Source organism: Collinsella sp. AF02-46-1 (genome assembly GCF_003465825.1).
GTDB lineage: Bacteria > Actinomycetota > Coriobacteriia > Coriobacteriales > Coriobacteriaceae > Collinsella.
Genome location: NZ_QSBV01000015.1, coordinates 1 through 57,671, shown reverse-complemented (window position 1 = coordinate 57,671; position 57,671 = coordinate 1). Strand labels below are relative to the sequence as shown.

50 protein-coding genes and 3 tRNA genes (1 of these 53 running past the window's edge) are annotated in these 57,671 nt (G+C 61.6%); 47 read left to right on the top strand and 6 right to left on the bottom strand.

Annotation, left to right across the window (positions count from 1 at the left end):
* A protein-coding gene (locus DWV20_RS07425; RefSeq protein ID WP_118256704.1) for an insulinase family protein crosses the window boundary here: on the bottom strand, positions 1-831 show its start. The gene continues 2,217 nt to the left of window position 1, outside the view; 831 of the gene's 3,048 nt are visible here — the first part of the coding sequence; its start codon is at positions 829-831; the stop codon falls past the left edge of the window.
* Between the two features lie 244 nt (positions 832-1,075).
* Between DWV20_RS07425 and DWV20_RS07420 the strand changes: the two genes are divergently transcribed.
* Both DWV20_RS07420 and DWV20_RS07415 read left to right on the top strand, forming a co-directional pair.
* On the top strand, positions 1,076-1,741 hold the full coding sequence (locus DWV20_RS07420) for a PilZ domain-containing protein (protein ID WP_158566350.1): 666 nt from the start codon (positions 1,076-1,078) through the stop codon (positions 1,739-1,741).
* Between the two features lie 5 nt (positions 1,742-1,746).
* Positions 1,747-2,904 carry a hypothetical protein gene (locus DWV20_RS07415; RefSeq protein ID WP_118256702.1) on the top strand — a complete coding sequence of 386 codons (1,158 nt, stop codon included), beginning with the start codon at positions 1,747-1,749 and terminating at the stop codon, positions 2,902-2,904.
* A 48-nt stretch (positions 2,905-2,952) separates the two neighbouring features.
* Here DWV20_RS07415 and DWV20_RS07410 read toward each other — a convergent pair whose 3' ends face one another.
* Positions 2,953-3,462 (bottom strand): hypothetical protein, encoded by a 510-nt coding sequence (locus DWV20_RS07410; RefSeq protein ID WP_118256701.1) that lies wholly within the window; start codon positions 3,460-3,462, stop codon positions 2,953-2,955.
* Between the two features lie 399 nt (positions 3,463-3,861).
* On the opposite strand from DWV20_RS07410, the gene DWV20_RS07405 reads away from it, so the two are divergent.
* The 4 genes from DWV20_RS07405 to DWV20_RS07390 all read left to right on the top strand — a co-directional run bounded on the left by DWV20_RS07405 (position 3,862) and on the right by DWV20_RS07390 (position 7,280).
* Positions 3,862-4,638, top strand: coding sequence for a hypothetical protein (locus DWV20_RS07405; protein WP_118256700.1), 777 nt, complete (start codon positions 3,862-3,864; stop codon positions 4,636-4,638).
* A gap of 70 nt (positions 4,639-4,708) precedes the next feature.
* Complete coding sequence (locus tag DWV20_RS07400) at positions 4,709-5,653, top strand: hypothetical protein (protein ID WP_117634349.1); 945 nt, start codon at positions 4,709-4,711, stop codon at positions 5,651-5,653.
* A 144-nt stretch (positions 5,654-5,797) separates the two neighbouring features.
* Complete coding sequence (locus tag DWV20_RS07395; RefSeq protein ID WP_118256699.1) at positions 5,798-6,880, top strand: HNH endonuclease; 1,083 nt, start codon at positions 5,798-5,800, stop codon at positions 6,878-6,880.
* Positions 6,881-6,998: 118 nt separating this feature from the next.
* Positions 6,999-7,280, top strand: a complete 282-nt coding sequence (locus tag DWV20_RS07390) for a hypothetical protein (protein ID WP_118256698.1) — start codon at positions 6,999-7,001, stop codon at positions 7,278-7,280.
* Positions 7,281-7,410: 130 nt separating this feature from the next.
* On the opposite strand, the gene DWV20_RS07385 is transcribed toward DWV20_RS07390, so the two are convergent.
* Positions 7,411-8,109 carry a DUF5710 domain-containing protein gene (locus DWV20_RS07385; RefSeq protein ID WP_118256697.1) on the bottom strand — a complete coding sequence of 233 codons (699 nt, stop codon included), beginning with the start codon at positions 8,107-8,109 and terminating at the stop codon, positions 7,411-7,413.
* A gap of 319 nt (positions 8,110-8,428) precedes the next feature.
* On the opposite strand from DWV20_RS07385, the gene DWV20_RS07380 reads away from it, so the two are divergent.
* Positions 8,429-9,532, top strand: coding sequence for a hypothetical protein (locus tag DWV20_RS07380; RefSeq protein ID WP_147346314.1), 1,104 nt, complete (start codon positions 8,429-8,431; stop codon positions 9,530-9,532).
* Between the two features lie 381 nt (positions 9,533-9,913).
* Here DWV20_RS07380 and DWV20_RS07375 read toward each other — a convergent pair.
* Positions 9,914-9,988, bottom strand: a tRNA-Val gene (locus DWV20_RS07375).
* Positions 9,989-10,218: 230 nt separating this feature from the next.
* On the opposite strand from DWV20_RS07375, the gene DWV20_RS07370 reads away from it, so the two are divergent.
* From DWV20_RS07370 to glmM, 11 genes are all read left to right on the top strand, one after another.
* A complete protein-coding gene (locus DWV20_RS07370) occupies positions 10,219-11,103 on the top strand; it encodes a hypothetical protein (protein WP_118256695.1) in 885 nt (294 codons plus the stop codon).
* Between the two features lie 11 nt (positions 11,104-11,114).
* A complete protein-coding gene (locus DWV20_RS07365) occupies positions 11,115-11,951 on the top strand; it encodes a hypothetical protein (RefSeq protein WP_117765502.1) in 837 nt (278 codons plus the stop codon).
* A gap of 13 nt (positions 11,952-11,964) precedes the next feature.
* The gene (locus tag DWV20_RS07360) at positions 11,965-12,951 is read left to right on the top strand and encodes a hypothetical protein (RefSeq protein WP_118256694.1); all 987 of its coding nucleotides are present in this window, start codon (positions 11,965-11,967) and stop codon (positions 12,949-12,951) included.
* Positions 12,951-13,784: a hypothetical protein gene (locus DWV20_RS07355; RefSeq protein ID WP_118256693.1), complete on the top strand. Its 834-nt coding sequence runs from the start codon at positions 12,951-12,953 to the stop codon at positions 13,782-13,784. The genes DWV20_RS07360 and DWV20_RS07355 overlap by 1 nt, the downstream gene beginning before the upstream one ends.
* Positions 13,785-13,844: 60 nt before the next feature.
* Complete coding sequence (locus tag DWV20_RS07350; RefSeq protein ID WP_118256692.1) at positions 13,845-14,591, top strand: signal peptidase I; 747 nt, start codon at positions 13,845-13,847, stop codon at positions 14,589-14,591.
* Positions 14,584-16,284, top strand: a complete 1,701-nt coding sequence (locus tag DWV20_RS07345) for a hypothetical protein (protein ID WP_118256691.1) — start codon at positions 14,584-14,586, stop codon at positions 16,282-16,284. Before DWV20_RS07350 ends, DWV20_RS07345 begins: the two co-directional genes overlap by 8 nt.
* A 69-nt stretch (positions 16,285-16,353) precedes the next feature.
* A complete protein-coding gene (locus DWV20_RS07340; RefSeq protein ID WP_118256690.1) occupies positions 16,354-18,600 on the top strand; it encodes a DUF2357 domain-containing protein in 2,247 nt (748 codons plus the stop codon).
* Positions 18,600-19,310 carry a signal peptidase I gene (locus DWV20_RS07335; RefSeq protein WP_117776663.1) on the top strand — a complete coding sequence of 237 codons (711 nt, stop codon included), beginning with the start codon at positions 18,600-18,602 and terminating at the stop codon, positions 19,308-19,310. The genes DWV20_RS07340 and DWV20_RS07335 overlap by 1 nt, the downstream gene beginning before the upstream one ends.
* Positions 19,311-19,435: 125 nt before the next feature.
* Positions 19,436-20,458 carry a DMT family transporter gene (locus DWV20_RS07330; RefSeq protein WP_199576951.1) on the top strand — a complete coding sequence of 341 codons (1,023 nt, stop codon included), beginning with the start codon at positions 19,436-19,438 and terminating at the stop codon, positions 20,456-20,458.
* A gap of 143 nt (positions 20,459-20,601) precedes the next feature.
* On the top strand, positions 20,602-22,914 hold the full coding sequence (locus DWV20_RS07325; RefSeq protein WP_118256688.1) for a DUF4012 domain-containing protein: 2,313 nt from the start codon (positions 20,602-20,604) through the stop codon (positions 22,912-22,914).
* Positions 22,915-22,997: 83 nt separating this feature from the next.
* Positions 22,998-24,329 carry a phosphoglucosamine mutase gene (glmM, locus tag DWV20_RS07320; RefSeq protein ID WP_117736243.1) on the top strand — a complete coding sequence of 444 codons (1,332 nt, stop codon included), beginning with the start codon at positions 22,998-23,000 and terminating at the stop codon, positions 24,327-24,329.
* A gap of 205 nt (positions 24,330-24,534) precedes the next feature.
* Here glmM and DWV20_RS07315 read toward each other — a convergent pair whose 3' ends face one another.
* Complete coding sequence (locus tag DWV20_RS07315; RefSeq protein ID WP_117736242.1) at positions 24,535-26,109, bottom strand: carboxypeptidase M32; 1,575 nt, start codon at positions 26,107-26,109, stop codon at positions 24,535-24,537.
* Between the two features lie 504 nt (positions 26,110-26,613).
* Between DWV20_RS07315 and pheS the strand changes: the two genes are divergently transcribed.
* The 6 genes from pheS (at position 26,614) to DWV20_RS07285 (ending at position 34,195) form a co-directional block, all read left to right on the top strand.
* Positions 26,614-27,690 carry a phenylalanine--tRNA ligase subunit alpha gene (gene pheS / locus DWV20_RS07310; RefSeq protein ID WP_117773241.1) on the top strand — a complete coding sequence of 359 codons (1,077 nt, stop codon included), beginning with the start codon at positions 26,614-26,616 and terminating at the stop codon, positions 27,688-27,690.
* 161 nt (positions 27,691-27,851) lie between these two features.
* Positions 27,852-30,305 (top strand): phenylalanine--tRNA ligase subunit beta, encoded by a 2,454-nt coding sequence (gene pheT, locus DWV20_RS07305; protein WP_117876668.1) that lies wholly within the window; start codon positions 27,852-27,854, stop codon positions 30,303-30,305.
* Positions 30,306-30,554: 249 nt separating this feature from the next.
* Positions 30,555-31,637: a cobalt transporter CbiM gene (gene cbiM / locus DWV20_RS07300; protein ID WP_117876670.1), complete on the top strand. Its 1,083-nt coding sequence runs from the start codon at positions 30,555-30,557 to the stop codon at positions 31,635-31,637.
* A complete protein-coding gene (locus tag DWV20_RS07295) occupies positions 31,615-32,451 on the top strand; it encodes an energy-coupling factor transporter transmembrane component T (protein WP_117876770.1) in 837 nt (278 codons plus the stop codon). The genes cbiM and DWV20_RS07295 overlap by 23 nt, the downstream gene beginning before the upstream one ends.
* Before the next feature lie 44 nt (positions 32,452-32,495).
* Positions 32,496-33,266, top strand: coding sequence for an energy-coupling factor ABC transporter ATP-binding protein (locus DWV20_RS07290; RefSeq protein ID WP_233539796.1), 771 nt, complete (start codon positions 32,496-32,498; stop codon positions 33,264-33,266).
* An 80-nt stretch (positions 33,267-33,346) separates the two neighbouring features.
* Entirely contained in the window at positions 33,347-34,195 is an 849-nt protein-coding gene (locus DWV20_RS07285) for a hypothetical protein (RefSeq protein WP_117876674.1), read from the top strand.
* Between the two features lie 201 nt (positions 34,196-34,396).
* On the opposite strand, the gene pyk is transcribed toward DWV20_RS07285, so the two are convergent.
* Complete coding sequence (gene pyk, locus DWV20_RS07280) at positions 34,397-35,857, bottom strand: pyruvate kinase (protein ID WP_117634311.1); 1,461 nt, start codon at positions 35,855-35,857, stop codon at positions 34,397-34,399.
* Between the two features lie 442 nt (positions 35,858-36,299).
* On the opposite strand from pyk, the gene DWV20_RS07275 reads away from it, so the two are divergent.
* From DWV20_RS07275 to DWV20_RS07170, 23 genes are all read left to right on the top strand, one after another.
* A complete protein-coding gene (locus DWV20_RS07275; RefSeq protein WP_117876676.1) occupies positions 36,300-38,981 on the top strand; it encodes a cation-translocating P-type ATPase in 2,682 nt (893 codons plus the stop codon).
* Positions 38,982-39,450: 469 nt separating this feature from the next.
* Entirely contained in the window at positions 39,451-40,404 is a 954-nt protein-coding gene (gene rsgA / locus DWV20_RS07270; RefSeq protein WP_199581802.1) for a ribosome small subunit-dependent GTPase A, read from the top strand.
* A 252-nt stretch (positions 40,405-40,656) separates the two neighbouring features.
* Positions 40,657-41,316 (top strand): Flp pilus assembly protein CpaB, encoded by a 660-nt coding sequence (gene cpaB / locus DWV20_RS07265; RefSeq protein WP_233503148.1) that lies wholly within the window; start codon positions 40,657-40,659, stop codon positions 41,314-41,316.
* Positions 41,316-42,965 carry a P-loop NTPase gene (locus DWV20_RS07260; protein ID WP_117876680.1) on the top strand — a complete coding sequence of 550 codons (1,650 nt, stop codon included), beginning with the start codon at positions 41,316-41,318 and terminating at the stop codon, positions 42,963-42,965. Before cpaB ends, DWV20_RS07260 begins: the two co-directional genes overlap by 1 nt.
* Entirely contained in the window at positions 42,962-44,290 is a 1,329-nt protein-coding gene (locus DWV20_RS07255; RefSeq protein ID WP_006235095.1) for a CpaF family protein, read from the top strand. The genes DWV20_RS07260 and DWV20_RS07255 overlap by 4 nt, the downstream gene beginning before the upstream one ends.
* Positions 44,263-45,189, top strand: coding sequence for a type II secretion system F family protein (locus DWV20_RS07250; RefSeq protein WP_117776651.1), 927 nt, complete (start codon positions 44,263-44,265; stop codon positions 45,187-45,189). The genes DWV20_RS07255 and DWV20_RS07250 overlap by 28 nt, the downstream gene beginning before the upstream one ends.
* Entirely contained in the window at positions 45,186-45,827 is a 642-nt protein-coding gene (locus DWV20_RS07245) for a type II secretion system F family protein (protein WP_117759583.1), read from the top strand. The genes DWV20_RS07250 and DWV20_RS07245 overlap by 4 nt, the downstream gene beginning before the upstream one ends.
* 10 nt (positions 45,828-45,837) lie before the next feature.
* A complete protein-coding gene (locus tag DWV20_RS07240; RefSeq protein WP_117583818.1) occupies positions 45,838-46,071 on the top strand; it encodes a hypothetical protein in 234 nt (77 codons plus the stop codon).
* Complete coding sequence (locus DWV20_RS07235; protein WP_147336391.1) at positions 46,035-46,598, top strand: hypothetical protein; 564 nt, start codon at positions 46,035-46,037, stop codon at positions 46,596-46,598. Before DWV20_RS07240 ends, DWV20_RS07235 begins: the two co-directional genes overlap by 37 nt.
* Position 46,599: 1 nt before the next feature.
* The gene (locus tag DWV20_RS09900) at positions 46,600-46,818 is read left to right on the top strand and encodes a hypothetical protein (RefSeq protein WP_158566348.1); all 219 of its coding nucleotides are present in this window, start codon (positions 46,600-46,602) and stop codon (positions 46,816-46,818) included.
* Positions 46,793-47,290: a TadE/TadG family type IV pilus assembly protein gene (locus DWV20_RS07230; protein WP_233505636.1), complete on the top strand. Its 498-nt coding sequence runs from the start codon at positions 46,793-46,795 to the stop codon at positions 47,288-47,290. Before DWV20_RS09900 ends, DWV20_RS07230 begins: the two co-directional genes overlap by 26 nt.
* A gap of 64 nt (positions 47,291-47,354) precedes the next feature.
* Entirely contained in the window at positions 47,355-49,415 is a 2,061-nt protein-coding gene (locus DWV20_RS07225) for a hypothetical protein (RefSeq protein ID WP_118256687.1), read from the top strand.
* The gene (locus DWV20_RS07220; protein WP_117759589.1) at positions 49,415-49,891 is read left to right on the top strand and encodes a TadE/TadG family type IV pilus assembly protein; all 477 of its coding nucleotides are present in this window, start codon (positions 49,415-49,417) and stop codon (positions 49,889-49,891) included. The genes DWV20_RS07225 and DWV20_RS07220 overlap by 1 nt, the downstream gene beginning before the upstream one ends.
* Positions 49,888-50,247: a DUF192 domain-containing protein gene (locus DWV20_RS07215; protein ID WP_233539795.1), complete on the top strand. Its 360-nt coding sequence runs from the start codon at positions 49,888-49,890 to the stop codon at positions 50,245-50,247. Before DWV20_RS07220 ends, DWV20_RS07215 begins: the two co-directional genes overlap by 4 nt.
* Before the next feature lie 58 nt (positions 50,248-50,305).
* Positions 50,306-50,572: a hypothetical protein gene (locus tag DWV20_RS07210; RefSeq protein ID WP_117736226.1), complete on the top strand. Its 267-nt coding sequence runs from the start codon at positions 50,306-50,308 to the stop codon at positions 50,570-50,572.
* Positions 50,572-50,856, top strand: a complete 285-nt coding sequence (locus DWV20_RS07205) for a ribbon-helix-helix domain-containing protein (protein WP_035137167.1) — start codon at positions 50,572-50,574, stop codon at positions 50,854-50,856. Before DWV20_RS07210 ends, DWV20_RS07205 begins: the two co-directional genes overlap by 1 nt.
* Positions 50,857-50,979: 123 nt before the next feature.
* Positions 50,980-51,052: transfer RNA gene (locus DWV20_RS07200), tRNA-Phe, on the top strand.
* Between the two features lie 482 nt (positions 51,053-51,534).
* A complete protein-coding gene (locus tag DWV20_RS07195) occupies positions 51,535-52,596 on the top strand; it encodes a glycoside hydrolase family 5 protein (protein WP_118256686.1) in 1,062 nt (353 codons plus the stop codon).
* Between the two features lie 6 nt (positions 52,597-52,602).
* Positions 52,603-53,481, top strand: a complete 879-nt coding sequence (gene rsmI, locus DWV20_RS07190; RefSeq protein ID WP_118256685.1) for a 16S rRNA (cytidine(1402)-2'-O)-methyltransferase — start codon at positions 52,603-52,605, stop codon at positions 53,479-53,481.
* Positions 53,482-53,550: 69 nt separating this feature from the next.
* The gene (metG, locus tag DWV20_RS07185; protein WP_118256684.1) at positions 53,551-55,152 is read left to right on the top strand and encodes a methionine--tRNA ligase; all 1,602 of its coding nucleotides are present in this window, start codon (positions 53,551-53,553) and stop codon (positions 55,150-55,152) included.
* 107 nt (positions 55,153-55,259) lie between these two features.
* Complete coding sequence (gene rsmA, locus DWV20_RS07180) at positions 55,260-56,120, top strand: 16S rRNA (adenine(1518)-N(6)/adenine(1519)-N(6))-dimethyltransferase RsmA (protein WP_118256683.1); 861 nt, start codon at positions 55,260-55,262, stop codon at positions 56,118-56,120.
* On the top strand, positions 56,110-57,027 hold the full coding sequence (locus DWV20_RS07175) for a TatD family hydrolase (protein WP_118256682.1): 918 nt from the start codon (positions 56,110-56,112) through the stop codon (positions 57,025-57,027). The genes rsmA and DWV20_RS07175 overlap by 11 nt, the downstream gene beginning before the upstream one ends.
* 43 nt (positions 57,028-57,070) lie before the next feature.
* Positions 57,071-57,157, top strand: a tRNA-Leu gene (locus DWV20_RS07170).
* The last annotated feature ends 514 nt before the right edge of the window (positions 57,158-57,671 follow it).

The following is a 57,671-nucleotide window of genomic DNA, read 5'->3' as shown; positions in this document are numbered from 1 at the left end:
CTGCGACAGATAGCGCTCGTCCAAAAAGGCAAGGGCGCGGTCCACATCTAGGTCGCCGTAGAGCGTTATATAAGAGTTGGAAGGATTGTAGTGGCGCGCGTGCGTGTCCAAGAACTGCTCGTAGGTGAGCGCGGGAATCGCGCGCGGGTCACCGCCGCTCTCGTGCGCATAGGCGGTGTCGGGATAGAGCGCGGCGTTGACGGCGTCGTCCAGCACGCTCATGGGGTCGGACAGCGCGCCCTTCATCTCGTTGAACACCACGCCGTTATAGTGCAGCGTGCCCTCGCGCAGGCTCGCGGAGCTGTCGCCGCCCTCGCCCTCGACGCCCTCCGGCAGGTCCAGCTCGTAGTGCCAGCCCTCCTGCTCAAAAATGGTGGGCTTGGTATAGATGGCCGGGTTGAACACCGCGTCCAGGTACACGTCCATCAGGTTGTACAGGTCCTGCTCGTTGGTGGTGGCAACGGGGTAGATGGTCTTGTCGGGGTAGGTCATGGCGTTGAGGAACGTCTGCATGGAGCTCTTGATCAGATCGACAAACGGCTCCTTGACGGGGAACTTGGCCGATCCGCACAGCACCGAGTGCTCAAGAATATGGAACACGCCGGTGGAATCGGCCGGCGGCGTCTTAAAGCCAATGGCAAAGGCCTTGTTTTCGTCGTCGCACGCTAGGTGCAGCAGGCGAGCGCCCGAGGCGGTGTGGCGCAGCACGTAAGCGTCTGCGTCGAGCTCGGGCACGGTCTCGCGGCGTTCGACGGTAAAGCCGTGGCAGGTGGTTCCGGGCACCAGCAGCGCGGCGGCAGCGGCGCGCGGGTCGGTTGAGGTAGTGGACATATGCAGTCTCCTTTGACGCCCCAACGGGGGCGAATCGAGTCGAATCCTCGAGAGTATACCCATATGGGGCCGCGGCTCTGCGGCGAACTGGAGACGATGCCGGCGGATTGGGCATAGGCCCCACGTGTCCCGCATCCCGCCATTTCACGCACCGCACATCGAAACCTGCGGCAAAGCAGTTACAATAGCCCAATGTGCATCGCGCACGACGATGATATCGGCGCCCGCGACTGGGGGAGAATACATGGCAGAGCAACAGATAACGCCGGGGACCAAGCTTCAGGTGGCATTCGACGTGCCCATGGGCCAAAAAACCGACTTCAACATGCTCGCCACGTACAAAGGGGACCTGGACGAGGCGTACTTTCTTATGAGCGCGCCCATGCTCGCCGGCAAACCGCTGCTCATGGACGAAAACCAAAAGCTGCTGCTGCAATACAAAGTGGGCGAGGAAACGTTCGTGCTCGCCGGCTACCCCGAGTCGGTCGAGAAAAAGGGCATCCGCACCTACTGGAAAATGCGTAAAGTCGCCGAGCAGCGCACCTTTGTCAAGCGCCGCGACGAGCGTTTTAAGGTCGCCATGCGCCTGACCTACCAGCGCGACAACGCGCCGACCACCGAGCCCGAGGACGCCATGACCATCGACGTCTCGGCCGGCGGCCTGGCCGTCTACCTCAACGATTATCCCGACGTGGGCGAGGCCCTGTCCGTGCAAATGCCCACGATTCGCCTGCAGGGCGAGCGCCACGAGCTGCCCGAGCAGCTGGGCATCGTGTGCTGGGTGCGCCGCGCGCCCAAGGGCAGCCTGTACCGCAACGTCTGCGGCCTGCAGTTCCGCTACGCCGACGACATGGAGCGCGAGCTCGTCAAAGAATACGTCGGCTACATTCGCACCAAATATAAGATCTGATCGCCATGGCTCTGTTCAAGCGTAACAACAACAAAGATCAAGCTGCCGAGGATTTGGCCGAGGATTTGGCGCAGGACCAGGCCGAGGACACGTCGGCAGACGCACCCGGCGCCAATGCCGAGGACGCGCCCGGCGAGGACTCCGCGCCCGACCAGCCCCCCGCCTCCCGCAAGCGCTTCGGCAAGCCCAAGCCCAAACGCAAGCCCAAACCCAAGCGCGACCTGCGCGGCGTGGTACGCATCGAGGAGCTGGAGCAGGCCCTGGCCGACCAGGACCTCGACGACATCGACCCCAACGCGGTCGTGTCCATGTACATGCCCAAGCGCCGCATGGAGCGCATCGGCACGGCGCTGCTGCGCATGGACAAGCTGCAAAAGGCCCTCGTGGTGCTGGCGCTTGCCTTTGGCGTGTTGTTTGCCCTGTCGTTTATGCAGGAAAACATGGGCAACTTCACCATCAACCTCAACCGCCTGGAGCTGTTCCGCCGCGGCGTGGCCATTGCCGACAACGGCGACTTTAACAACGCCACCGCGCGTCTGGCGGCCGACGCCGTGGACAACGGCACCAATATCGCTGCCGACGACCTGCCCGACAACCTGGACAACATCGACGGCAGCCACAACGGCAAAAACTACGTGGCGTACACCTTCTATATCCGCAACGCCGGCAAGACCGATCTGGGCTACAGCGCCAAACTCAAGGTGGTCAGCGCCAGCAAGGGCGTGGAGAAGGCGGCGCGCGTGCGGGTGTATCGCAACGGCGAGCCCACCACCTACGCGGCTGCCGGGGCCGATGGCGGCCCCGAGCCCAACACCGAGCCGTTTGAGTCCAAAGACGTGGTGACCACCATTAGCCACGCAAACTTCCGCGTGGGCGACGTGGACAAGTACACCGTGGTCATTTGGCTGGACGGCGACGACCCGGAGTGCGTGGACAAGATCATCGGCGGCGCGGTGGAGTTCGGTCTCGATTTTGATTCGTCCGAGACCGACGACTCGAGCCTGTTCATTAAGTTCGTGCAGGATATTGCCGACACCCTGACCGGCAACGACCCCATTAGCGCGAGCGGCAACGAGGCGCCCGATTACTACAAGGAACACAACGTGACCTGGAGTAACCGCCGCAACCAAAAGAACTCGCCCGTGAAAGATGGCGACAAGTAGAACGAACAAGCGCCGGGCCGGGATCGATTTCCCGGCCCGGCGCTTTTGCTATGCGCAAGTGTTGTCTTTGGAGGCGGTGACGCCGCGAGCGGCATCCAGCAAGAACAGCCGCAGCGCGAGCTTGATCGCGTGGCCCGGTTTGACCTGCGCCGCGTCTCCCATGCGTTCGCCCAGGTCGCTGCAATAGGCGTAAACGTCGCGGATGAGGTCCGCGCCCGAGAGGGTGAACATGTAGCCCGTGTCCGAAAGCGCGTTGGGCGCTGCGGGCAGCCCTGCGGCCGCGCAAAAGCTCGCAAGGTCGGGGCTCATGACGGCCTCGTAGTCAATCGCGTGTCCACCGTCCTGGGCGGTCTGCTCCTGTTCGCGGGTGTACGACAGCGCCGCCGCCAGCACAAAGCTGGGCGTGGGCGCGTTGACGTCGTCGGTGCTGGCGACGAGCTTGCCGGCCGCCTGCGTGACCAGCCAGGCGACTTCGCGCTGGCAGCGAACGGCTTTGCGCGTCACCGGCTTGATCGATCCGGCAGAAACGCTTCCCTTGGGTTGAGTGGCGGCAGCCATGGGGCCCTCCCAACAAATAGCCCGTTAAGCAGGCAAAATTTACACGTTCTGCACCAGTATAGCGAGTAAGGAAGGGCTAGGGACTAAGCTCGGCGAGGGGTGTGAATATGCTGGCATGGCGCTGCGGCCGCAAACCTTAAGAGAGGCTTATGACACAGCGGAAGCGCGTGGCCAAATAAGGTGAACAGCGTTTACATAGTTCCATACCTAGCCCAAGGTAGACCCATGAATCTGCCGGAATGTAGCCCGCTGAAAACTCATAAGGAAATCGTAAGAAATATGGTATTCTCTAATCCAATTTTTGAGGATGGGCAAGCAACATCCAACACGAAAGCGCGGGCTCCCCTTCCGGGCTTCTCGAGGGTCATCTGGGATGAATGGGGAAAGAAAGGGGTCCGCATGGATACCAAGGCATTAAAAAAGCAGATGGGCGCCGCCATCGCCATGGTGCTGGTAGCAGCCGTAGCACTGGGCTCTGCCACGTTCGCATGGTTTGTGAGCAACAACAAGGTCGACGCAACGACCAGTAAGATTTCTGCTCAGTCGAACTCTGCGTTCATGTATATTCGTGATGAGAATGAACCGTCTAAGGATCTTCGCACGGATGATTCTTCTGTTGCGAACACGCCGCTTTATCCGGCTCATTGGGCAAATGGCGCCGACACGACTCCGTACGATACGCTGGCTAACTTCTATACGGCATTCGGTACCAGTGCGACTGATGGCTTGAAGGTCGACAATACCGTCAAGCTTGTTCCTGCTCAGGGCGCCGACGCTGCCGGCACGCCTGCCGCCGCGGTTACTGGAAAGTATGCCGTAAAGAACACCTTTTATGTTGGCTCAAAGGGCGCTGAGCTCACCAATCTTGTAGTTGATTCGGCCAAAATTACGGGTGCCACAGGCGATAATGATAAATTTGATTCTGCGCTTCGCGTGCTGGTCATGAGCGGGACGAACTGGGTGCTTTGCAATAAGGACGGCATTGTCTCCTCTTCTGACACCACGCATAAGCTTGCCGATAAGATTGGCGAGGATGAGACAACCGTTGAAATGTATGTCTTCTACGATGGTGACGATGCTCAGGTCTTTACGAACAATCTTGAGAATCTGAAGACGGCTTCCAATCGCATTAACGTTGTCTTCACTGCTACCTCTACTCAGACCGATAAGAACTAGCGGGATAAGCAGCTAAACAAGGCGGGGGAGAGGTGTCCCCCGCCTTTTTCTTTAGAGAGGAGGATTTCCGTTGAGCGTTAAGCAGATGAAAAAGCAGCTTGCGATCGCAGCCTTGTCAGTCGTTATGGCAGCGGTTGCGCTTGGCTCTGCAACGTATGCCTGGTTCGTTTCAAACACAAAGGTTGACGGCACCACCAGTACCGTTAGCGCCCAGGCAAACGGCATGGTCCTCCAAATTGCGTCCGGCCCAAATGCCATTCATGACGGTAGCGATCATCAGACGACCGCCGCAAGCACTGGCCATGAGATCAGTCCGTCTTCCACGGACGATGCCCATAGCTGGTTTGTACCAAAATCATGGAATGGTACAGATGTGAGTGGTTACCAGAAGGCAACGATTTCTAAGCAGCTTGAGGGTTCCTATACGCTCAAGGGAGATACCGAGACTTATTACGCCTATACGATGGCGGAATATACGCTCTACACGATTAACCAGACTGGCGAGGCTGACGTCTATCTCGACAACAGCAGCTCGAACGGTCCCGTTGTTGTGACTGCGTCGGAAGGCGCTTCGAAAGATTGGTTTGACAAAATCAAAGGCAGCCTTCGTGTTGGTCTGCTGATTAATGACGAGCTCAAGGTTGTTTATGCTCCGGTCCTTCCGACAGGCAAGGGAAACGATGTTTCTGCTACCGAAGGCTGGAGTTGCGTGAATCCCGACAGCCTCTCGGTGACCATGGCGCCGTCCTATGCCCATGTGTGCGGTGGCAATATGATTGACCAGAACAGTAAAAACTGGGGAGCAACTGGAAGCGGTGACTCCTACGTAAAGCCGACGGGCGACGCTCAGATGCTCGCTCATGTTGGTTACAGCGGGACAAACTTCAAGGTTGTCATTTGGATGGAAGGCACTGACAGCGATTGTCAGAACATGTCCGGCCTCGATGTTGGTGAAGGAAGTCCGACCTTCGATGTAACGGTTAGCCTGGTCGGCATCGTGCCTGACTCTAAGTAGAGGCAAGACAACAATTAAACTGCCTAAAGGGGCCGCTTCGATTGAAGCGGCCCCTTTTTTTGTGGCTGTCCGCTGGAAGCACTTTGTCGCATATCGCTCGGGGTCGGCGATAATGTGAAGAACTGTTCTTCCTGGAGGTTCCTTATGGACGGCATTGCTTCTAGTGTTCCGCTGATTGCTCGGCCGAGTTTCGACCGCGCTTGCAGCGTTGTGCCGTCCGAATATGTTCAGGCTTGGGAATGGTTCTTGCGCGAGGAGCAGCGTGGCGGCCTATGGGACAAACTCCCGCATCGCACCAATGCCGATAGCCCTCAATATCCCTTTCGCCTGACGATTGATTCTGAGCTCTTTCCGGTGTCGCGCGATTCGGGCATCTTTTGGCCTGGTCGCGGGCGCGTTAATCAGCCGCGCGAAAAGACCTTCGCCCTTTCGGTGCACAATTCCAAGCGCGGCGCCTACCCCGATGTTCCGCCGCTCTATCTTGAGGACGGCACGTGGGTGCTCAAGTACTCGTCGCAAAGTGCTTCGGTCGAAAACTGGCGCGACCAGGACTACAACCAAAAGATGATCAACTGCATGGAGTGCGGCGTTCCCGTTGGCGTGTTCTTTGCAACGAGCGCCGGCTACAAAGTGCTGGGCCTAGCGTTCGTTGAGCGTTACGAGCCCGAGAACAGCTGGTTTGTGCTGCACGGTCCCGTCCACAAGGGCGGACCCGATGCGCGTTTCTTCCCTGATATGAGCTACATGAAGGACGCTCCGGTCGCGGCGGAGTTTTCCGGCACTCCAGCGAGCGACGATGAAAAGGTCCGTTATGCGTTGCGTCGCGAGCGAATCGGCCAGCAGCGTTTTCGCAATCAGCTTTTTGAGGCTTATACCGGTCGATGTGCCGTCTCGGGCTGCAATGTGGATGAAGCTCTCGAGGCCGCGCATATCGAGAACTACTCGGGTCCCAAGTCGCAAGTTGTCAGCAACGGTATTCTGCTGCGCCGTGACTTGCACTCGCTGTTCGATGCTCATTTGATTTCGTTTGAGCTGGTGCGTGGCGACTATCAACTTTGCGGGTCGTATCTTCTGCGGCATACGGACTATGCGGCGTTTGCAGGGTCGGTGTTGCGTGAGCCGGACGAACATCGCCTGCGTCCCAACGCTCGATTCCTCGAGGCTCATCGTGCCGAGTTTGATTTCTCGGAATCGCGGCGCCGGGCGGAAGCCGTTGCTCCGTATTAGCTGGGCGTGGCCCGTCGCAACCCAATCATGTCGATTGATCGGATCGCGTCGCGCCGCAACGAGAGCCGCACGATCCTGCCATCCTCTTCTCAACAGGTAAAACAGGAAAGGGGAGACCATGGGATGGCGAAGCGATATCGCGCGCGGCGCATACGGTAACTTACCGCGCGTTTTGATGGATCGGAGCTTATTTCCGCTCATCGAGGCCAGCTGCAGCCAAATCTGTCTGCCCTGTCCTTGCTGCGGTACAGACCTTCCGTGCCTAGACATCACCTTCATCGATGCCCGCGATAAGCACGCCACCGACCCGCGGGTTCGAACGGGCCTGCGCCTCCCGGTCTATCCTCAGCAATGCCCGACCTGTGGATGCGCCATTACCTATGACGATGCGGACACCTAATTGCCTGATGGCGAGCGAGGATTTTTGGACGATCGAAAACCGAGCGTGGATAATCTCCCGTTTTTGGGCTGAAGGGCTGTCAAAAACGGGAGATTTTCCACGCTCAGCCGTTTCTGCCTTATAAGATGCCCTACAGGTAAATCCCCTCGCACAGGGTCTTGTGAAACTGGGTGTGGTGATCGCGTGCCCAGGTGAAGAGTGCCTGGTCAAAGTTGCTCTGACTGGTGGGGATGCCATAGACGCCGGCGACTTCCACGCGTACGAACTCCAGCGTGGGCAGCTTGTTGATGGCTGTGAGCGCAAACGGCGACGTGGGCTCCTCGAACAGGTAATGGCTGCCTTGCAGCACACCACAGCCGGTGCAAGTGCTGGCGAGCGATACGGTCTTGGTGGTGCGCGACGTTACGGGCTTGTAGCCGCAGCGCTCGCGCAGGTAGTCGCGGATCTCGGCCGGCACGCAGCCCAGCGCGGGGACGATGGCCACGGCGTTGGCGCGGGCGGTGTCGATCGCGATGTGGCCCGCGTCGTCCATGGCGGACGCAGCACTGGGCGCAGCCTTGCTACCCGAGTCCTCGGCCGCCCAATACGGAATGCCAAAGGCCGCGACCGTCGTCTGTTTGTGGCACTTCCAACACTCGCGCTTGCTCAGCACCAGGTAGATGTAGGGCGCGCTGGGGTCGGAGCGATCCACGCCGGGCAGCCACGCGGCAAAGGGCTCGGGGTTGACGCCATCGGGCACGTACCAGATCTTCTTGACCCGGTCCCATTTGGCGCCCAGGGCCTTGGCCTCGTCTTTATGCGAAAAGGGAACATCGAGCTCGGTGCGCATGGCGGCTCCTTTGTGCGGCTTTCGGTGCATGTGCTCTAAGGATACCCCCGCGGCGGGTGCGTGATCGCTAAACGAGCACTTCGACCGCCCGAGAAGTCGTGGAGCATTTTAGCGAGGGCGCGCCGTCAAGCAAATAGGCAAGCAAATGGTCAGCTTTTGGTCAGTTGAGCGGCAACCTTGCCAAAAGCTTGACGGATTTGGATTTAGACGTCGACGAATGAACACTTTGGTTGCGCCGCGGCAAAAAAAACTGCTGGTCGTTTGCCGAAAACTTGCAAGGGTATCGAGCCGCCGCCGGCGCGCGTGCTATCTTCGCGCCATGGGGTACTTTATCGTTTCACATAACGCTGCGCTGGCGCTTTTGGCGCACATCCCGAACCCGCGCTTTGGGGATTCGGGATCAGAGGTCGTGTCGATCGCGGGCGCCTGCGCGCTCTGTGACCAGGAGGCTCAGGAGTTTATCGATCGCTATGACCTGGGGATCGAAACGCTGGATTTGCTGGTGCCGTCGCGCGCCGACCGTCGGCGGAGCAAGCATGTTAAAACGCATCTGTGTACCAACGAGCTCCCGGCAGGTTCGTTTATCTCGCTGGGCCACTGGATGGGCGACCTGGATGCGTATGTGTGCTCTCCCGAGCTGGCGTTTTTGCAGGCCGCGTACGATGGCGATGCGGCGGAGGCCATCTATGCCGGCTATGCCATGACATCGGACTACCGGCTGGATAACCTTGCTCCCGGCGGGGTGACCAGCAGGGATGCGGGCATGCGCGATGGAAAGCTCACGACCAAGGAGCTCATTGCGGCGTATATCGAGGCGTCCCCAAAGGTAAGGGGTCTCGCGAAAGCAAAGGCGCTGCTTGCGTATGTGATCGAGGGGTCGCGCTCTCCGAGGGAGTCGGGGCTGTGCATGTTTATGTCGCTGCCTACGCGCTACGGCGGGTATGCATTGGGCAAGGCCGAGCTCAACAAGAAGGTCTTTATTCGCGATGGACTCAACGATGGGCGCGAGCGCAAGCTGCGCGTGCTGGAGCGCACGCCCGACATTACGCTTACGGCTAAAGTCGAGGTGGGCAGGGATAAAGTAAAGGCCGGGCTGCTGCCAGAGGTACTGACCGCGATGGTCGACTACGACAGCGATGCCATTCATGACGGCCGCGAGAAGATCCACAAGGATGCCGAGCGCCGCAACGAGTTGGAACTGCTTGAGGGGGTAGCGTATTTTACCGTGACAACCGACCAAGCAAATGACTACGAAAAGCTCGTTCGGCTGTGCGAACGCATCCGACGCAAGCTGCATCGGAATAAGCGCCCCATCTTTAACAAGGCGATGAGTGCAGAGCAGCGATATTTTGCCAACGCGCGTGCCGAAACGAAGCGATTTTGGCTCTGGCAAGCCGTTATCGATGCGCATCAGTATTGGTAGGGGCGGTAGCAGGGGGTTAGAATTAGCGGCCATATATCCAGGTTTAATACTTTTCCCGAGAAGTGAACGAGTCAGAATGGACCCCCGAAACATCGACACTTTTAGGGGCTTGTTTCCTGCGGTTTTGCTGCTGGAATCCTGCGGTTTTAACGTCAAAAAGTGTGGATGCTCCGGGGGTCCAAATAAGCTCGTTCACTTCTCGGGAAAAGTATTAAACCTCAATTTATAGGGGGGCTATTTATATATGGCTGCGAGACCCATCCGCGCCTGATCGGGGCAATCACCGGGGCTGTTTGGGCGCTTTGGGTACCGCAGCGTCCTTTTGGCTTGGCGGCGTAAAACAAAACAGCTCAGAAGCGAAGCCTCTGAGCTGCGAACATTTGGTGGGCGTTAGAAGATTTGAACTTCTGACCTCTTCCGTGTCAGGGAAGCGCTCTCCCCCTGAGCTAAACGCCCGATCAAGGGTGCGCGAGTGCGCAGGGAATAATATAACGGAGCTCCCGCCCAGTGGCAAGAACTATTTTTTAAAAAGCGGCGATTTGCGACCCTGTCCGCCCCGATGCAGCGCGAACAGCACGCGGAAAGTCACGTTTGTACCCCCGATGAACTGCACGTTCGCGTAAAATAATTCCATTATGGGCAAATGGTGTCCAGGTAGTTTACAACACGGCATCTGGGGGAGGGGCATGTCAGACGCGCGCTCGCTGCGAAAACAGTTCAATCGCATGCTCGCCACGTTGCTGGTGGCCCTTGCTGCTGCCGGAGCCGTAACGTATGCCTGGTACATCTACAACGCCAACCGCCATATCACCGACGTCAAGATGGCCGCGGGCACGGGCGTGACCTTCCTCATCTCCAACGAATACGATGGCGAGTACAAGACCAACGCCGGTTTGAGCTTTGCGGGCCTGCTCGATCCCGTCTCGACCGACAACGTGCTCAACGGCTTCCAAAAGGTTACGGGCTTTACCGGCGGAACCACCCAGGACTCGCTCTTTGCCAGCATGTTTGGCGCGGCCGAGCATTCCGACTACTACAAGACTTCCCTGTACCTGGCCACCAACTCGGCCGCGACCGACGTGTACCTGTCGGGTATCGACTTTACCGAACAGGACCCGGCAAACCCCATCTCCACCGCGCTGCGCGTGGGGCTGGTAGCCTATGCCCCAGGCAAGAGTGACACCGTAACTGGCCAGTACATCTTTGAGGTCTCGAGCGAGCGCAATCCCCAGGCGCGCTACAGCACACTCGACGGCAAGGATGCCGGCGAGAGCGAGCAGAATCACCTGGTGCTCGACAGCACTCGCTCCGATGGCACAACGGTCCACTTTGACCAGCTGACCAGTGCAAACTTCTGCGACTACAACGAAGACACCGGCGTCGTGAGCCTCAAGGAGGCCACGACCAAGATCTGCAGCCTGCCCGCTGCCGCCAAGGGCGCCAACCGCAGCACGCCTGTGCGCGTGGATGTGTACGTGTGGCTGGAAGGCTGCGACCCCGACTGCACCAACAACCTGGCCGCCACCAGCCTGCAATCGCTGGCGTTGCGCTTTGCCGGCAAGCGTTCGTAAGGGGGCTGGACATGAGTGCGTCGAACATCAAAGACATCCTGAGCTCGCGCCGTCGCATGGTTGCCGCGGCCGCATGGATGTTGGTGCTGGTAACCGCCTTGAGCGCCGCCACCTACGCCTGGTTTAGCAACTCGCGCTTCACCAACGTGACGCCCGTGGCGCACACGGTAAGCGACGAGAGCTCCGACCTGCAGATTGGCCTTTCGGCCAACGGACCCTGGGACACGACGGCAACGCTTGCCGCTGCCGACAAGACACTCTATCCCATCTCGACGGCAGACCTTTCCCGCTTTTGGCGCGGCACGTTCCAAAACGCCGCGGGCATCACGACCGACTACGCCGACTGCACCGCGCAGCTGGACGACTACGCCCTTTCGGGCACGCTGTACCTTAAGGGCAGCGATAGCGCACTCAACGTGTACCTGTATCAGGGCCAGATGGGCGTGACGAGCGATCCGCAGTTGCTGGCCGCGCTGCGCCTGGGCCTGGTAATTGCAACCCAGTCGGGCACGCAAACGCATATCTTTACCTGCGACGATCTGGGCAATACCGCGGGCGCCACCAGTAGGCGCACCACCGCGCAAGACGGCGTGGTCGTGGCAGCTGGCGCCTCGGGCTGGGCCTACACCGCCGATCCCGCGCGCGCCATAAGCGCCTACAGCATGGACGGCACCGGCGACACGCCCGCGGCGCGCGCAGGCGCCACGCCCGTCTGTACGCTAGCCGCCAACGAAGTGGCAAGCGTTCGCTACGTTGTGTACATGGAAGGCTGCGACGCCAATTGCATCGACGAGGCTCAGGCCCGCGATGTGGTGCTGCAGCTTGCTTTTGCCGCGGCCAAGGCATAAGGGGGCGAGCGATATGGAAGATCAGAAGCACATGCCAGCAGATAGCTGCGAGGCCAAAATCCAGAGTGAGAGCCCCGCGGGCCCCTCCAGCGCAGCTGCCGAGCGCTCACATCTCGAGGGCGCTGCCCGCCACCACACCCGCCGCGCGCGTGCTTACATTGCACTCGTTATGGTGGCGCTCGCCGCCACTTTGGGCGCCGCCACCTACGCGTGGTTCACGAGCAACATGAAGGTCAATACCAACTCGGTGAGCGTGCACAGCGACACATCCAAGCTGGTACTGGAGCTCGGCGATGCCGATCTCGGCAGCTGGTCGCAGCAGGGCGACGTTTCCCTGACTTCCAGCGTAAATGGTGCCGTGACGCTCTACCCGGTCTCGACCTTTGACCTCAACGGTTTTGCTGCCTGCGCACAAAACAACTCGGCCGGCGATGCCACGGTGTTTGAGCAGGCAAAAGACAACGGATCCGCGTTCTACCACGGCTGGATCGACCTGCGCCCCACCATTACCGGAACGGGAGCCAGCAAAGTAAAGGGTAAGGTCAACCTGTATCTGGCCGAATCGCTGGTCCCGCAGGGTACCGACGCCGAGCTGCTGCGCGCAGCCCGCGTGGGCATTAAAGTCTCGAGCGGCAACCAGGTGCTTGCAACCAACATCTTTGAGCTCGACAGTTCCGATAGCGGCCATCGCGGCGAGCATCCCACGACCGCGCCTGCGGGCCTGGCGGGCTACGCCGATGGCATGCTGCTGGGCTGGCAAAACGGCCAGCTCGCCTGCGGTGCCAACGTGACGCAGGACCCGGCCGCCTTTACCCTGGACGCCGGCGAGACGGCCGAGCGCCCGCAAAACTCGCTCGCCACGCTGGCGCTGGGCCAGACCTATCGCCTCGACATCTATTACTACATCGAGGGCACCGACCCCGATAGCGCCGACTACCTGCATCAAGACCCGGGCACCTTGCACCTGGCGCTTTTTGCGACCTTGGACGGTGAGGCATAATGGCACGTGTTACGCCAGACGATCGCCGACCGACCACCGGCGACCGCCGCTCAGCCACCGTCGGCGCACCCCGGCCCGCCAGCGCCCCCGCCCCCGCCGATACCGACCTGCGCCGCAAGCTCACCACCACCGTGGTGCTGGTGCTGTTTGCGCTGGTGGCGATAGCCATGGCAACGTTCGCCTGGTTCTCAATCGCCGATAGTGCCAAGACCCGCATGCTCATGATCGACGCCAACGCCGACGGCTCGCTGCGCTTTGACCTGGACGAGCACGCTACCTTCGACGAATACGTGCACAGTCTGGGCTTTGACCGGATCTCGGCACGTATCGCCAGCGAAAAGGGCGTGGACATCGATGCGTCCAAGCTCAAGCCCGTCACCACGAGCGATTACCAGACCTTTACCTTTGAGGACGGCTCCACCGCCGATCCCGCCACCGGCGCCTACCTGGAGTTCACGCTGCACTTTATGAGCAGTACGGACCTGCGCGTGCGCCTGACCGGGCAGGATGGTGACGGTAGTGTGTCCGGCACGCGGTTTAGCTCCGACACGCAGGGCATGGCCAGCGCCATGCGCATGAGCTTTACCGCCGACGGCCACACCTGGGTCTACAACCCTAACGGGGGCGGCGGTTCATCTGGCTCGGCCACCGTCTTTGGGCTCGACTCGGGTGCTGCCACCGCGGCCAGCGACATGTTCGACCTGATAACAGAAACGGACAAGCCGGTAACCGTTCGCATATGGCTCGAGGGAACGGACCCAAATTGCACTAATATGCTAAAGGGAGCTAACTATTCGGTATCGATGCGCTTCGAGGGCATCGAGGAACAGTAGATATGCACGGCGGCCACCGGGCCGCGCACGACCTAGACAGACACGGTAGTAAGGGACATCATGCAATCTGTTAAAAAAGTCGCATCCATCGCGCTGAGCGTCGTCATGTGGATCATCATCCTGGTGGCGGCCCTGTATGCGTTTACCACGCTCGCCACGCGCGAGGACGGCAGCGTCTCTGACATCGCCGGCTTCACCCCGCTCGCCGTGCAGTCCGACTCCATGGCTCCCACGTTTAACAAGGGCGACCTCATCGTCATCAAAAAGTGCGACACCTCCAAGCTCGAGGTGGGCGACATCGTGACGTTCCATACCATCATCGACAACGAGTACGCGCTCAACACGCACCGCATCGCCGCCATCGACGAGGTCAACGGCATGCGCAGCTTTACCACCAAGGGCGATAACAACGACGTGGCCGATACGCACATCATCAGCGACGGCGACATCGTGGGCAAGTACGTGTTTGCGTTGCCGCAGATGGGCAAGGTCATGGACTTCCTGTCCAGCTCCATGGGCTTCCTCGTGGTGATCGTGCTGCCCATGCTGCTGTTCTTTATCTACCAGGTGTATCACCTCATCGTGGTGGGCATGAACCTCAAGCGCGCTATGGCCGAGGAGGACCGCCTGGCCGCCGCGGCTGCCATCGTGGACGCCGAGGGCAAGGGTGACACTACCGTCACGGCCGATAACGCCGCCGAGCAGCTTGCCCAGGCCGAGGCCAAGCTCGAGGAAGCTCGTCGTTTAAAGGCCGAGGCCGAGGCGGCGATGAACGCGACCAAGCAGGAGGGTACCGACGGTGAGTGAGTTTCTGGGATTTGCCTGGGAGCTGCTGGCAAAGGTCGTCTACAACGTCGTTGCCGTCGTGAGCTCTATCCTTAACCTGCTGGTGTTTGGCTGGGTTGAGTACTTCAACATCTTTATGACCTACTTCACCACGTTTGACCTGGTGGGCAAGATCGGTGCGGTCATTCTGTTTGCCATGCTCATTGCGGTCCCCGTGCTGATCGTGGCCATCCTGGTTCACCGTTACCGTATCAACCGCCGCCTGCATCGCGACGACACGTCCAACAAGGCGCTCTATCGCGAGATCGGTCGCCTGAACAAGCAGGTGCTCGACCTGATGGACGAGAAGAACAAGCTGCTGGCGCTCAAGGTCAACGCCATGGGCGGCACCAAGCAGATTCCGTACGTGGGTGCCTCGGCCCTGGCCGACGACCACCTGCCCACGGTGGGCAACGTGGTGGGCGCCGCTGCGGGCGCCGGTGCGGCTGCTGGCGAGGGCGCTGCGGTGACGGCCGTCATGTCGGGCAACGCGTCGCTCGCGCTCGATGGCGAGGGCGTCAAGGACGCCGCGGCCGCCATGGCCAAGGCCACCGTCGAGGCCAAGACCCTTGCCGAGGAAAAAGAGATCGCCCAGGCCAACCGCTTCCCCAAGCTGTCCCTTGTGGACCTTAAGTACCGCGACTGGGAATCGCCGGCCTACGACGATGCCATCTCGCTGGAGGACTTTGTCGACAGCTTCCGCGCGTTCGCCTGCAGCCAGATGAATCTCTACTACACGCCTGAGGTCATCCGCCGCTTTGTGGCCGGCATGGCCGCCTCCAAGCTGCTGATCCTGGAGGGCATCTCGGGTACTGGTAAGACCTCGCTGCCCTACAGCTTTAGCCGCTATCTGGATAACCCCGCGACCATCGTGTCGGTGCAGCCGAGTTTTCGCGATCGCACCGAGGTACTGGGCTACTTTAACGAGTTTTCCAAGCGCTTTAACGAGACCGAGTTCCTCCGCGCCGTGTACGAGGCGGGCCTTCGCCAGGACCCGTCCATGATCGTGCTCGATGAGATGAACCTCGCCCGAGTGGAGTACTACTTTGCCGAGATCCTGTCGGTGCTCGAGATGCCCAGCCACGACGAGTGGGTGCTCGATCTGGTGCCTACCCAGTGGGCCGCCGACCCCAAGGGCCTGCACGACGGCAAGCTCACCATTCCCGACAGCCTGTGGTTTATCGGCACGGCCAACAACGACGACTCCACCTTTACCATCACGGACAAGGTGTACGACCGCGCGATTCCCATCGAGCTCAACGAGCGCGCCGATGCGTTTGAGTGCGAGCCGCACGAGCGCGTGCACGTGACGGCCGAGCATCTGCAGTATCTGTTCCAGAAGGCCAAGGTCGAGTACGTGATCGACGAGGAGCTGCTCCAGAAGATGCACAAGCTGGACCAGTACCTGCAGACCCGCTTTAAGCTGGCCTTTGGTAACCGTATCATCAAGCAGATGTACGACTTTATCCCCGTGTACGTGGCGTGCGGCGGCACCGAGCTGGGTGGCATGGACTACATCATCGCCCGCAAGGTGCTCAAGAAGTTTGAGTCCATGAACGTGAGCTTTGTGCGCGACGAGATGAAGGGCCTGATCGAGTACATCGAGAAGACCTTTGGCGAGGGCGGCCTGCCCGATTCCGTCATGTATCTGCAGCGGATCCAGAACTTCTACTAATGCCGTAAGCGCGGGGCGATGTGATGTCGCCCCGTCCCTTTCCGATCGATCCAATCTATGGAGTAACCCATGTCCGAGACCATTCAGGACCTCTATACCAGCTTCTCCGAGCAGATGGAGCCCATCCAGGAGGACAGCCGCTACTTTCGCTATCTGTTTGAGATGGCGCAGGCCTCGGGCACCACGATCGAGCAGCAGCGCGAGGAGCTCGTCAAGGTGGTGGACGAGGAATGGATCAGCATGATCGAGGACTCACTCGACGCCATCAACACCATTATCGAAAAGCCGCGCCGCTTTATCACCACCGAGGAAGAGGTGGTGCCGGTCTCGCTCGCTAAAAAGATCAGCGCCGACAGCGTCCGTCATCTGAGCCAGAACACGCAGTTTTTGGCGCCGAGTGAGGACGGCGGCGTTCACCCTACGCGCATCCTCAACGTCAATACCGTCGAGACGTACGACCTGTACGAGAACCGCTTTATCTACCACCTGATTCAGCGCCTGCTGACGTTTGTAGACAAGCGCACCGACGTGATCTTTTGGTCGACGGGCAACGAGATTCGCAACCGCTTTAAGATGCACAGCAAGATCGACGACGCGTACGAAGAGATCGAGTACAACGTCGAGATGACGGTCAAAAACCGCCAGAGCTTTGCCGAGAACGACGCCGACAACATGGACGTCTTTATGCGCATCGACCGCGTGCGCCGCCTGGTCATGGCGCTGCGCGGCGCGTCGTTCTGCCAGATCATGAACGGCTGCAGTGCGGTTCGCAGCCCCATACAGCGCACCAACCTCATCATGAAGGACCCCAACTACCGCAAGTGCTACCAGCTGTGGCAGTTTATGGAGCGCTATGACAAGGTGGGATACAACATCGACGTGCAGCAGCAGGCGCTGGCGTTCGATGACGAGTACATGGTGCAGATGTACACCAACCTCATCAATAACTACGCCGTCTTTAAGAGCCTGACTGATGACGAGCGCAACCTGCAGGAGCTCGAGAGCGTACAACACGCGCCGGTGGCGCCCAAGTTCATCAAGGAGATCAAGGAGGTGCAGGTCGATAGCCCCGACCTGCCCGACGTTGAGGTCCGGCGCGTGTTTGTGGAGGAGGTCACGCAGGCTCAGCTCGATGCCGAGCAGGCACTGGCCGAGGCCAGCGAGCAGATTGAGGAGCTACAGGGGCAGCTTACGTCCTGGAAGGTGCAGGCGCATGCGCTGACCGATGAGCGCGATGACCTGGCCGACGAGCTGGACGAGGCCAAGACGCGTGAGCTGGCGTTGACGCAGCGCGCGCAGATTGCCGAGGCGGATGCCGAGGAGCTGCGCGGCTCGCTGGAGGATGTCGAGACCGGCAAGAAAGCCGCCGAGGATGCTGCCGCTGAGGCGCGCTCGACCGCAGCTGCCCAGCTTGAGCAGATGCGCGCCGAGGCCGATGCCGAGGTTGCGGCTGCCCGTGCCGATGCCGATGCCAAGGTTGCCGCCGCCGAGCAGGCAGCCGCCGAGCAGGTCGCACAGGTCAAGAGCGACGCTGCTGCGGCCCTGGCTGCCAAGACGGAAGCCGATGCCGCCGAGCTGCAAGCTGCCAAGGATGCCGCCGCGGCCGAGCTTGCCGGCGTGCGCGAGGTGTGCGCCAAGGAGGTTGCCGAGCTGCATGCCAAGCTGGACGCCGCTCAGCTGCAGATTGAGGAAGTGCAGCTGACGGCCGAGCGCGATGCCCGTGCCGCGCAGGAGGCGGCGGACGCCGCCGCGGCAGCAGCGGAGCAGGCGCTTGCCGACACCGTTGCTGCGGCCGAGGAGAAGGTTTCCGCCGCTCAGCAGGCTGCCGATGCCGCGATCGATGCCGCCTACGCGGCCGCCGATTCTGCCGTGGAGCAGGCCGCGGTGGATGCCGGCGAGAAGGTCGCCGCCGCCGCTGCCGAGCGCGATGCCGCGACGCGTGCCGCCGAGGACGCCCGTGCCGACGCCGACGAGCGTATCGCCGCAGCCGAGCGTGCGGCAGGGGAGCGCATCGAGCAGGAAGTCGTCGCCGCAAAGGCCGCGCACGAGCGCGAGCTCGAGGCCGCCCGCGCGGAGATGCAGCAGCGCTTGGCCTCGTTGGCGCACGAGCTGGAACAGGCCGAGCGCGATCGCGCCCGCGCCGAGCGCCGTGCCGAGGGCAACAGCCTGTCGCGCTATCTGCTGGCCCGCTTGCGCGGCGAGGCTGGCGAGGGCGTGGTCGCCGCGCCTGACGAGGATGGCGCTTCTGCGGCGGATGCCACCGAGGGCGAGGTCGCTGCCGACCCCGAGACTTCCGCAAAGGACGACGACAAGTGATGAAGCACGTGCTCCGCGTGATCAACGTGCTGGCGACCGTGGTGATCCTGGTCGCCTTTGTGGTGTTGCTGCGCACGGTGTTCACGCCCGCCGGCGAGATCCCCACCATCATGGGCTATGGCTTTATGCGCACGCTGACCGGTTCGATGGAGCCGGCGATTCCCGTGCACTCGTTTATCGTCGTTGATACCGGCGACGGTCAGGCCTATCAGGTGGGCGACATCATCACCTTCCATTCGTCCGATGACGCGCTGGAGGGTTCGCTCAACACGCACCGCATCGTTGCCGTGGAGGCCGCCGCCGACGGCGCCCCGATCTACCGCACCAAGGGCGATGCCAATCCGGTCGAGGATGCTGCGCCCGTGCCCGCCGCCGACGTGGTGGGGCGCGTGGTCTTTGTCTCGGCGGGGCTGGGCGTGGTGGTCTCGTTGCTCACCAATCCGCTGCTGTTCTTTCCGCTTATCGTGGTGCCGCTGATCGTGCTGCTGGTGCTCGAGATTCGCCATATGGTCAAGACAACGCAAGAGGTGGCACGCGCCGAGGACGAGGCCGCCTTGCGAGCCGCCGTTGAGCAGATTCGCGAAAAGCGCCGTCGCGAGCAGGAGGAGCAGGGCGACGCCGGTGACGAGGGCGATGCCGACGGTGGCCATACCGATGAAAGTGCGGAAGCCGATCCCGGCGCCCCAGGCGATTCCAACCGCTCGGCATAGCTCATCGGTGCCTTTCGTCCCTGCAATTTGGACGCTCGCAGATGCTCCGCATCATCTGCTATTTCATACCAATATTCGTGCTACAGTTTGGACGCTTTATTGCCAATTGATTTCGGGGGAGTGGGATGGAACAGAAGCGCTCGGCGCAGTGTGCACGTGAAAGGGCTTCGGTACCGATGACGGCGGCGTCTGATTTTATCGTGCCCGAGGGGACTGACGAGCTGAGCCGCAGCACCCGCCGCGCATGGCGCGACCGCCTCAACGACGCCCAGGCGCGCAAGATGGCCCTGGGTACGCTCGCCGCGTTTGCCGGCGGTACGTTTTGGGGTTTTTCTGGCACCAGCGCCAGCTACCTCTTTGACGTGTGCCATATCGAGACGTTTTGGCTGATGAGCGTGCGCCAAGTTATCGCTGGCCTGCTCTTTATGTTCGTTGTGCTCAGAAAAGACCGCGACCGCTTGATCGAGCTGTGGACTACCCCCGCCGATCGCAAGCAGCTTATTCTGTTTACGATCTTTGGCCTGCTGTTCAACCAGCTTTGCTATCTGTCAGCCGTGCGCCTGACCAACGCGGGCACCGCGACCGTCTTCCAGTGCCTGCAGCTGGTGGTCGTCATGGGGTATGCCTGCGTCACCGCGCATCGACTGCCGCGCACGCGCGAGGCTCTTGGCATTTTGCTCGCATTGGGCGGAACGTTTTTGATCGCCACGGGCGGCGACCCCAGTACGCTCAACATCTCGCCGATGGGCCTGCTCTCGGGCCTTTTGTGCGCAGTGGGCGGTGCCTGCATAGCAATCATCCCTGCCGGAATCCTCAACAAATACGGTAGCCCGGTCGTCACGGGCTCGGCCATGCTTTCGGCGGGAATCGTGATGAGTATCTTTACCCAGCCGTGGGCGCATATGCCGGCGCTCGGCCCCTCGGGTGTCGGCGCGCTCGCGATATTTATTGTGGTGGGGTCGTTCTTCGCCTATATGTTCTACATGCAGGGCGTTAAGGAGATTGGCTCGGTGCGCGCGAGCCTCCTTGGAACCATGGAGCCGGTTTCGGCCACCATCACCAGCGCCCTTATGCTGGGAACGGTGTTTTTGCCCACCGACCTGGCGGGCTTTGCCATGATTATCGCGATGGTGTTTTTGACGGTGTAGCTGGCGCCAAGACGGAAAAGGCGTTGTGCCACATTTTCGCCAATTGATGTCCGTGTCTGGAGTTTAGCTGTCGATGCTCAAAATGCCATAAACTAGCAACGTTATGGACTTTTTCATTGCGACTCAATTGCGAGGATTTCTTTATGGCTGGTAATCACTTTAAGGGCAGCGATAGCGGCCGTCCTGCAGTTCCGCCGCGTCCGAACGGGGCTGGTAAGGCCGGCACGCCGGGCGGCGCTGGGCAGGGCGGTTCCGGTAAGCGCGTGTCCCCGGGCGAGACGGCGATGTTTACCGCTCTGTACGAGCAGTCTCAAAAGGCAAAAAAGACCGGCCGTGCAAGAGGGAATGTCTTTGCGGGCGGTGCAACCTCCACGTCGCAGCCGAGCGGGGCCCCTTCGATACCTGCGAACAACGCAGGTGCTGCCAACGCCGCGAATACCGCCGGCAACGTTAATGCCGGCAAGGCAGCTAACAATACTCCCCCTGCCGGTGGCGCGGGGCTTACGGGTAACCTTGGCACGATTTACACCGGCGCCTCCGAGACTGGCACGTTCGCCCGCCTGGATGATGGCGGTGCCCAGTTTGCGGGCTCGGGTTCCAAGGAAGATTATTACGATTTTGGCTTGAACTACGGTAGCGACGCTTCGTCGAGTTCGACCTCTGACGGTCTGGTCCGTCATCGCCATCGCAAGGGCGAGCGCAAAAAGCGTCACACTGGCGCCATTATTGCCGCTGTAGTCGCGGTGCTTCTCGTTGCGCTTGGCGCAAGCGGCTTTATGCTGCTTAACTCGGCAAAGACCGTAAAGAGCGAAGCGAAGGAGGCTGTCGAGATCGTCGGTGGCCTTAAGGACAAGGTCACGTCGGGCGATTTTTCGACGCTGCCTGACGACGCGAAGAAGATCGATGAGCTCTGCGACAGCATGAAGGCGGAGACCTCGAGCCCGCTGTGGACGGCGGCTTCGTTTATCCCGGTGTATGGCAGCGACATCAATGCGGCCCGCACCATGATCGACGCCCTGTCCGATGTCTCGAACAATGCGCTGGTTCCCATGGCCGATAACCTTTCGCAGGCCACGCCCGGCAAGCTGTTTCAGGACGGCATGATTAACGTGTCCGCGCTGCAGGCGGTCGCCGATTCGCTTTCCAGCAGCTCGAAGGTGTTCAAGAGCGCCAACGAGAAGATCCAGGGCATTGGCGATACTCATATTTCCCAGGTGACCGAGCTGGTCGATAAGGCCAAGGACGGCTTTGCCACCCTCAACGGCGCGGTTGACGCGGCGGAGAAGGTCGCCCCCGTCCTTCCCCAGATGCTCGGCGCCAACGGCCAGACGCGTAACTACCTTGTGTACGCCATGAACAACGTCGAAATTCGTGCCTGCGGCGGCTTTGGCGGTTCGCAAGGTTTGATTTCGGTCACCGACGGCCAGATGTCGATTGGCGAGTTTGTTCCCCGCATTGGGCTCAGTGAGGATGAGGCAGTCGAGAGTGTCGACGAAGAGGATGAGGCGCTGTTCGGCAACCACAGTAACCTGTACAACTCGGGCAATACCTATTCGCCTGATTGGCCCCGCAACTCGCAGCGTGTCGCCGCGCTGTGGAAGTCCCAATATGGGCAGGACGTTGATGGCGTCGTCGGCATCGACCCGGTGTTCCTGCAGTATCTGCTGGGCCTGGTCGGTAACGTGTCGCTGCCCGACGGAACGGTTGTCGACGGCACCAACGCCGCAAAGGTCCTCATGCACGATGTGTACTGGAACTATCCGGTCGAGGAGTCGGACGGCATCTTTGCATCCGTCGCCAGCGCTGCCTTCGACAAGATCCTTGGCGGTATCGGCGATGTCGATGTTACGAAGCTTGTCAGCGCCGTTGAGCGCGGTGCCGAAGAGGGCCGCCTGATCGCGTGGATGAAAAACGATGACGAGCAGAACGCTATCAAGGAGATGAACATCGACGCCTCGCTGCCCGATCCGGATGACCCGAGTGAAGATCCCGTTGCTGGTGTCTACTTTAACAACCTGAGCTTCTCCAAGCTCGACTGGTACCTGAATGCCGATACGCAGATTGGCCAGGGCATCAAGAACGGTGACGGCACATGCTCGTATCGCATCGCCGTTACCCTGACGAACATCATGACGCAGGAGGAGGCCGGCAAGCTGCCCGACTACGTCGCGGCGAGCGCGCCCGATGCCGCGCGCGACGACGAGCGTCTGAATGTCTCGTTGTTTGCCCCGACGGGCGGCAACATTACTGATCTGACCGTCGAGGGCACCCAGTTTGGTCTTGGCGCCGCTACGTGGCATGGAATCCCCTTCTATTCGGGCACCGTTGACCTGCATGCTGGCGAGACGACGACGATCACATATACGCTGACCACGTCAGCCGAGGCGGGGGACAAGCCGCTTACGCTGCGTCAGACTCCTACATGCCAGGCGGCTCGCGACAGCGCGTCGGCGTAGGGTTTTTCTGGTAGCGCAGATAATCGAGTACCATTTTGGGGCGGACAGGCAATCTGTTCGCCCCTATTTTGTAAGGAGAGCGCATGAAGTACTTTGGCACCGACGGCTTTCGCGGTGAGGCTAACGTTGGGCTGACGGTAGAGCACGCTTATAAGATTGGCCGTTTTGTGGGCTGGTATTACGGCGCCAACCGCGAGCGCAAGGCGCGCGTCATCGTGGGTAAGGACACGCGTCGCTCGAGTTATATGTTTGAGGCGGCGCTGGTGAGCGGCTTGGTCGCGAGCGGCGCGGACGCCTATATGCTGCACGTGATCCCCACGCCGGGCGTAGCGCATCAGACCGTGGAAGGCTGTTTCGATTGCGGCATCATGATCAGCGCGAGCCACAACCCGTTTTGCGATAACGGCATTAAGCTCGTCAATAGCGACGGTTTTAAGATGGACGAGGACGTACTGGAGCTCATCGAGGACTACGTCGATAGCAAGAGCGAGGTGCCGCTGGCCACGGGCAACCACATCGGCGCCACGGTGGACTACATGCAGGGCCGCAACCGCTACATTGCCTCGCTCATCGCCAGCGCGAACTTTTCGCTTCAGGGCGTCAAGATCGGCATCGACTGCGCCAACGGCTCGGCGTCCTCGGTGGCCAAGCCGGTGTTCGACGCGCTGGGCGCCGACGTGCGCGTGATCAATGCCGCGCCTGATGGTTTTAACATCAACGTCGACTGCGGCTCCACGCATATGGAGCGTCTGCAGCGCCATGTGGTGGAGCAGGGCCTGGACGTGGGCTTTGCCTACGACGGCGATGCCGACCGCTGCCTGGCCGTGGACGAGCGCGGCCGCGTGGTCGATGGCGACCAGATCCTGTACGTGTGCGGCGTGTACCTGAACAAGCACGGTCGCCTTTCGGGCGGTACCGTGGTTCCGACGATTGCCAGCAACTTTGGCCTGATCAAGTCGTTGGAGCTTGCCGGCCTAAGTGTCGTGACCAGCGGTGTGGGCGACCGTCACGTGTATGCCAAGATGCGCGAGGGCGGTTACAGCCTGGGCGGCGAGCAGACGGGCCATACGATCTTTGGCGATATCGAGCGCACGGGCGACGGCATTATGACCTCGCTGCGCGTGATGGAAGTGATCCGCGCCGAGCGCGAGACGCTCTCGCAGCTCACGGCTCCGTGCAAGCTGCTGCCGCAGGCGCAGGTGGCCGTGCGCGTGGCGGACAAGGACGCCGCGCTCGAGAACATGGGCGTGCAGAACGCCATCGCCGAGGCCGAGGCTGCGCTGGCAGGCGAGGGCCGCGTGCTCGTACGCAAGAGCGGAACCGAGTCGGTTATCCGCGTGCTGGCCGAGGCGCCCGACCAAGCATCCGCCGATGCCGCCATGAAGCGCATCGCCAACGCACTCGAGGCTCTGTAGTTACGCGGTTTTACCAAACCGCGTAACTGCTCGACGCTGCAAACGCCCCTAAGCGGCAATCTGACGTTCAATTTCAAGGGCGCGACCAGAAGGTCAGCGCCCTTTCATTTCACGTCGCCTTGCTCGCTTAGGGTCGTTTTCGCTGACGTTGCCAAGACATTGGCGTCAACATGGTTGGCGTTGGCGATGGCGTGCTGGTCAATCCTTACAACTCGTACAGCGTGGTGAACTTGTCCTGCAGGTAGCTGCAGTAGTAGCGGGCGTCAAAGGCCATGCCGCAGGCGCCCTTGATGAGCTCCGGCGCGTCTTTGGCGCGACCCCACTGCCAAATGTGCTCGCCCAGCCACGCGCGAACGGGTGACAGATCGCCACTCGCGCAGGCACCGGTAAGGTCGACGCCGTCGCGGCACATGGCCGGCACAAACATGGCGTCGTAGGCGCTGCCCAGCGCATAGGTGGGGAAGTAGCCAAACGAGCCGCCGCTCCAGTGCGTGTCCTGCAGACAACCGCGCGTGTCGTCGGGAACGGGAAGGCCCAGGTACTCGTCCATAAAGCGGTTCCAAAGCGCGGGGATGTCCTTGGCCGTGGCCTCGCCGGCAAACAGCATGCGCTCAATCTGGTAGCGCACCATAATATGCAGCGGGTAGGTGAGCTCGTCGGCTTCGGTGCGGATCAGCGACGGCTGCGCAATGTTCACGGCGCAGTAGAGCGTGTCCTCGTCCACGTCGCCGTAGACCTCGGGCGCGTGACGGCGCAGTACCTGCAGCAGCGGTCCCATAAAGGCGCGGCTGCGGCCCACGGTGTTCTCAAAGAAGCGGCTCTGGCTCTCGTGGATGCCCATGGAAGTGCCGCCCTCCAGGCACGTGCGCGCATAAGCCGGATTGACGCCCAGCTCGTACATGGCATGTCCCGCCTCGTGGATGATGCTGTAGACGTTGGAGATGCAGTCGTCTTCGTAGATGTGCGTCGCGATGCGCGCATCACCCACGGCAAAGCCCTCGCTAAACGGGTGCTCAGTAAAGGCAAGCGTGGTGTCGTTCAGGTCCAGGCCGACGAGCTTCATAAGGTCGAAGCTCATGGCGCGCTGGGCAGCCTCGGGCACGCGGGCGTGCAAAAAGTCGGCAGCTGGCTGCTGGCCGCGCTCGCCGATGGCGTGCACGAGCGGAACGACCGTGGCCTTGACCTCATCGCAAAACGCGTCGAAGCTCTTGGCGGAAAGGCCACGCTCGTACTGGTCGAGCCAAACATCGTATGGGTCGCGCTTGGGGTCCATGAGCTCGGCCTGATGCTTAAGCTGGCCGACGATTCTATCCACATAGGGCTCAAAGCTCGCCCAGTCATTGGCCGTCTTGGCCTTGTGCCACACGGCGTCGGCCTCGCAGGTGAGCCTGGTCCAGGCCTCGGCCTCCTCGGTGGGAATGGCGCTTGCCTCGCGCTGGTCGCGGCCGAGCACACGGATCTCGTCGAGCAGCTGCGGGTCGTCGATCTTGCCTCCGGAGACGGTCTCGCGTGCCAGCGAGCGCACAAGTTCGACAGACTTTTCGCTGGTCAGCAGCTTGTGATGCTCGCCGGCAAGGGTGCCCATGGCATCGGCGCGGGCCGCGGCGCCGTTGGCGGGGGCAATGGTCGCGCCATCGAACTCGGCAATCTTGAGCAGGTACTCGCGGGTCCACAGTTTGCCCTCGAGCTTGCGGAATTTTTTGACGGCCTTATCGACCTTCATGCCTTTGGATGTCTTGCCCGCTGCGGGCTCGGCCTTCTTATCGAGTTTCTTTCCCATACCATATCCTTGATCTCGTGAGCCGGGCGCTTCGGGTGGGCGCGCGGCCAGTTTGCACAGCTACCTGCCTTGTACCCAGCACGAACAAAACGGAACGCGGCGATACGCCCACACAATGTGGTATCCTGTAGCCCAATGCGTTGACGGAGAGGGTTTTGCCCGCCGCGTCGCCGGCAAGAGAGGGAAGGTCATGGGCTGCAAGCCTTCCTGCGGTGACAAGGGCCAAGCGTTCACTCCCGAGCAGCGACCTCAACGGGCACGCGGCCAGCGGCGGCGAAGCCCCAGTAGGGAAGCCGTGAGCCTCGCGATAAGGGGCGCAGAGTGGGCACGGCGGGCCAGACATCCGCCGCGTCAAACAAGGTGGTACCGCGGAATTCAACCGTCCTTGGGCAATGCACATGCCCGAGGGCGGTTTTTTGTTACCGAACCGGGCCGCGTTTTCGCAACGTCAGGCGGCGGTAGTCGCCTCGGCAAGCGGGGAGCGCGAGAGACGAAAGGGAAGACATGAGTCTGATTGATGATCTGGTCAAACTCGAGGAAGAGGCCAAGGAGCTCGTCGCAGGCGCCGACGACGCCGAGAAGCTCGAGGCCGCGCGCGTCGCGCTGCTCGGCCGCAAGGGCCGCATCACCGGCCTGATGCGCATGATGGGCAAGCTCGCTCCCGAGGATCGCCCCGTCATGGGCAAGCGCGCCAACGAGATGCGTCAGCTGATCGAGGGCATGCTCGACGAGCGCACCACCGAGATGAAGGCCGCCGCCCTTAAACACGCACTCGAGCACGATGCCGTCGACATCACGCTGCCGGGCATCCGTCCGCAGATCGGTCACCAGCACCTGATCAAGCAGATTATCGAGGAGGCCGAGGACATCTTCTGCGGTATTGGCTATACCGTCGAGTCTGGTCCCATGGTCGACACCTCCTACTACAACTTCACCGCGCTCAACGCCCCCATGGATCACCCGAGCCGCTCGGCCCGCGATACCTTCTACGTGGTCGACAACAACCCCGGCAGCGTCGCGCACCCCGAGGCTCACGCCCACGGCGAGTCCGACGTGCTGCTGCGCACCCAGACCTCGGGCGTGCAGATCCACACCATGGAGTCGCAAAAGCCGCCCATCTACATGATCTGCCCGGGCACCGTCTACCGTCCCGACACGGCCGATGCCTGCCACCTGCCGCAGTTCAACCAGATCGAGGGCCTGGTCGTCGACGAGGGCATCACCTTTGGCGACCTGAAGGGCACGCTCGACTACTTTGTTAAGTGCATGTTTGGCGAGGATCGCAAGACGCGTTACCGCCCGCATTTCTTCCCCTTCACCGAGCCCAGCTGCGAGGTGGACGTGAGCTGCCACGTGTGCGGCGGCAAGGGCTGCAACTTCTGCAAGCATAGCGGCTGGATCGAGATCCTGGGCTGCGGCATGGTCGACCCCAACGTCCTGATCAACTGCGGCATCGACCCCGAGAAGTACACCGGCTTCGCCTTTGGCATTGGCGCCGAGCGCGTCGCGGCCCTGCGCTACGACCTGCCCGACCTGCGAACGCTCATGACGGGCGATATGCGCTTCTTAAATCAGTTCTAGGCCCGGCGGCTTTCCCAAGCACCGCACCTTGCCTTTCAATCGTCGGTTGCGTACCTAAGTACGCGGCCCTCCTCTTTCAAGGCAATCTGCGGCACTTGGAAAACCCGTCTCCGTTGCAGTTTTTTGGCTCAAAGCCGCATTTATGAAAGGAGACCAGTTAGATGCGCGTTTCTTACGACTGGCTCAAGACCATGATCGATATTCCGGAGGATCCCAAGACCCTTTCGGACGAATATATCCGTACCGGCACCGAGGTCGAGGCGATCGATGCCGTGGGCGAGTCCTTCGACCACGTGGTTACCGCCAAGGTACTCACCAAGACCCCGCACCCCGATAGCGACCATATGTATGTGTGCTCGGTCGACGTGGGCGACAAGAACCTCGACGCCGACGGCAACCCCGCTCCGCTGCAGATTGTCTGCGGCGCGCAGAACTTTGAGGCCGGCGACCACATCGTCACGGCCATGATCGGTGCCGAGCTGCCCGGCGACATCAAGATCAAGAAGAGCAAGCTGCGCGGCGTCGTGTCCATGGGCATGAACTGCTCTGCGCGCGAACTCGGCCTGGGCGGCGACCACTCCGGCATCATGATCCTGCCCGAGGATACGCCCTGCGGCATGCCGTTTGCCGAGTACGTGGGCTCGAGTGATACTGTGCTCGACTGCGAGATCACGCCCAACCGTCCCGATTGCCTGTCCATGATCGGCATGGCCCGCGAGACCGGCGCCATCTTCGACCGTGATTTCCACGTTGAGCTGCCCGCCATCAAGATCGAGACCGGCCGCGCGACCGACGACGAGCTTTCGGTCGAGATTGCCGACGAGGGCCTGTGCGACCGCTATGTCGCCCGCATCGTGCGCAACGTGAAGGTCGGCCCGTCGCCCGACTGGATGGTCAAGCGCCTCAATGCCCTGGGCGTGCGCCCGCACAACAACATCGTCGACATCACCAACTATGTGATGATGCTCACCGGTCAGCCGCTGCACGCCTTTGACCTGGACACCTTTGCCGAGCGCGATGGCCACCGCCGCGTGGTGGTTCGCGCCGCCCAGCAGGACGAGAAGTTCACGACCCTCGACGGCGAGGAGCGCACGCTCGACGCCGGCATGGGCCTCATCACCGACGGCGAGCGTCCCGTGGCGCTGGCCGGCGTCATGGGCGGCATGGATTCCGAGATCGAGGACGACACCGTCGACGTGATGGTCGAGAGCGCCTGCTTTAACGCCGGTCGCACCTCGCATACCAGCCGCGACCTGTCGCTGATCTCGGACGCCTCCATTCGCTTTGAGCGCCAGGTCGACGAGACCGGCTGCGTGGATGTGGCCAACGTGGCCTGCGCGCTCATCGAGGAGATTGCCGGCGGCCAGGTCGCTCCCGGCTACATCGACGTGTTCCCCGCTCCTAAGACCATCGACAGCATCAAGCTGCGCCTGGCCCGCGTGCACGCCATCTGCGGTGCCGACATCGAGCCCGACTTTATCGAGCGTTCGCTCACCCGCCTGGGCTGCACCGTCGAGCGTGACGGCGAGGACTTTATGGTCACTCCGCCGAGCTTCCGCCCCGACCTGCCGCGCGAGATCGATCTGATCGAGGAGGTCCTGCGCCTGTGGGGCATGGGCCGCGTGACGGCGACCATCCCGGCTGCCAAGAACCACATCGGCGGCCTGACCCGCGAGCAGAAGCTCACCCGTAAGGTCGGTGAGATCCTGCGCGCCTGCGGCCTCAACGAGACCACGACTTTTGGCTTTGCCGCCCCGGGCGACCTGGAGAAGATCGGTATGTCCACCGAGGGCCGCGGTTGCCCCGTGGTGCTCATGAACCCGCTGGTGGCCGAGCAGACCGAGATGCGTCGTTCGCTGCTGCCGGGCCTGCTGCAGTCCGTGGCCTACAACGAGGCGCACGGTACGCCCAACGTGCACCTGTACGAGGTCGGCAACCTGTTCCACGGTCGCGAGAACGCCAGCCTGCCCAAGGAGACCAAGTCCGTGGCGGGTGTGCTCTCGGGCCAGTGGAGCGAGCAGTCCTGGAACATGAAGTACCGCAAGCTGCGCTTCTTCTTTGGCAAGGGCATTGTCGAGGAGCTGCTCGCCCAGCTGCGCATCGAGAAGGTTCGCTTCCGTCCCGTCGAGGGCGAGGGCTACGCTTTCTTGCAGCCGGGTCGTGCGGCCGAGGTTCTGTCCGGCGGAACCGTGCTGGGCTGGGTCGGCGAGATTCACCCCGAGGCGCGCGAGGCGATGGGCATCGATGAGGTCGTCGTTGCCTTTGAGCTCGATTTGGACAAGCTGATCAAGGGCGCCCGCAACCAGGAGAACTATCGCGAGTTCTCGCAGTACCCGGCTGTTGAGCATGACCTTGCCATTGTGGTCGACAACACTGTGACCTGCGAGGATCTTGAGCGTCGCATTACCAGTGCCGGCGGCAAGCTGCTCGAGGGCGTGCGCCTGTTCGATGTCTACCGCGATCCGGTCCGCATCGGTGCGGGCAAGAAGTCCATGGCCTTTGCGCTCACGTATCGCTCGGACGACCACACGCTTACCAGCGAAGAGGTCGAGAAGGCGCACCAGAAGATCGTCACCAAGGTGTGCAAGGGCGTAAACGGCGAGGTCCGCGGCTAGGGCTTGCGATGGGAGTGTAGGGCCTGATGGCGGTTGCTGCGGAGCTCTGCGCGACCGCGGTGTTCGGAATAAGGCATCGCTGACCCTGCATATATGACACGCGCATTACAAAACGGCGTGCTGCTTTTGTGGCGGCGCGCCGTTTTGCTATCATAGCCTGCGGCGTGTTACGAATCATCTAGCTCGTAACACTGATGAAATGTTTCAGGCGGCGCTGCAATCCCATGCGCCGGCAACCGGGAGGCGTATATGCACATTCCAGACAACTACCTGTCCCCGCAGACCGATGCCGTCATGGCGGTGGCGATGGTTCCCGTTTGGGTTCACTGCATTAAGAAGGTGCGCGCCACGCTCGATCGCGAGCACATGGCCTTTCTGGGTATTTGCGCCGCATTCTCCTTCTTGCTCATGATGTTCAACGTGCCGCTGCCTGGCGGCACCACTGGTCACGCTGTTGGTGGCGCGCTCATCACGCTGCTGCTGGGCCCCGAGGCCGCGGCTATCGCTGTCTCGGTCGCGCTGGCGCTGCAGGCGCTGCTGTTTGGCGACGGCGGCGTTCTGTCGTTTGGCGCCAACTGCTTTAACATGGCCTTTGTGCTGCCGTTTGTCGCTGCTATCGTGTTCCGTGCGCTCAACAGCCGTCTGCACGACAAGAGCTGGGGCACCTCGGTTTCTGCCATCGTGAGCGGTTGGGTCGGCCTGTGCCTGGCGGCCCTGTGCGCGGCAATCGAGTTTGGTATTCAGCCGATGCTCTTCACCAACGCTTCGGGCGCCCCTCTGTACTGCCCCTTCCCGCTGTCCGTGGCTATTCCGGCCATGTTGATCCCGCATATGCTGGTTGCCGGCGTGATCGAGGGCGTGGCGACGGCCGCCATCTACGGCTTCATTAAGAAGACGGCGCCGAGCATTATCGTCGGCCCCGAAGCCGCCGATGGCCAGCTTGCCGCCGATGGTACCGCCAAGAAGACTTCCCTGATTCCCACGCTCATTCTGGTCGCCGTGCTTGTTGTGGCCACGCCGCTGGGCCTGCTGGCCACGGGTGACGCATGGGGCGAGTGGGACGCCGAGGGCGCCGCGACTGCCGTTCAGGAGGCTGGCGACGACAGCCTGCAGGCTTCGGTCGGCCTCGATACCCCGACCTTTGCCGATGCCCTGCCCACGGTCGATTATCTGCAGGCCTATTCCGAGGAGCAGGGTCTTGGCTTTGCCGGCCAGGCTGCGATGTATATTCTTTCGGGCGTGATTGGCGTGGCGGTGCTGACCATCGCATTTCGCCTGGTCTCGCTGACGGTCAAGGAAAGCGGTGCTCATGGCAATAGCCGAGCTGCCTAGCTGGCTTGCGGTCGAGCAGCGATACGAGCCCGCGGGGGCTCGGCATCGTGTGATGCAAAAGAATGTCCTACACCTGGCGAGCCTGCTTGAGCGGGTTCGCCTGGGTGGAGGCGCGCACGAGGGCGGGTCGATGGTCGACCGCGCCCTTTCTTGCGTTTCGGCTCCGGTGCGCCTGGTGGGGATGTTCGTCTGCGTTCTGTGCGTGTGCCTGACACAGAGCCCGCTTTACCTCATGTTGATGGCGGCTATCGCGCTGGTGCTCGTTGCCGTGCGCCCCGTACGCGGGCTGCGGGCAACCTTTGTGCCGGCGCTTGGCGCTGCGGGGCTCGCGGTGGTTTTGGCACTGCCTGCCCTGCTGCTGGGCGCGTCTGCCACGGGCGCCATGCTCAAGATCGCGCTCAAGACCTTCATTAATGTGTCGCTGGTGCTGGGCGTTTCATGGACGCTTACCTGGAGCCGCATGTCGGCGGCGCTCAAAATGTTGCACCTGCCCGACGAGGTCATCTTTACTTTCGATATGGCGCTCAAGCATATCGAGGTGCTGGGACGCACGGCGCACGATCTGTGCGAATCGGTCATGCTGCGCAGCGTGGGTCGTGCGCCTGCGGGTTTTTCGCGCACCGACTCGCTGGCGGGTATCATGGGCATGACCTTTATCAAGGCGATGGAATGCAGCCGCGCGATGGACGAGGCTATGCTTTGCCGTGGCTTTGCCGGTGCGTATCCGACTCCCGCGCGGAGCGGCTTTGGCTGGCGCGATGCGGTCTATGCGGTCGTCGTGGTGCTGCTCGCCGTGTTGTGCGCGGTGCTGTAGCGCGGGCGGCCGAGCCGTCGATGTGGATAGGGAAGGGCGACGTTTTGGCAAACGATACGAATAACGCGATGGGTGCGAGCGGTGCTGCCGGCGCCGAGGTCACGCCGCTCATCGAGTTTCGCGACGTGCTGTTCTCCTATGCGGGGCATACGGTTGTCGATGGTGTGTCGCTGCAGGTCGATCGTGGTGAACTCGTTGCCCTACTCGGTCCCAACGGCTGCGGTAAGACGACGATTATGCGCCTTATCAACGGTCTTGAACTAGCGGACGCGGGTGCGTACCTGTTTGACGGGCACGTGATCGATGCGGCATATCTCAAGGATTCCGCAGCCGCTCAGCGTTTTCATCAGCGCGTGGGCTTTGTGTTCCAGAATGCCGACGCCCAGCTGTTCTGCGCTACGGTGGGCGAGGAAGTTGCTTTTGGCCCCGCGCAGATGGGGCTGCCGACAGACGAGCTCGAGCGCCGCGTCCGCGATGCCATGGAGCTGTTCCAGGTTGCCGATCTGGTCGATGCCTCGCCCTATCAGCTTTCGGGCGGGCAAAAGAAGCGCGTTGCGCTGGCTGCGGTGGTGTCGATGAACCCCGATATCCTAGTGCTCGATGAGCCCACCAACGGGCTCGATGAGGACTCGTGCGACATCGTAGTCAACTTTTTGCTGGCCTACGTTGCTGCCGGTAAGACGGTTTTGATGAGTACGCATCATCAAGATTTGGTGCGCCGCCTGGAGGCCCGTGCCATCTATATCGATCGATATCACCATGTGGTCGAGGCGCCCGTGCCGTCGTATGGAACCGAAAGCGGTGCTGCGGAATAGTTGCTGCGTAGGGTATGTATGGCCGCCTGTGCGACTCTGCCGTGATGGTATAGTTATCCAGGTTTTTTATGGGGGTGGCTATGCCAAGCTGGAACATTCATATCGCTCAGACGGAGCGTTTGCTGGGGCGCACCAGTGCGCTTGCCGATAGCGTGCGTGACCGTAATGCCTTTTTGTTTGGCTGCGTGGTTCCGGATATCTTCGTGGGCTATATGGTCCCTGGCATCGCCGATCCCATTCCGTATCGCATTACGCACTTTGCAAAGCCCGAGCCTATCCCTAAGCCGCGCGAGCACGAGTTCTGGGATACCTATGTGGCGCCGCTGCTTAAAGGCGCACCCGCGGGCGAACCTGCAGAGGCTACCTCGATTGTCGAGGAGCGCGAGCGACTGAACCGCGTGCACTATCCTCAGCGCTACAGGGATGCCGAGCCGGTTGTCGGTCCCGGCGCCTGTGAGTTCTCGCTTGCGTCCGAAGATGTGGCGCAGTCGCTGCTCGATTTAACGCTGGGCGTCTGGTCGCATCTGGTGGCCGACACGGTATGGAACACGCGTGTGAACCAGTATCTGGAAGCACGCGGCGGCAAGCCGTGCGAGGAATTCCGCATTAAAAAGCAGGGCGATTTTGACTGGTTTGGCAAGACGCTGGGCATCGTTTCCATTCCGCGTGCGACCGATCGCCTCTATACCGCTGCGACGCGTTTTGGGCAGTATCCCATCCATAAAGAATATGTGCTCAAGACTATCGGCGTCATGCACGAGATTGTACGCGAAAACCCCGGCGAGCCCGATCATCCGCCGTATCGCCTGCTAACCGAGGAGTTTTTCGATGCAACGTTTACCGAGGTCATCGAGCTGACCGAGGCGGGATTTGCGGCTCGCGTCGCTGCTTCTGACGTTCCCGCAGTCCCCCTGATCGCTAGCTGCTAGCCGGCCGGCTTAACGGTGAACAGTTCATTCCAATTGACCAACGGCTCCCGTCGCAGGGCGTCTTCGGTGGTGCGCTCGGCATCGGAGAGGCTTGCGACTGAACACAAATCGATGATGCGGCATACGAAGAAGGTCTAAAAAGGGCCCGGAAGGCAATGCCTTCCGGGCCCTTTGCAATGCAAATCTGCTTGCAAGTGCGATTTAGCGCACCTGAGCGACGTAAGCGACGTTGGTCGAGGAGACCTTGTCCTCGAGCTGGACGCTCATGCGGGGATCGCCGGCGGTGGCGACGGTCAGGTCGCCGGCCTCGACGTAGCCGAGCTCCTTAGCGGTCTCGATCGCCTTGACGATCGTGCCGTTGACGGTGCCCTGGGTAATCTCGGCCTGGTGCGGGATAACGCCCCAGTACATGATCATCTGCTGGACGGCCCACTCGTGGCGGGAGAACGCGCAGATCGGCATGTTGGGACGGAAGTGCGAGATCAGGCGAGCGGTACGACCGGTGGTCGTCGGCACGGTGATGCACTTGGCGCCAACGGTGGTGGCCATGTTCACAGCGGACATACCCACAACGTTGTTGACGACGCGGGTGCCGTGAGCATCGGCCGGAACCTCGAGCGGAGCGTGGGCCGGGAGGTACTTCTCGGTCTCGAGAGCAATGCTGGCCTGCATCTTGACGGCCTCGACCGGGTACTTACCGGCAGCGGACTCGCCGGACAGCATGACGGCGTCGGTGCCGTCATAAATGGCGTTAGCAACGTCGGCAACCTCGGCGCGCGTCGGGCGCGGGTTCTGCTGCATGGAGTCGAGCATCTGCGTAGCGGTGATGACGGGCTTGTAGGCCGCGTTGCACTTGGCGATGATCTCCTTCTGGATGTGCGGAACGAGCTCGGGCTTGATCTCGATGCCCAGGTCGCCACGGGCGACCATGATGCCGTCAGAAGCCTCGAGAATCTCGTCGAAGTTCTCGACGCCCAAGGCGCACTCGATCTTCGGGAAGATCGTCACGTGCTCGCCGCCGTTCTCGCGGCAAAGCTCGCGGATGCCGCGGACGGACTCGCCGTCACGGATGAAGGAAGCGGCGATGTAGTCGATGTTCTCGGTCAGGCCAAAGAGGATGTCCTGACGATCGCGCTCGGTGATGGCGGGCAGCGAGATGTTGACGTTGGGCATGTTGACGCCCTTGCGCTCGCCGATCAGGCCGTCGTTCTTAACGACGCAGGTCATGTCCTGGCCACTGACGGACTCGACCTCGAGGGCAACCAGGCCGTCATCGATCAGGATGAGGGAGCCCTTCTCGACCTCGGAGGGCAGAGCCAGGTAGTCGAGGGAGATGTGCTCAGCGGTGCCGTGGAAATCCTCGGACGTGGGCTGAGCGGTGACGACGATCTTATCGCCGGTCTTGACGGCAACCTTCTTGCCGTCGACCAGAAGGCCGGTGCGGACCTCGGGGCCCTTGGTGTCGAGCAGGATGCCGACAGGCAGACCGAGCTCCTTGGAAATACGGCGGACGCGCTCGATGCGACCGTGGTGCTCGTCGTAGGAGCCGTGCGAGAAGTTAAAACGGGCGACGTTCATGCCCGCCTTGATCATCTCGCGGATGGTCTCGTCGCTATCGCAGGCGGGACCCATGGTGCATACAATCTTAGTGCGCTTGTACATTCAGACCTCCATCTGACATCGTCTTGCGCTGATAGATAAACCATAAGAAATAAAACCGAGATGATTATAACGAAATGCCGACCGAATACCCCAAAAAATCGACCGTATGCCGAAATGGAAGTTCATTTTTTGCGGGAAAAACGGTATATGGAAAATCTTTACCAACCACTCCAACCGCTGCTATCTGGGCGATATGTCAGTTTGGCGATGTGCCGAAGAAAAAACGTTTTACCAATGTTGAGCATCACACGGTCTGCACCGTTGCGTGCGGACCATATTTCCAAACCGATTGTTTTGGCTAGACGCGTCGCTTTGGGGTACCATAGCTCCACTATCAACTGCCGCTCAGCACGGCAGCCTTGATGAGCCCTTGCCCTTCTCCTGGGAATTATGATCGGGCATCAATCTGCTGAGTGGCCCGAATCCCAGGAGGGGATTCTATATGCAAAAGGAATACCTGTCCGCCGCGGCGGAGGTGCTCAGCGACCAAGGTGTCGATGAGAACCTCGGCCTGAGCAACGACGAGGCGTCGTCGCGCCTCGCCAAGACAGGCCCTAACAAGCTCGAGGAAGCCGAGAAGACGCCGTTGTGGAAGCGCTTCTTTGAGCAGATGGCCGACCCCATGGTCATCATGCTGATCGTTGCCGCCGTCATCAGCGCGCTCACGGGCATGGTCAAGGGCGAGGCGGACTTTGCCGATGTCGCCATCATCATGTTCGTCGTTATCGTCAACTCGGTGCTGGGCGTGGTCCAGGAGGCTAAAAGCGAGGAGGCTCTCGAGGCCCTGCAGGAGATGAGCGCGGCGCAGTCCAAGGTGCTGCGCGACGGCAAGCTCGTGCACCTGCCGAGCGCCGAGCTCGTGCCCGGTGACGTGATCATGCTCGAGGCGGGCGACTCCGTCCCGGCCGACTGCCGCGTGCTCGAGAGCGCCACGATGAAGATCGAGGAGGCCGCGCTCACCGGCGAGTCCGTGCCCGTAGAGAAGCACGCCAACGTGATCGAGCTTGCCGCGGGCACCGATGACGTGCCGCTCGGCGACCGCAAGAACATGTGCTACATGGGTTCCACCGTGGTATACGGCCGTGGCCGCGCCGTCGTGGTCGGCACCGGCATGAACACCGAGATGGGTAAGATCGCCGGCGCCCTGGCCGAGGCCAAGGAGGAGCTCACGCCGTTGCAGGTGAAGCTCGCCGAGCTCAGCCGCATCCTTACCATTATGGTGATCGTCATCTGCGTCGTGATCTTTGGCGTTGACATCCTCCGCCACGGCGTGGGCAATGTCCTCACCGACCCGACTGCCCTGCTCGACACCTTTATGGTCGCCGTCTCGCTTGCCGTCGCCGCCATTCCCGAGGGCCTGGTCGCCGTCGTGACCATCGTCCTTTCGCTCGGCGTGACCAAGATGGCCAAGCGCCAGGCGATTATCCGCAAGCTCTCTGCCGTCGAGACCCTTGGCTGCACGCAGACCATCTGCTCCGACAAGACCGGTACCCTTACCCAGAACAAGATGACCGTCGTCAAGCACGAGCTCGCTGCGCCCAAGGAGAAGTTCCTGGCCGGCATGGCGCTGTGCTCCGATGCTCAGTGGGACGAGGAGCTGGGCGAGGCCGTGGGCGAGCCGACTGAGTGCGCGCTCGTCAACGACGCCGGCAAGGCGGGCCTCACTGGCCTGACTGCCGAGCATCCGCGCGTGGGCGAGGCCCCGTTTGACTCGGGCCGCAAGATGATGTCCGTGGTCGTCGAGACCCTGGATGGCGAGTACGAGCAGTACACCAAGGGTGCGCCCGACGTGGTGATCGGCCTGTGCACCCATATCTACGAGGGCGAAAAGGTCGTCCCGCTGACCGAGGAGCGTCGCGCCGAGCTCGTGGCCGCCAACAAGGCCATGGCCGACGAGGCTCTGCGCGTGCTGGCGCTGGCAAGCCGCACCTACACCGAGGTCCCGAGCGACTGCAGCCCCGCTGCGCTCGAGCACGACCTGGTCTTCTGCGGCCTGTCCGGCATGATTGACCCTGTCCGCCCCGAGGTCGCCGACGCCATCCGCGAGGCGCACGATGCCGGTATCCGCACCGTCATGATCACGGGCGACCACATCGACACCGCCGTGGCCATCGCCAAGCAGCTGGGCATCGTCACCGATCGCAGCCATGCCATCACCGGTGCCGACCTCGATCGCATGAGCGACGAGGAGCTCGACGCGCACATCGAGGACTACGGCGTGTACGCCCGCGTCCAACCCGAGCACAAGACACGCATCGTCGAGGCTTGGAAGTCGCGCGACCAGATCGTGGCCATGACGGGCGACGGCGTCAACGACGCCCCGTCCATCAAGCGCGCCGACATCGGCGTGGGCATGGGCATTACTGGTACCGACGTCACCAAGAACGTCGCCGACATGGTGCTCGCCGACGATAACTTTGCCACCATCATCGGCGCCTGCGAAGAGGGTCGTCGCATCTACGACAACATCCGCAAGGTCATCCAGTTCCTGCTTTCGGCCAACCTTGCCGAGGTGTTCTCGGTGTTTATCGCCACGCTCATCGGCTTTACCATCTTCCAGCCGGTGCAGCTGCTGTGGGTGAACCTGGTCACCGACTGCTTCCCCGCGCTCGCGCTGGGCATGGAGGATGCCGAGGGCGACATCATGAAGCGCAAGCCGCGCAACGCCAAGGACGGTGTCTTTGCCGGACATATGGGTCTGGACTGCGTGGTCCAGGGCCTAATCATCACCGCGCTGGTGCTGGCGAGCTTCTTTGTGGGCGTGTACTTTGACATGGGCTACATCCACATCGCCGATATGATCGCCGGCAATGCCGACGAGGAAGGCGTGATGATGGCGTTCATCACGCTCAACATGGTCGAGATTTTCCACTGCTTCAATATGCGCAGCCGTCGTGCGTCGCTGTTCACCATGAAGAAGCAGAACAAGTGGCTGTGGGCTTCCGCCGCGCTGGCACTGGTGCTGACGGTGATCGTGACCGTGCAGCCGACGCTTGCCGAGATGTTCTTTGGCCCCGTGACGCTTGAGCTCAAGGGCGTTGTCGCTGCCCTGGGCCTGGCCTTCCTGATCATCCCGCTGATGGAGATCTACAAGGCGATCATGCGCGCGGTCGAGAAGGAGTAGGTCGAAAGGCCATCCTTCCCACCGGCCCGACCGCCTGCGGGGTTTCTTCCTCGCTGGTCCTCGCGCTTCGCGCTGCGGGATCGCTCGGAAGAAACCCCTCCCGGCGGGCGGGCCTTCGGATAACCTCTCGGGACCATTGGCTGAGGGAAAGTTTGTGAGCTGGTCGGGCTTTGCCCGGCCAGCTCTTTTTGATTTAAAATACCTGCTCAGTTGTGTGGTTTTGTGCTGGGAGGCATCTGTGGGCAAGGCTAAGGCTAAAGCGAAGAAAAAGACGACGGGGGCGCGGGCTAAGCGCGATCGTCGTCGGAAGCTCGCGACCGAACCCCCTGCATCTGCTGAGGAGTTGCTGGCGAGTGTACAGGGGCTTGACGCGCTGCAGGATGTTCCGGCGTTTGATGACCTGCCGGTCGATGAAGCTCAGCAGGCTGCCTTTGATGATTTCTGCGCACATGCCGAGGAGCCCGAGCAGATGCAACTTGGCGCCGTGGTGCGCTTGGATCGTGGGTTTCCGCTGGTGGCGACTGCCGACGATACCTTCCGCGCCGAGCATGCCGTGGGATTTGCCAAGTCGCGCGGTGGGGACGAGGTCCTGCTGCCTGCCGTGGGCGATCGTGTGGCGGTGCGCCGCGCTCCCGGGCACGATATGGGCGTGATTGAATGCGTGCTGCCGCGCCGTACGAGCTTTGAGCGTTGGCGCGGCCGTGCCCGCGGAGAGCGCCAGGTGCTCTGCTCCAACGTGGATAGCGTGCTAATCGTGCAGGCGCTCGGTGCCGGTGAGGTGCTGCTCGACCGCGTGGCGCGCTCGCTGGTGTTGGCGCTCGACTGCGATGCCGAGCCGGTGGTGGTACTCACCAAAGCTGATCGCTGCGATGCCGAGGAGCTCGAGCGCGATCTGGACCGCGCGCGCCGCCTGGTGGGTCCGGACGTGCGTGTGATCGTGACGTCCTCTGCCGAGGGCCGCGGCCTGGACGAGGTCCGTGCCTGCGTGCCTGCCGGGAGCTGCGCCATGATTCTGGGCGAGTCGGGTGCCGGCAAGTCGACGCTGCTCAATGCACTGCTGGGCCACGATACGTTGGCGACCGGCGGTGTGCGCGAACGCGACGACCAGGGCCGTCACACTACCGTCGCGCGCGTGATGGTGGCGCTGCCGGGCGACGCCGGCGTGATCGCCGATGCCCCGGGTCTGCGCAGTTTGCCGCTCGTGGGTCACGAGCGGGGTCTGGCACGCGCCTTTCCCGAGATTGTCGAGGCATCGCGCGCGTGCCGGTTTGGCGATTGCACACATACCCATGAGCCGGGCTGCGCCGTTCGCGAGGCCGAGGACGCCGGGCAGATCGACAGCCTGCGTCTGGAAACGTTCCAAAGCCTGGCGTCATCCATGCGCGTGAGCGCTCAATTGCTCGATCCCGATGTTCATCTGTAATTGATTTTTCCTATGACAGCCGTCTCCCAACTGTTCGGGAGACGGCTTTTTTGCTGCGGAAAAGCCTCGAAACATGCAGTTTGCTGACGTGCTGACCAAAACCTTGCCACGAGCTTGACGGGCTGGTCAGCTTTTGGTCAGCGATTGGTTTGACATCGAAAACCAAGATTGCGATTGCGCCGCTTTGCACTCTGGCCGCCCAGACAATGGTGGTACGGGCATTCGCCCGGCACTGCCATGAGAGGAGCGGCCGTGAACAAGAGCAAGCGCATCGCCATCAGTCTGGTCGCGGGCGTGCTCGCTGCTCTGCTCTGCATGGTTTACGGCTCGTCGATCCGCTCGCAAGCCGAACAGGTCCAGGCTGAGACCTTGGCCAAGTACGGTGGCGATCGCGTCGAGGTATGCGTCGCGGCGCGCGATATCGATGTGGGTGAGACCCTCGATGAGACCAATGTCATAACCCAGGAATGGCTGACGAGTCTGCTGCCGCGTGACGCGGCGACCGAGCTGCGCCAGGTGCGCGGCGACGTGACGACTTCGCGTATTCCCAAAAACGCCGTGATCTGCAATGTCTACACCAAGGCCGAGAGCCGCAAGCTCGAGGTGCCTAAGGGCAAGGTTGCCGTTTCGGTGGCGGTCGATGCCGAGCACTCGGTCGGCGGTGCCACGGGCGTGGGCAGCTACGTGGACGTGTACGTGCAAAAGGACGGCGTGACCGATCGGCTGTGCGGCGCGCACGTGATCGATACCAGTGAGGATTCCGGTGCCACGCGCGAGGGCAAGATCGAATGGGTGACGCTGGCGGCTGACCCCGAAGACGTCAAGGAACTGCTGGGAGCCTCGGGCAAGGGAACGGTCAGCTTGACGATTCCCGCCACGGCGCGCGGCAAAAAGAGCGGAGGCGACGAGTGATGAAGGCGATCTGGCTTGCGTGCTGCGCGTGCGGCGATTACGGGCTGTTGCAGCGGGAAGTCGAGGGCCGTGATGCGGGTGCACAGGTGCTTCGCGTGGGTGACCTGGACGGGCTGGTTTCCATGGCGCGGGCGTTTCCGTCGCGCCGCGGGGCTGCCATCATCGCGGCGTCTCTGTTTGATACCGAAGATGTGCGCAAGACTGTTGCGCGCCTGACGGCCGAAGGCCGCGTGAGTCGCGTGGTCGTGTTGATAGAAGCGCTCGATCCGTCGGATATCGAGGGGCTGTTTCGCGCGGGGGCGACCGAGGTCATCGCTGCACACAGTATATGCGGCAACGGGCGCGCGGGCGAGGGAGCGGTTGATTCCGATCGGCGCATGACGATTGAGCCCGATGCTTTTGTTGATAGGGAACCCGGGGCGCCTCGCGCTACAAGAGGCCCGCGTGTTGATGATTATGGAAAAGCGGAAGCCGAGCATGGTCGGCGCCCCCGGAACCCCCTTGTATGCGATGACGCTGGAGGGCCGGCGCAGCATGCTGGCGACTCCCCGGCTGTAGATATGGGATACGTGCACGGCGTGAATCTGGTGGATGAACTCGACGAAGTTGAGGGCTTTGCCGGGTGCGGCGAGTTGTCGCTGATGCAGCATGAGCAGATTGCGCAGAACGAGCCTGCCTCGCAGACCGAACAAGCAGCCATGCCGGCTTGGACGCAGCACGTGGTTGCGGCGGGGGAGACGGGGACGCTGTCACCGACGTCCGCCCCGCCGCCTCCGATGCCGCCGGCAGACGCTACCGCTCCGCCGCATCGAGCTCCAGTCATCTGCGCTATTTCGGGTTCGGGCGGTTGCGGCAAGTCGACGATCGTTGCCACCATGGCACACACATCGTCGCTGTTGGGCTTGCGTGCCGCCGTGCTCGACCTGGACCTGATGTTTGGAAACCTTTACGACTTGTTAGGCGTCGATGCTCCGCGCGATATGGCGGCACTTATCGAGCCGTCGGCGGCGGGCACGCTCACCGAGCCGGATATCGTAGCCACATCGATGCGCGTGGCGCCGGGCGTTACGCTCTGGGGTCCCGTCGCGGCGCCCGAGCAAGCTGAGCTCATGGCGCGTCCGGTGGAGCTACTGCTTGATGTTCTGCGTCGCGAATCCGACGTGGTCTTTATCGATACCTCGGTCTTTTGGGGCGACGCCGTGGCGGCTGCGGTGGCGGCGAGCGACCGTTGCCTGGTCGTTGGCGATGCGGCGGTGTCGTCCGCGACATCGGCGTCGCGCGTCATCGAACTGGCAGGTCGAGTAGGTGTGCCGCGCACGCGCATGAGCGCCGTGTTCAACCGGTTCGGTGCGCGCGGGGCAGACGAGGACGTCGCCATGCGCTTTGAGATTGCCTGTGCGTTGAGCTCCAAGATTCGTATCGCCGATGGCGGGCAGGATCTCGCCGCGCTCATGGCGTTTGGACGCGCTGACGAGGCGGTGGGGCAGACCAGTGCTTTTGCGACTAGCATGCGCGAGGCCACGCGCGAGATGCTCGTGGAACTGGGGTGCGCCGTCGGCCCTTGGGGCGATATGGTCGCCGACCGTGCAACGCGTACCGAACGCCCGCGTATCCGCCTTCCCTGGTTGCGCGAGGGTGATCAGCGATGAGCCTGCAAACGAGGATTAAGGCTGCCGGCGCTGCAGCGGCGGCAGCGCCTGTAGATGCGGGGCGTCGCCGCGCGGTGAAACGACGCACCAAGCGCGCCGTGATGGACCGCATGGGTTACGACGAAGTGGCGCGTATCAGCGCCTATATCGACCCGGCACTTGCCCGCTCGGAATTGCGTCCTGCGGTGGAGGCGGCGCTCAATGTTGAGGAGCCGACCGATCTCGCGACGCCCGAGCGCGAAACCATCATCGACGAGATTTTGGATGACGTGGTGGGCTTGGGGCCGTTGCAGCCGCTCATCGAGGACGACACCGTTACCGAGATCATGATCAACGGCTGCCGCTCGGCTTTCTTTGAACGCGGCGGCGTCTTGTACCCCATCGAGCATGCGTTTGAGGATGATGAGCAGATCCGTGTGCTTATCGACCGCATCATCTCGCCACTTGGCCGCCGTATCGACGAGCGCAGCCCCATCGTCAACGCCCGCCTCAAAACGGGCTATCGCGTCAACGCGGTGATTCCGCCTGTGGCGATTGACGGACCGATTCTCACCATCCGAAAGTTCTCGGACCGTATCTGCTCGCTGGACGAGCTTGTGGGGCTGGGGTCGCTGCCGCTTTGGTATGCGCAGCTGCTGTCGTGCGCGGTGTCGCTGCGACAGGACCTGGCGGTTGCGGGAGGCACGGGATCTGGTAAGACCACCCTGCTCAACGCGTTGTCATGTGAGATTTCCACCGGCGAGCGCATCGTGACGATCGAGGACTCTGCCGAGCTCAAGTTTGCGCATCATCCGCACGTGGTGCGCCTAGAGGCGCGCGAGGCTTCAATTGAGGGCGAGGGCGCGGTGACGATCCGCGACCTGGTAACTAATGCCCTGCGCATGCGCCCCGACCGCATCGTGGTGGGCGAGGTGCGCGGTGCCGAGTGCTGCGACATGTTGCAGGCCATGAACACGGGCCACGACGGGTCGCTCACCACACTTCATGCGGGTTCAGAACAGGAGACCGTGGTGCGTCTGACGTTGCTTGCACGTTATGGCATCGACCTGCCGAGTGAGCTCATCGAGGAGCAGATTGCCATGGCGCTCGACGGTATCGTGATGTCCGAGCGCCACGCCGATGGCAGGCGCTTCGTCTCCTCGTATTCGGGGGTGCGACGCGCCGCATCGGGCGGCGTAGAGCTCGAGCGCTATGTGACGTTCGATGCCGCCGAGCGCACCTGGACGCTTGACCGCGAGCCGCCGTTTATCGCAGAAGGCCTGCGGTCGGGGACGCTCACACAAGAGGAGGTGGACGAATGGAGATCGCTGTGCCCCTCGTCGTAGGGGGCTTGGCAGGGCTTTCTGTCGCGACGGCGTGCGGGGCGGAACCTCGTGTGCCGCAGGTACCGCCGGCGGAGCTGGCACGTCAGGCGCTCGAGACGGTGGCAGAGAAGCTGCCGCGTGAGCTGGTGAAAAACGATCTGCTGAAAAAGATCGCCCGTTCGTGGGCATCGCTGGCTCCGGCGCATCGCCTTGGCCTCGTGATCGAGGATGCTTCGGGATGTTTGGCGTTTCTGCTGCTATCGAGCGGTGTCTGCTGCGTTTTACTAACGATGGTGTCGTTATCGCCCCTCGGATTTGCCTTGGGACTTGTTGCTCCGTTTGCCGTTGGTGCCGCTCGGGATGGCTTTGAGAGCCGGCGCGAGCAACACGATGCAGAAGAGGCAATGCCCGAGGCGTTTACCGCACTTTCCATGTCGCTTGCCTCGGGACATTCGCTGGCCCAGGGCATGCGCTTTGTGGGCGCTCATGCGCAAGAGCCAGTGCATAACGAGTTTTTGCGGGTGGCGGCGGCGATCGATTGCGGCATCTCGGCGACCGACGCGCTCGATGACTTGCTCGTGCGTATCGACGCCCCCGGTCTTTCGCTTGTGACCTTGGCGCTTAAGGTGTCTCAGCGCACCGGCGCTCCGCTTGCCGACTTACTGTCCGAGGCGTCGAGCATGGTGGGGGAGCGCATTGAGCTCAAGCGCCGCCTGGATGTTAAGACGTCGCAGGCTCGCATGTCTGCGCATATGGTCGCGGCGATGCCGGCGGGCATGTGCGCGGTGTTGGCGCTGCTTTCGGCAGATTTTCGTCGCGGTCTTGCGACGCCTGCCGGCGCGGGCGCTGTGGTGCTGGGTCTTGCCCTCAACGCCGTTGCCCTGGTGGTTATCCGGCGCATTATGCGGGTGGAGCTATGAGCGCCTCGGTTGCAGTTGCGGCTTGCCTGTGCGCCCTGAGTGTATTTGTCGCGACGGGTTTTGATCGGGCGGATGCACGCAAGATCGCAGGGGCCTGCAAGCGCGAGGCGGTGCTGGTCGCTGCCGCTGGTCGCTCGGTGGTCGATGCTCTGACCGCGCGAGTGAAGGGCGCGGTTGGAGCGGGCGGCCCGGCGCGAGTGTCGCTCGGCGAAGTGTCCGAGATGATCGATGTTGTGCGCTTGGGTCTTTCGGCCGGTCTTTCGTTTGATGCGGCGCTTGAGATTTTCTGCGCCAACCGCCGGTCAGTGCTGGCTCTTCGCCTTGAGCGCGCCTGCATGGCGTGGCAGGTGGGCGTGGGCACGCGTGAGGACGAGTTGTTGGCCGCCGCGCGCGATCTGGACGTGCGAGCGCTCGAGACCTTTGCCATCACGGTGGGGCAGGCGCTCGCCCTGGGTGCCCCACTTGCCGAGACGCTGGCCGCTCAAAGTCGCGAGATCCGTGCGGCTCATCGCGCCGCGGTCGAGCGCGAGATCGAGCGTGCGCCCGTCAAGCTGTTGATTCCCACCGGCACGCTCATCTTGCCGGCGTTGCTTCTGTCCATATTGGGCCCGCTGCTGGGAGCAGGCGGGATGATGTAGGGAGGAATACATGAACACGATGGTCGAAGTTGCTGACAAGGCTTGGAGCTGGGCTTTTTGCCGGGCGATTCACACTCGCCAGCATGCCAAGGAGCTGTTGCAGGAGGAGAGCGCGCAGGGTACCACCGAGTACGCCATTTTAGTGGGCGTACTTGTGGTGATCGCGATTATTGCCATCGTTGCATTTAAAGGCAAGGTTAAAGAGCTATGGGATGCGATCAGCGAGGGCATCAACAGCCTGTAGAGGGCGAGCGCCCCATCGGGGTGCTGCTGGTGTTTGCTTGCCTGACCGTGGCGATAGCGGTGGTGCTTTGGGGGCTTAACGCCGCGCGGCAGCAGCGTCCTGGGACCGCCTCCGATTTGGGCTCAGATTCGGCGGTGGCGTCTCAAAAAGATGAGATGCGAGATGCGGACGATTCGGATGTCGCTGTCACGGCGCAAACCTTTCTGCGGGCGCTCGACAAGCGGTCTGGCACTGCGACGGATTCGCCTGAGGGCAACGCGATTGCGGTCCGGCTTGCATGGTCCGAGGACCGACCGATGACCGAAGCGGCAGCGGATATGCTGCGTGCCTATCGCGAGGTACCCACGGCACAACTTGCTCTGAGCGGCTATCTCGATATCAAGGGCAACGTGTGGGGCGCTATCGTGCGCGACGGACGCGGCTGGGTCGATATGGTGACGGTTGCCGCGGATACTGGCGATGCTTCGTGTCGTCTGCGCGCCGTGCGCCTGAGCCCGCAGGCAACGGACTCAAAGGAGGGATCGTGAAATGCATGATGTCCTGCGTGAGGAATCTGCCCAGGCGACGGTCGAATACGCCATCGTCACGGTGGCGCTGTTATCGATCGTGCTGGCGATTGCGGGGCTTTGGCGTGCTGGCACCGATGGGCGCTTGGCGGCGCTGGTCGAGCGGGCGGCGTCTCACGGCGTCACCTCGACATCGGTTGTCGACGCTGCTGTGGGTGCTGAGGACATCGCGCTGTATTGATATCGCGCGCGAGGACCGGGCGCAGTCTACGGTCGAGGCCGCTTTTTTGCTGCCGACGTTTCTGACGCTCATCCTTCTCGCACTGCAACCGGCGTGTCTGCTCTATACGCGCGCGGTCATGGAGTCTGCCGCCGCCGAGACCGCGCGGCTCATGACCACGACGACGGCGGAGGACGACGATCTTAAGGAGTTCACCCGCCGCCGACTTGCCGCAGTGCCCAACGTTTCGATCTTTCATGCCGGCGGGCCGTTGTCGTGGGATATCGAGCTTGGCCGGGTCGGTGCGGGTGGCGCCTCGTCCGTGTCCGTTTCCGGCGAGGTCAAGCCGTTGCCTGTGATCGGTGCGTTTGCGCAGGCTATGGGTGGTACCGCCGAGGGCGGCTACGTTGAGCTCAAGGTCGATGTCTCGTATCAATCGCGTCCCGAATGGCTGGAGGGAGATTATGATTCGTGGATTGCTGCATGGGATTAAGCGTTTCTGGTCTAGACGCGTTTTGACGCACCGTCCGAGCTGCCATCGCAAGCGAGGCGGCTTTATGGGTCGAGCCGGTGTCGATCTGTTTATCGAAGACGGCGCCTATACCACGCTTTCTTCTGCCGTGGTCATCCTAGTGGTGCTCACATTGTTGTTTTCGTCGACCGCGGCGATATGGAGCATGTCGCGTGCCGGGGACACCCAGGTGGCGGCCGATAGCGGCGCGCTGGCGGGTGCCAACGTAGTGTCGTCCTATCACACGGCTGCCACGGTGGTTGATGCGAGTATCTTGAGTCTGGGGCTGGCGGGGTTTGCCACGATCGGGACGGGCCTGGTCGCCATCCTCATCCCGGGTGCCGAGCCGGTTGCCGGCAATATGGTCGACACCGGGATCGAGATCATTAAAACGCGCAACAAGTTTGCCAAAAGCGCATCGGAAGGCTTACAGAAAATCGAGACGGCTCTGCCGTATCTGATCGCCGCGCGTGCCACGCAGGCGGTGTCGGCGCAGGATACCGATAGTGTGACCTATACCGGTACGGCGCTTGCCGTGCCCAGGACATCCGAGTCGGACTTTGCTGCGCTCAAAGGGTCAGAGATCTCGACCGATACCATTAAAGACACATCAGATGATTTAGAGCGTGCGGCCGAGGAGCTGCGGAAGGCCTCGGAGGAGACGGCGAAGGCAAAGGAGCGCGCTTGGCTGGCGGATTGTGGTGGGTCTGACAAGGGCTCGGTCGGCAGCTGTTCTTGCATGTGGGAGCGTGCGAAAAGCCTAACGGATCTCTCCGGTGTTCAAAATCCGCATTACTCATCGAGCGTTACGTGGGAGACCCAAGTTGCCCTTGATCGCGCGAAGGACTACTACCATTGGCGTCTGACAAATGAGAAGCCCCGCGGCTCGAGTGTCGAGATGAAGGCAGAGTCTGCGGCGCGTAAGGCGTTTTATACCTATGCGAACGCGGAGGTCGATCGGGCATATATAACCGAGAACGGAGACAGGGTTTCCTCCTATATTCCGCTGCTGCCGCGCAACTCTGATGAGGTTCGGGCGACGGAACTCTATACCGATGCGGTGTGGCCGACTAGCGTAAACGATGACAAGGCGTATCTGCATTACGGGACGACCTGCCCCAACTATAAGAAAGGGACGCCGAGCGGATTTGCTTCGGTTGCCGATTACGATGGACAGGATAAATGCAGCAAATGCCATTTTGGCGTTTTGTCGCTTGGTGCTGTTGCGGCGCCTTCAACCTCTATCGAAAACGGCTTCGAGTATCACTTTGACAAGTTTAAAGACGCCCTGGAGGACTACGTCGACTGTCGCAACAAGGAGCTCGAGCTCGAGCGTCAGACCGAGGACGAAGCCGACCGTGCGGGCAATGCGTTCGATACCGCCATCAAAGAACTTTCCGGTGAGCGTCCGCGTATCGCTCCGCCCGGTCGCAACGGCGTGGTTGCCTTTGCGGTTTCGGGTGCCATCTCGAGCCCCGATGAGCTCAACTCTTCGTTTAACACGGCAGTCAGGCTTGGCGATCGCGGTGCCATCTCTGCCGCGGTGCTGGCGCCCGATGGGGCGACGGCGCAAAACAACGTGCTTTCGCGATTTTTCTCGACATTGAAGGAACGCTCGGGTGGCGTTGCCGGCGTACTCGATGGCGTCATGGATGTCTGGGGACGGCTGCTTGTGGGATACGGAGACATCCAAGGTTCGGCCGACGAACTTATGGACGAGATGATTAAAGGCCTAGGAGGGGGCAGCGGCGCGTTGGGCTCCATCGCATCGTGGCTCGGCGATACCGTTTCGGCGTCCGTGGCGGCGTTGGGTCTGGAGCCGTGCGACTTGCGCCTGCGAAAGCCGGTGCTGACCGATTCCGCCAACGTCATTAAGAGTCCGGGGTCTGACATTGCTGGTTTCTCTCAAGCGCAAGACAAGCTGCGAAGTATTCCGTTGGGCGTGACCGATCCCAAGGCGCTTTGCGAGGCGTTGGAATATCAAGTCGAACGCACCATTAGCGGCACGGTGTTCACGCTTGCGGAGATTCCTCTGCCCGGCGGCGGCTCCATCCCGCTCACCGTCGATGTCGCCACGCTGGTTGGCGCTCTGGGCGGTGGGTCGTAATGAGTATCCGCATGCGTCTGCGCGAGGAGCGCGCCCAAGCGACGGTGGAGATGGCAGTGGTTACGCCCGTTTTGCTGGTGCTGGCACTCATCGTGTACAACGTCATGATCTTTGCCAGCGCTGTCGCGCGCTTCGACCGCGTGGTGCCCGACATCGTGTTGGCGCACGCCGTGGCGTCGGAGGGGGAGGGCGACGAAAGCTCTGCCGATGCCTCGGCGACGGTTCAGACTCAAATTCTGAATGCCATGGAAGGCTATGGCTTGCAGATCGAAGTGTCGAGCGAGCAAGGCGCGGAGGCATCGGATGGTGGCCTGCTCTCCCTATCCGGTACGTTTAGGACCTACACCTGCACCATGCACTATGAGCCGTGGCCGACTTCTCTCAGCATCGCTGGCGTTACGCTGGGGGCGCCGACAACGTTGTCGCACGAGCGCGCGGTGACGGTCGATCCATGGCGTCCGGGGGTGGTCATGTGACCGCGGTCTCGTCCTACATCGCGTACGCGCGGGCGCTCAACAGGCTGGGTTGGACGCCGGCCGAGTTTGCGGTGGCGGAGTCGTTTGCCGTGCGCCTGCGCGGCATGCTGGGACGGTGTCCGGTTGCCGCCAACGGTCTGCCGCTCGTCATGGCATTTCCACGCTGCTCTTCGGTCCATACGTGTTTTATGGCCTATCCCATCGATATCGCCTTCATCGATCGCGACGGCAATATCCTCGCGCGCTACGAAAGCGTTCGTCCTTGGCGCACGTGCTCCTGCCCCGGCGCCTGGGCCGTACTAGAGCGTCCTTCAATCATTGTTTCGATCCCTGCTCTCCAACGCGTGCCGGCTTAAGAATTGGCGACAGCGGACTTTCGTCATACGAAATTGGGTAAGATGGAGGAGAAGATGCATGGATGTTGAGATCCATCCCAACGCTAAAAAGCACCTGACGGAAAAGCAGGTGCTTAGCGCTTGGCTTGCGGTTACTGAGTGCATTCGTCGCGAGTCGAAGGACGAGCCGCCGAGATGGCTTGCGATTGGATGGCTCCCAGACGGACGAAGCGTGGAGCTTGTCGCGGTCGAGCTTGTCCGTGGGTGGCTTATCATTCATGCCTTGTCTCCAGTCCAGAAGAAATTTTGGCAGGAGATTGAACAGGCTCGGCAAAGGGGTCGATGATGGGCAAGACGTATACGGCCGCTAATGGTCAGGTTGTAACGGATGAAATGATTGACGCGTGGTGCGAGTCGTACGAGCGCGGAGAGTTTCCGGATGGCGAACACACCGTTGGTGGGATCGTGCATGGACGGCCCCCACTCTCAGGTGAGGGGACGGCAACGCTGTCGGTCAAGATTCCTCTGGGAATGAAGGAGGCCATTCGTCGACGGGCGGCTGCCGAGGGGATGACGCCAAGTGAGTTTGCCCGTGCGGCTCTGAGCGAAAAACTTCTTGCTGCCGGCTGATGCCTCTGACGTGCCGATTTATAGAACCGAGGCTGTGCTCAAAAACTTTTTTAAAATTCTCGGTTGACCGGAACGCGTCCTTGGTTATACTAATCAAGCCTTGAAACAAGGCACACCTCAAATGGCTGGGTAGCTCAGTTGGTAGAGCAGAGGACTGAAAATCCTCGTGTCAGGGGTTCGATTCCCTTCCCCGCCACCTTGAATTGACTAGGACCTCTGCAAAGGGGTCCTTTTCTTTTATGCAGCCCCCACATGGAATCGAACCCCGTGAGGGCGCGGAGCTGAGTAAACGCGTAAGCGTTTGCCAGCGCAGCTCGCAAGGCGCGTAAGCGCCGCAGCGGTCCGTCCGCGCAGCGCGCGGACGCGTTTCCCTTCCCCGCCACCTTGAATTGACTAGGACCTCTGCAAAGGGGTCCTTTTCTTTTATGTAGGGTTCTGCGGAAAATGCGCCCCATTATTGAGCGATAGAACGGGACATGCTTTCCGGTGCCTGCCTTTGGCGCGCGTACACACCTCGTCGCACCATTCCGAGCCCGCCCGCCCCAGACATTCCTCCCACTTTCGCGTCACTTTGCAGACCGTTCGGTCGCCTGTCCGCACACGCGGGTATACTCAAAACGATACTTATCCTATGCAATACGATGCGGGTTCGACCTGCATGATCCGAAGGGGGCAGTGATGGAGAGGATACTCGGCGTTAATCTCTCTGGCTGGTTTATTCCCGAGCCTTGGGTGACCCCGTCGCTGTACGCGGCGACCGGTGCATCCAACGCGGCCGAGCTACAGGAGGCCATGGGTACCGCCGCCTATAACGAGCGCATGCGCCGCCATTACGAGACGTTTGTGAGCGAGGACGATTTTCGTCGCATGGCGCAGATCGGTCTCAATGCCGTGCGTCTACCGGTGCCCTGGTATGCCTTTGGTTCGCAGGAGTCCGATGCGTCCTACATCTCGGTTGTCGACTACATTGACCGTGCAATTGAGTGGGCTGCCAAGTACGACATCCGCGTGCTGCTCGATCTGGCAACCGTGCCCGGTGGCCAGGGCGATTCCAACGATTCGCCCGCCACGCCGGAGGCTGTTGCCGAGTGGCATTCGTCCACTAACGGCCGCCATGTCGCACTCGACGTGCTCGAGCGCTTGGCCGATCGCTATGGCGAGGCCGAGAGCCTGCTGGGCATTGAGCTGCTGGACACGCCGCAGATGAGCGTTCGCAAGAGCCTCTTCACCATGACGGATGGCATTCCTGCTCACTACCTGCGCAATTTCTATCGCGATGCCTACGAGCTCGTCCGTTCGTATATGCCCGAGGATAAGATCGTCGTCTTCTCGTCGTCGGGGCATCCCAGCGAGTGGAAGCATTTTATGCGCGGCGCCAAGTACAAGAACGTCTACATGGACCTTCACCTGTACCATTACCGCGACGAGCATGCGCTCGACATCACGAGCCCCCGCGGGCTGACGACGGCGATTTCGCGTAACAAGCGCGAGCTTAAAGAAGCGATTTCGACTGGGTTCCCCGTGCTGGTGGGCGAATGGTCGGGTGCGGCGATCTTTGCCAACTCGTCGGTTACGCCCGAGGGCCGCAATGCCTACGAGCGCGTGTTTATCGCCAACCAGCTGGCTTCGTTTGCGCCGGCTGCCGGTTGGTTCTTCCAAACGTGGAAGACCGAGAAGCGCATTGCAGCATGGGACGCTCGCGCGGCGCTCGGTACGCTCGAACGCGGCATGATTGAATAGGTTGATATGACGCAAAACAGCGCCCACACGGGCAAACTCTATGTGGTCGGTACGCCCATCGGTAACCTGGGCGACCTGTCCCCGCGCGTTGGCGAGGCGTTTGCCGCCGCCGATGCCATTTGCTGCGAAGACACGCGTGTGACGTCAAAGCTGCTGATGCACCTGGGAATTTCCAAGCCGCTTGTCCGTTGCGACGAGAATGTGATCGCCAGCCGCGCCGCCGGCCTGGTCGACCGTCTGCTGGCGGGGGAGACCCTCGCCTTTGCCTCGGACGCCGGCATGCCGAGCGTGTCCGATCCCGGCCAGGCGCTGGTCGAGACGGCACGTGAGGCCGATGTGCCCGTCGAAGTTATCCCCGGGCCCTCTGCTTGCGTCACGGCGCTCGTTTCGTCCGGCATTCCCTGTGAGCATTTTTTCTTCGAGGGCTTTTTGGGCCGAAAGCACGGCGACCGCGTGCGTCGTTTGCAGCGCCTTGCCGTGGTGCCCGGCGCACTCATCTTCTACGAGTCTCCACATCGCATCGTGGCGACGCTCGAGGCCGTGGCGGAGGTCTTTCCCCAGCGTGAGGTTGCCGTCTGCCGCGAACTCACCAAGCTGCACGAGGAGGTCTTGCGCGGGCCCGCCGCCCAGCTCGCCGAAGAGCTGCGTGCTCGCGGCGAGGTAAAGGGCGAGATTGCGCTGGTCATCGCGCCGCCGAGCGAGGACGAGGAGGCCGGCATCGTGCCGGTTGGCGCCGCGGCAGCGGATCCCGATGAGGCCCTGCGCGAGGATATCCGCGCCGCACTCGAGGAGGGGGAGCCCGCCTCTGCGGTGGCCAAGCGCCTGTCTCAGAAGTATTCGCGCCGCAAGCGCGATGTCTATGCCATGGTGCTCGATATGCAATAGATGGAGGATATCCAGCCCTTGCGCTAGAATCATCCCCTGTATGCAACGTTTTTCTGGAGGACAAACCCCATGGATCAAAGCAAGCCTTCGTTCTTTATCACGACGCCCATCTACTACGTCAACGCCGATCCGCACCTGGGCACGGCTTATTCCACCATCATCGCCGACGTTCAGGCTCGCTATCGCCGCTCCGCCGGCTATAACGTCAAGTTCCTGACCGGCATGGACGAGCACGGCGAGAAGGTCGCCGAGGCCGCAGCCAAGCATGGTATGACGCCGCAGGAGTGGACCGACAGCCAGGCCCCGCACTTCAAGGAGCTTTGGAGCAAGCTCGAGATTTCCAACGACGACTTCATCCGCACCACCGAGCCGCGCCAGCATCATGCCGTGCAGTACCTGTGGGAGCGCATGAAGGAGTCCGGTTACCTGTATAAGGGCAGCTACGACGGCTGGTATTGCGTGCCTGACGAGACCTACTTCACCGATACGCAGGTCCAGAAGGGCGACGAGGAGTACGGCAGCGTCGGCCAGCACCTGTGCCCCGACTGCCACCGTCCGCTTGAGCGCGTGCAGGAGGAGTCCTACTTCTTTAAGCTTTCCGCCTTCCAGGACAAGCTGCTCAAGCTCTATGACGAGCACCCCGACTTTGTCGAGCCTGCGTTCCGCATGAACGAGGTACGTAGCTTTGTCGAGGGCGGTCTTAACGACCTTTCCGTGAGCCGCACGAGCTTTGACTGGGGCATTCAGGTCCCGTTTGACGAGGGCCACGTGACCTACGTGTGGTTCGATGCGCTGCTCAACTATATGACGGCCGTCGGTTACGGTGTCGACACCGACGAGGCGCGTGCCGAGCTGGCCTATCGCTGGCCCGCGCAGTTCCACATCGTGGGTAAGGACATCATCCGCTTCCACTGCGTCATTTGGCCCGCCATGCTTATGGCCATCGGCGAGGCCCTGCCCGAGCACGTCTTTGCCCACGGTTTCCTGACCGTGCGCAATGCCGAGACCGGCAAGGCCGAGAAGATGTCCAAGAGCCGCGGCAATGCCATCGCTCCGCAGGACGTTATCGACATGCTGGGCGTCGAGGGCTATCGCTACTACTTTATGACCGATGTCGTCCCCGGCACCGACGGTGCCATCAGCTTCGATCGCATGGAGCAGGTCTACAACGCCGACCTGGCCAACAGCTGGGGCAATCTGATCTCGCGTTCGCTCAACATGAGCGGCAAGTACTTTGACGGTTGCGCGCCCGCCAAGCCCGCATCGTTCGATGCGTTTGACAACCCGCTGGCAAAGATCGCCGACGGTCTGGTCGAGCGCTACATGGCCAAGATGGACGTGCTCGATTACGGTGGAGCCAAGGACGAGGCCATGGAGCTCATCCACGCCGCCAACCACTACATCGAGGACTCCGAGCCTTGGGCGCTTGCCAAGGACGAGACCAAGGCTGACGAGCTGGCATTTGTGATCTACAACCTGCTCGAGGCCATCCGCATTGCCGCTCACCTGCTGATGCCGCTCATGCCCCAGACCTCTGCCGAGGCCCTGCGCCGCCTGTCCTGCGAGGACGAGGCCGCGAGCGACGACCTCAAGGGCATTTGTGCTTGGGGCCTGCTTGCTGGTGGTCAGCCTGTCGAGAAGGGCGAGCCGCTGTTCCCGCGTCTGGGCTAAGACGCCGCGCGCCATATCGGCAATTTGCTGTTTAGATGTAAGGGCATGGCCGCAACGGTCCATGCCCTTTTGTTTCAAGACGCCGCCACCATGCTAAGGAGGCAACTATGACAACTTCGCCTTTGGCAAACCCCACGGCAACAAGGGAACTGCTGGAGGAGTTTGGCCTTGCGACCAAGCATCGCCTGGGCCAGAACTTCCTGATCGACAACCATGTAATTGAGCGCATTTGCGAGCTTTCCGAGCTCACGGGCGATGAGCGCGTGCTCGAGGTTGGCCCGGGCGTTGGTACGCTCACGCTCGCGCTGCTGCAGGAGGCGGCGTGCGTCACGTCGATCGAGGCCGACCCCGAGCTCGAGCCGGTGCTCGATGCCCACGCCGCCGACTACGCCAACTTCCGCTTTATCATGGGCGACGCGCTCAGGGTGACGCCGGGACAGATTGAGCAGGCTGCGGGCGGTAAGCCGACGGTATTTGTCGCGAACCTGCCCTATAACGTGGCGGCGACGATCATCCTGCAGTTCTTCCAGACGATGCCAGCGCTCAAGCGCGCCGTCGTCATGGTTCAAAAGGAGGTTGCCGATCGCATTGCCGCAGTGCCGGGTAACAAGACCTATGGCGGCTATACGGCAAAGCTCGGCCTGTATGCGCAGGTGACGGGTCGTTTTGAGGTGCCGCCGCGCTGCTTTATGCCGGCGCCGCACGTGGACTCGGCCGTCGTGCGTATCGACCGTGTTGACGGCGTGGTGCCCGAAGGACTCGATCGCGAGTTTGTTGCCCGTGTGATTGATGCTGCATTTGCTCAGCGTCGCAAGACCATCCGCAACTCCATGAGTGCCAACGGCTTTGCCAAGGACGTGCTCGACGCCGCCTTTGAGGCTTGCGGTATCGCACCCACTACGCGCGCCGAGACGCTCGATGTTGCCGACTTTGTCCGTCTGGCCCAGGAGCTCATCCATGACGCCTAATGCCGAACGCGTGACGTTTACCAAGAAAAAGAAAACGGTTGCGTGTCCGGAGCCGCTGGCGCCGCTTGCCGATACGCATGCACACCTGCTCTCGTTTTGGGGCAAGGAGGTGCCCGAGACGCTCGTGCGCGCCAAGGCGGCGGGCGTCGACCTGTTGGTGACGGTCTTCGATCCCATTGCCGACAAACGAAGTGTGACGGACTATAACGACTGGCTGACGCACGAGATCCTGCCGATGCAGGATATTCCACAGATCAAGTATCTTGCCGGCGTGCACCCCTATGGCGCGCCGGATTATACCGACGACATTCACGCGCAGGTTGTGGCTGCGCTCGACGATCCGTTGTGTGTTGGCATCGGCGAAATTGGTCTGGACTACCACATGGACTATGACGACGATGTCGCGCCGGCGCCTCATGACGTGCAGATTGACTGCATGGCGCGTCAGCTCGAAGTTGCCGTGCGTCGCAACGTGCCAGTGGAGCTGCATCTGCGCCACGAGGACTCGGATGGGGAGCGTACCTCGCATATGGATGCGTACAACGTGCTGCGCGAGGTGGGTGTGCCTCAGGCCGGTTGCGTGCTGCACTGCTTTGGCGAGGATCGAGCCACGATGGGGCGCTTTGTGGATTTGGGCTGCTATATCGCCTATGGTGGCGCGGCCACCTTTAAGCGTAACGATGGCGTGCGCGAGGCATTCGCGGCAACCCCGCTCGATCGCATTTTGTTCGAGACGGATTGCCCGTATATGGCGCCGGAGCCCATTCGTGGTCTTGAGTGCGAGCCGGCAATGATTTCCATCACGGCAAACACGCTGGTCAACGACCGTGTCGATCGTACCGGCGAGGATGCTGAGGCAATCGCGCGAGCAGCTTGGGAAAATGCCTGCAAACTTTTTCAAAAATAGTTCTTGCGTTCGCGGTGGTGCTCCGTTATTCTAATTCCTGCACGCGGGCGTGGCGGAATTGGCAGACGCGTACGGTTCAGGTCCGTATGGGGGCAACCCCATGAAGGTTCAAGTCCTTTCGCCCGCACCATTGATTGAAAGAGCTCCCAGCAATGGGGGCTTTTTTGCTATGTGCCCATCGCAGGGACTTGAACCTGTGAAGGAGCGAGCGTCAAGAAAACGCGGAGCGTTTTTAGCGAGCTGGCGAGTCCGCCGGCAGGCGGGCGAAGCCGGTGCGGATCCGCGAAGCGGATACGCGGACGTCCTTTCGCCCGCACCATTGATTGAAAGAGCTCCCAGCAATGGGAGCTCTTTTGTTATGGGCCGTTTTTGGCAGATTTGACCTATCGATTTCGCGCGGTAGATGCCCCTGTGGTCAAAAAGTGGCAAATATGAGTACTGGCACGAAAATAGAGACATTTGACGGAGCCATTTTTGCTCATTTTACGCAACAGATGTACGCTAATTAAGCTCAATCTTGAGACGAAATGAAGTAATTTCGATAGACTTCGGGTTCAAAGAGGCGATTTTGACCCAAATACGCTGTTACTAAACTGGTAACAGGGTGGCGCGCGCAGACGTGGTGTAAGAGCGTCCCGAGGTCC

Excerpts from the sequence above, each read along its gene's own strand:
- DWV20_RS07315 (WP_117736242.1), bottom strand. The coding sequence starts at position 26,109 with ATGGGAAAGAAACTCGATAAGAAGGCCGAGCCCGCAGCGGGCAAGACA.
- DWV20_RS09900 (WP_158566348.1), top strand. The coding sequence starts at position 46,600 with ATGCATGATGTCCTGCGTGAGGAATCTGCCCAGGCGACGGTCGAATAC.
- rsmI (WP_118256685.1), top strand. The coding sequence starts at position 52,603 with ATGACGCAAAACAGCGCCCACACGGGCAAACTCTATGTGGTCGGTACG.
- DWV20_RS07415 (WP_118256702.1), top strand. The coding sequence starts at position 1,747 with ATGGCTCTGTTCAAGCGTAACAACAACAAAGATCAAGCTGCCGAGGAT.
- rsmA (WP_118256683.1), top strand. The coding sequence starts at position 55,260 with ATGACAACTTCGCCTTTGGCAAACCCCACGGCAACAAGGGAACTGCTG.
- DWV20_RS07390 (WP_118256698.1), top strand. The coding sequence starts at position 6,999 with ATGGGATGGCGAAGCGATATCGCGCGCGGCGCATACGGTAACTTACCG.
- DWV20_RS07235 (WP_147336391.1), top strand. The coding sequence starts at position 46,035 with ATGGGATGCGATCAGCGAGGGCATCAACAGCCTGTAGAGGGCGAGCGC.
- DWV20_RS07380 (WP_147346314.1), top strand. The coding sequence starts at position 8,429 with ATGGGGTACTTTATCGTTTCACATAACGCTGCGCTGGCGCTTTTGGCG.
- DWV20_RS07325 (WP_118256688.1), top strand. The coding sequence starts at position 20,602 with ATGGCTGGTAATCACTTTAAGGGCAGCGATAGCGGCCGTCCTGCAGTT.
- DWV20_RS07240 (WP_117583818.1), top strand. The coding sequence starts at position 45,838 with ATGAACACGATGGTCGAAGTTGCTGACAAGGCTTGGAGCTGGGCTTTT.
- DWV20_RS07250 (WP_117776651.1), top strand. The coding sequence starts at position 44,263 with ATGGAGATCGCTGTGCCCCTCGTCGTAGGGGGCTTGGCAGGGCTTTCT.
- DWV20_RS07410 (WP_118256701.1), bottom strand. The coding sequence starts at position 3,462 with ATGGCTGCCGCCACTCAACCCAAGGGAAGCGTTTCTGCCGGATCGATC.
- DWV20_RS07295 (WP_117876770.1), top strand. The coding sequence starts at position 31,615 with ATGGCAATAGCCGAGCTGCCTAGCTGGCTTGCGGTCGAGCAGCGATAC.
- metG (WP_118256684.1), top strand. The coding sequence starts at position 53,551 with ATGGATCAAAGCAAGCCTTCGTTCTTTATCACGACGCCCATCTACTAC.
- DWV20_RS07245 (WP_117759583.1), top strand. The coding sequence starts at position 45,186 with ATGAGCGCCTCGGTTGCAGTTGCGGCTTGCCTGTGCGCCCTGAGTGTA.
- DWV20_RS07355 (WP_118256693.1), top strand. The coding sequence starts at position 12,951 with ATGGCACGTGTTACGCCAGACGATCGCCGACCGACCACCGGCGACCGC.
- DWV20_RS07405 (WP_118256700.1), top strand. The coding sequence starts at position 3,862 with ATGGATACCAAGGCATTAAAAAAGCAGATGGGCGCCGCCATCGCCATG.
- rsgA (WP_199581802.1), top strand. The coding sequence starts at position 39,451 with ATGCAACTTGGCGCCGTGGTGCGCTTGGATCGTGGGTTTCCGCTGGTG.
- DWV20_RS07260 (WP_117876680.1), top strand. The coding sequence starts at position 41,316 with ATGAAGGCGATCTGGCTTGCGTGCTGCGCGTGCGGCGATTACGGGCTG.
- DWV20_RS07175 (WP_118256682.1), top strand. The coding sequence starts at position 56,110 with ATGACGCCTAATGCCGAACGCGTGACGTTTACCAAGAAAAAGAAAACG.
- DWV20_RS07255 (WP_006235095.1), top strand. The coding sequence starts at position 42,962 with ATGAGCCTGCAAACGAGGATTAAGGCTGCCGGCGCTGCAGCGGCGGCA.
- DWV20_RS07360 (WP_118256694.1), top strand. The coding sequence starts at position 11,965 with ATGGAAGATCAGAAGCACATGCCAGCAGATAGCTGCGAGGCCAAAATC.
- DWV20_RS07370 (WP_118256695.1), top strand. The coding sequence starts at position 10,219 with ATGTCAGACGCGCGCTCGCTGCGAAAACAGTTCAATCGCATGCTCGCC.
- cbiM (WP_117876670.1), top strand. The coding sequence starts at position 30,555 with ATGCACATTCCAGACAACTACCTGTCCCCGCAGACCGATGCCGTCATG.
- DWV20_RS07420 (WP_158566350.1), top strand. The coding sequence starts at position 1,076 with ATGGCAGAGCAACAGATAACGCCGGGGACCAAGCTTCAGGTGGCATTC.
- DWV20_RS07385 (WP_118256697.1), bottom strand. The coding sequence starts at position 8,109 with ATGCGCACCGAGCTCGATGTTCCCTTTTCGCATAAAGACGAGGCCAAG.
- pheT (WP_117876668.1), top strand. The coding sequence starts at position 27,852 with ATGCGCGTTTCTTACGACTGGCTCAAGACCATGATCGATATTCCGGAG.
- glmM (WP_117736243.1), top strand. The coding sequence starts at position 22,998 with ATGAAGTACTTTGGCACCGACGGCTTTCGCGGTGAGGCTAACGTTGGG.
- DWV20_RS07335 (WP_117776663.1), top strand. The coding sequence starts at position 18,600 with ATGAAGCACGTGCTCCGCGTGATCAACGTGCTGGCGACCGTGGTGATC.
- DWV20_RS07225 (WP_118256687.1), top strand. The coding sequence starts at position 47,355 with ATGGGTCGAGCCGGTGTCGATCTGTTTATCGAAGACGGCGCCTATACC.
- DWV20_RS07285 (WP_117876674.1), top strand. The coding sequence starts at position 33,347 with ATGCCAAGCTGGAACATTCATATCGCTCAGACGGAGCGTTTGCTGGGG.
- pheS (WP_117773241.1), top strand. The coding sequence starts at position 26,614 with ATGAGTCTGATTGATGATCTGGTCAAACTCGAGGAAGAGGCCAAGGAG.
- DWV20_RS07220 (WP_117759589.1), top strand. The coding sequence starts at position 49,415 with ATGAGTATCCGCATGCGTCTGCGCGAGGAGCGCGCCCAAGCGACGGTG.
- DWV20_RS07275 (WP_117876676.1), top strand. The coding sequence starts at position 36,300 with ATGCAAAAGGAATACCTGTCCGCCGCGGCGGAGGTGCTCAGCGACCAA.
- DWV20_RS07330 (WP_199576951.1), top strand. The coding sequence starts at position 19,436 with ATGGAACAGAAGCGCTCGGCGCAGTGTGCACGTGAAAGGGCTTCGGTA.
- DWV20_RS07340 (WP_118256690.1), top strand. The coding sequence starts at position 16,354 with ATGTCCGAGACCATTCAGGACCTCTATACCAGCTTCTCCGAGCAGATG.
- DWV20_RS07365 (WP_117765502.1), top strand. The coding sequence starts at position 11,115 with ATGAGTGCGTCGAACATCAAAGACATCCTGAGCTCGCGCCGTCGCATG.
- DWV20_RS07395 (WP_118256699.1), top strand. The coding sequence starts at position 5,798 with ATGGACGGCATTGCTTCTAGTGTTCCGCTGATTGCTCGGCCGAGTTTC.
- DWV20_RS07210 (WP_117736226.1), top strand. The coding sequence starts at position 50,306 with ATGGATGTTGAGATCCATCCCAACGCTAAAAAGCACCTGACGGAAAAG.
- DWV20_RS07350 (WP_118256692.1), top strand. The coding sequence starts at position 13,845 with ATGCAATCTGTTAAAAAAGTCGCATCCATCGCGCTGAGCGTCGTCATG.
- pyk (WP_117634311.1), bottom strand. The coding sequence starts at position 35,857 with ATGTACAAGCGCACTAAGATTGTATGCACCATGGGTCCCGCCTGCGAT.
- DWV20_RS07205 (WP_035137167.1), top strand. The coding sequence starts at position 50,572 with ATGGGCAAGACGTATACGGCCGCTAATGGTCAGGTTGTAACGGATGAA.
- DWV20_RS07195 (WP_118256686.1), top strand. The coding sequence starts at position 51,535 with ATGGAGAGGATACTCGGCGTTAATCTCTCTGGCTGGTTTATTCCCGAG.